We start from the raw sequence: 57,190 nt of genomic DNA, 5'->3' as shown, positions 1-57,190 counted from the left end.
ACAGTTTGCCCCGTGGAACGCCATTCGCGTCGATAAGGAACAACTCGATGCTCAGCACTTCAGGGTGGGCGGCCAGATAATCCAAGGCCTCTTTTTTATCCGCAAATTGCATGTCAAACCTCTTAGCGCTCATTCAAGCGACTGGCAGTATGTAAGAACAATGGCGTTTTCAGACGTGCCGTTATCAAGCGATAACCCGCGCGCCAGGCAGGGCAAGCAGCGTGGTCAGCGCGTTATCCAACTCAGCGATCAGCCGGTCAATATCCGCATCACCTGTTTGCGGACAGCACAGGGTCATGTTGTGAAAAGGCGTGATCAGGATTCCGCGATTGATCAAATAGAGATGCAACGCCATTTGAAGGCTGTCGTGAAAAGCCGCCTCGGCTTGCGCGCCTGTTCTTGGCGGTGTGGCACAGAATTGAAATTCACAACGCGCGCCCAACTCTGTTACCGACCAGTTCAGTTGGTGCCGCTTGAACAACGCTCGAAATCCCTGGGCCAGCCTTGAGGCCAGCGCCAGCATGTGCTCGTAGGCAGACTCGGTCATGACCTCTTCTAGACTGACGCGCATGCAACGCATCGCCAGTGCGTTGGCGGACAGCGTCGTTCCCATGCCACTGTGGCCATGCCCGCCGCTCTCTTCGCTGATGGTCTTCTGGACGTCGCGCATGGCCGAGGCGACTGGCTCGCTAACGCCAAACACCGCGCAAGGCACGCCACCTGCAATGGGTTTACCCACCACGAAAAAGTCGGGTTTCAAATCCCACTGGCGCGTGCATCCACCGAGGCCGGTGGAAATAGTGTGCGTCTCATCAATGACCAACAGGCTGCCATATTTAAGAGTCAGCTCTCGACACGTTTGCATGAACCCCGGATCCGGCAGGACCATGCCAATGTTCGTCATCGCCGGCTCGCACATCAGCGCGCACACATCGCCCTGGGCTAACGCCGCCTCCAGTGCGGCGACATCGTTGAAGGGGATGGATCGACTGTATTGGCTCAAGTCGTACGCTTGGCCCACAAGACCTGAACGGTGCACTGTTTTGCCGTCACGGTAGCGCACCATCACGTCATCCACGGTGCCGTGGTAGCAGCCATCGAACACCAGCAAGACCTTGCGCCGGGTGATAGCGCGCGCCCAGCGCAGCACATAACGGTTGGCGTCAGTCGCATTGGCGGTCACTTGCCAGTAAGGCAGCTCGAATCGCTCAGCCAGCAACTCACCGCAGACCACCGCGTCTTCGCCCGGCAGCATCGTGGTCAAGCCATTGTTCGCCTGTTCGGCTATGGCGCGGGCAACAGGATCAGGTGAATGGCCAAACATCGTGCCGGTGTCGCCGAGGCAAAAGTCGATGTATTCATGACCGTCGACATCGGTGAAGCGCGCCCCTTTGGCACGCTGAACGAAGAGCGGCGAAGGCATCGACCAGTCGCTCATCCAGTGCATGGGCACACCGTTGAACAGATTCGCCTTGGCGCGCTCGGCAAGCGCCAGTGAGGTGGGGTTGTTTTGTATAAACCGGGCACGCTCGGAGGCGGTAAAAGCAGCAATCGCTGATTCACTGATTCCACTTTTCGACATGATCAATACCCCATGTTAATTATCAAATTAATTAAAAGTCCGTTGCTGACTGACAGCCGGATACGGCTCAAAGAACTCATAGGTTCTTTGATACATCACGCTTTTATAAATATCGGTTATCGCCCCCGCCCACCCTCGTGGATTGAGCGCGCTGGCGCGTATTCAAACTTAATAATCGCCGTGAGGGGCTTTGTTCTCGACCAGACAGTTCCCGCCATCCACCACAAGGACGTCCCCTGTGATGTAACTGGCGTCAGGCGATGCCAGAAATGCAACCGCCGCCGCCACTTCGCGGGGGCTGCCTGCGCGCCCAATCGGGGTGAAACGCCCCGCCTCGGCTTCAACGGGGGTGGTTGAACCCGTGGTGATCCAGCCGGGGGCCACGCTGTTGACGGTAATCCCCTGGCTGGCGACTTCAAGCGCAAGCCCCATGTTCATGCCCACCATCGCTGCCTTGGCGGCGCTATAAGCGGCTTCCCCCGGATTGCTCCCGCGGGTGCCCGTGGTGGAACTGATATTGACAATGCGCCCGTAGCTTCTCGCCTTCATACCGGGCAACACGGCTCGGGTCAGCAGAAAGGCAGTGGTCAGGTTTCGGGCCAGTGAAAGGTTCCAGTCATGCAGTTTCATCGACGCCAATTCCGAGAAAATCTCAGGGCTGCCGTGCATGGACATCCCGGCATTGTTCACCAGAATATCGACCCGTCCCCAGACTGACTCTGCCCACAGGCTGAATTCACGCACCAACTTTTCATCAGTAAGGTCTACAGGTCGGCCTTCAACTTCAAACCCTTCACGGCGCAGCTCTTTAACCCGATCCACAATGCGGTTGCTGCTGGCAGTGATGATCAACTTCGCTCCGGATGCACCTAGCCTGCGAGCAATAGCCATGCCGATCCCGGATTCACTCCCGGCACCACTGACGAGTGCAACATACCCTCTCAATTGCGTATCCAACATGGTGTGCCCCACGTACTTCATTTGAAAGAGAGTAGAAACTAGGCGAATAAATCTGATACATAAAGACAATCATCATCAGAAAATCTGACAACCCCCATGGCGTTTACCAGTGAGTCACTTAAGATTTTCCTTTCGGTCATCGACAGCGGATCCTTTTCGGCGGCGGCGCGAAAATTAGGCCGGGTCCCCTCGGCCGTCAACATGGCGGTGTCGCAGCTTGAAGCAGAGCTGGATTTGTTGCTGTTTGACCGATCAACTCGCAAAGCCATTCCTACCGCCGCCGCCAAGGCACTTGAGCCCCAGGCACGACAGGTCGCGAGCCAGATCAACCTGCTGGATGCGCATGCCCTCCAGCTGCATCAGGGGTTGGAGGAACGCTTGGTCTTTGCGATGGCGCCGGAGTTGCAAACAGGCGTATGGAATCGTCCGCTGTCGATTATCGCCAGGGAGTTTCCCACGCTTGAAATCGAGATTCGCTCCGCGTCCCATCCGGAGGCAATGCGCATGCTCCATGAAGGGCGTGTGCAATTGGCACTTGGATTTGAACGACCAGGGCTTGACGAGCGGGAAACATTTCTTGAGGCGGGGAGCCAGTTGTTAGTCGCGGTTGCTGCTCCGGATCACCCTGCGGCCGCCGGCAAAAAAAGCCCCTTGAGTGAGGAGCAACTGGTCAACGTCAGGCAGATCATCGTCGCGACCGGAGGACCTGCAGACTCTGATCCACGTGTTGTGCTGTCGCGGCGGATTTGGCACAGCGACAATTATCTGGCCACGCTGGACCTGGTGCAGCAAGGATTAGGCTGGGCATATCTTCCAAAATCGCTGGTACACCCTCTCATCACGTCAGGCGCATTGACGGAGGTGGTGTTTGACTACATGCCGAGTCAGATGCGGCTATGGGTCGATATCATCTGGGTAAAAAACCGGCCCCTGGGACTGGGCGCGCTTCGTTACCTGAGCCTGATACGCGAAATTACGCAGGGCGAGCCTCGTCGTATTTGATGAGTCAAAGTGCACATTGAGGCTTGCGGCGGCGCCAACCCGCCGTCGCGAAGATCAAACAACTCATCACCCCGTCATTATTGGCATTGGCCGTCTGGCCCAGCGCTTGTGTAGCCGCTCACCAAACCGCGATATGTGAGTCCGCCCGTGGCTCAGTGCCCCCGCACAACACGCCGGTGACCGGGTCACGCAGGATGATCTGCCCACGCCCATAGTCGGTCAGGTCGCTGTCGGTCTGCACCTTGTGCCCACGCCGCGCCAGCGCATTGACCAGGTCGCGGGACGCGCCGTGTTCGATGCCGACCTTCATGTCGCCCAGCCATTGCCAGCGCGGTGCGTCGAGGGCCGCCTGGGGGTTGAGGCCGAAGTCCACCAGGTTCATCACCATCTGCACATGGCCCTGGGGCTGCATGTAGCCGCCCATCACGCCGAACGGTCCAAGGGCCTGGCCGTCCTTGCTGAGAAAACCCGGGATGATGGTGTGGAAGGTTTTCTTGCCCGGTGCCAGGCAATTGGCATGGGACTCATCGAGGCTGAATTCCTGCCCTCGGTTCTGCAAGGCGATGCCGCTGTCGGGCAGCACCACGCCGGAGCCGAAGCCGTGGTAGTTGCTCTGGATGAACGAAACCATATTGCCTTCGGCGTCGGCGGTCGCCAGGTACACCGTGCCGCTGGCATGGGGGGTGCCGGGTTTGGGCGGCTGCGCCTGCTCGCCGATCTCGCCACGGCGACGGGTGCTGTAGTCGTCACTCAGCAAGTCGGCCACCGCCACGCGCATGTGCGCAGGGTCGGTGATGTAATGCAGGCCGTCGCTGTAGGCCAGCTTCATGGCTTCCAGCTGGCGATGCCAGGTTTGCTGGCTGTCGCGGTGATCGAAGTTGAAGCCTTCGAGGATCTTCAGCGCCATCAGTGCAACCAGGCCCTGGCCGCTCGGCGGGATTTCCCAAACATCCACGCCCCGGTAATTGATGTGGATCGGCTCCACCCACTGCGCGCGGTAATCCTGGAGGTCGCTGGCGCGCAGGTAGCCGCCGCTGGCGCGCGAATGCGCATCCAGGCGCTCGGCCAGAGCGCCGCGATACAGGCTTTCGCAGCCGGTGGCGCCGAGTTCTTCCAGGGTACGGGCCTGGGCCGGGTTGCGGAAAATCTCGCCGGCCCGGGGCGCGCGACCGTCGATGAGGAAGGTGTCGAACCAGGCTTGCAGCACGTCATCGCGGTGCGGGCTGAATTCGTTCAAGGATATCTGCCATTGATGGGCGACCACCGGCGACAACGGGAAACCGTCGCGCGCCAGGCTGATGGCCGGCTGCAGCAAATCAGCAAACGGCAATTTACCGAAGCGTTTGGACAACTCGGCCCACGCCGACGGGCAACCGGGCACCGTCACCGAGGTCCAGCCGTACAGCGGCATCTGTTGATGCCCTGCCGCCTTGACCGCCTCGATACTCAAGGCGGCCGGCGCATGGCCGTTGCCGTTGAGGCCATGCAACTGCCCCTTGCACCACACCAGCGCAAAGGCATCGCCACCCAGGCCACACCCGGTAGGTTCTACAACGGTCAGCGCAGCGGCGGTGGCGATGGCGGCATCAATGGCATTGCCGCCCTTTTGCATGATTTCGATGCCGGCCTGGGCCGCCAGCGGCTGGGACGCCGCAACCATGCCGCGACGGGCAAATACGCTCTGGCGTTGCGACGGGTAGGGGTATTCATGAGCGGAGAATTTCAACATGGCAAAGGCTCTTCAAAAAAAGGTCATAACACGCGGCTGAGAAACGCCCGGGTACGCGGATGGCTGGGACGGCTGAAAATCTGTTCCGGCGGCCCTTGTTCGATCAACTCGCCCTGGTCGAGCACCACCACGCGGTCGGCCACTTCACGGGCAAAGCCCATTTCGTGGGTGACCACCACCATGGTCATTCCCTCCTCGGCCAGTTCCTTCATCACCTGCAGCACTTCGCCGACGGTTTCCGGGTCGAGGGCGCTGGTGGGTTCGTCGAACAGCATCGCCTGGGGTTTCATCGCCAGCGCACGGGCAATCGCCACCCGTTGCTGCTGACCACCGGAGAGCATCGACGGATAGTGGCTGGCCTTGTCCGCCAGGCCGACCCGCGCCAGCAAGCCCCGAGCCTGTTCCAGCGCCTGGGCACGCGGCACGCCGAGCACCTGGATCGGCGCTTCGATAATGTTTTCCAATGCGGTCATGTGCGGGAACAGGTTGAAGCGCTGGAACACCATGCCGATGTCGCGGCGCTGGCGGGCGATGTTGCGCTCCGAATCGCGTACCAGGCTGCCATCGGCGCGTTCGCGATAGCCCATGGCACGGCCGTTGACGCGAATGCGCCCGCCCTGGATGTCTTCCAGCAGGTTGATGCAGCGGATAAAGGTGGTCTTGCCGGAGCCGGAGGCGCCGATCAGCACCACTACTTCGCCGCGCCGCACTTGCAGGGAGATGCCCTTGAGGATCTGCAACTCGCCGAACGACTTCTGGATATCCTGTGCGTCAATGATCAGCTCTTCACTTTGGTGCGCCATGGTTAACGTCCCCTCAGCAGTTTCAGGGTGCTGCGACCGAACATGCGGCTGGCGGCCGGAGGTGGCGCCGAAGGTCGATCGGACTGGCCGAAACGGTGTTCGAGCCAGCGTTGAAAAAAGCCCCACAGCGTGGTCAGGGTCAGGAAGTAAATCGCGACGACCAGGTACAACTCGAATACGCGAAACGTCGCCGAGGTCACCATCTGCGTGCTGAGCAACAACTCCTGCACGCCGATCACACTCACCAGCGTGGTGTTCTTGAGCATCACATTGAACTCATTGCCCAGCGGCGGCACGATCACCCGAAACGCCTGGGGCAGCACGATGCGCCGCATCAGCTTGCCGAACCCCATGCCCAGGGAACGCCCGGCTTCGTACTGGCCCTTGTCCACCGCGCCGATGCCGGCGCGGATGATTTCGGCCATGTACGCGCCTTCATTCAGGCCCAGAGCGATGATCGCCGCCTGGATATTGCCGGGGATGATCAGCCCGAACAGCTCGATGTCCTCGAAGCGGAAGATCCCGCCCGCTGCCAGTGCGGTGTACAAAAACACGATCTGCACCAGCAGCGGCGTGCCGCGCATCAGCCACACATAAAGGCGTACCGGCAGGTGCAAAAGCGGGTTCTTCGACAGGCGCAACAGCGCCGCCGCCAGACCCAGCGCACAGCCGAGCAGCATCGCCAGCACGCTGATCAGGCAAGTCAGCCACAGCCCGGTGAGGTAGACCCCACTGGGTTGCAGCAGGTATTGCCAGAACACATCCCAATTGAAATTCATCGTGGTAGAACCTCAGTCAAGTGTGTCGCTGCTGACATGCCATTTGTTGAGCAATTGCACATAGCTGCCGTCGCTGCGCATGTCGCTGATGATCTGCTGCACGGCGGCGGTCAGTTGCGGGTCGTCCTTGCGCATGCCCAGGCCGGTGAGGATGCGGCTGAACGCAGGCACCCCTTCCTGAAACAGCTCCGGGGCCATCGCCGCGTAGTAACCGGCGGTTTCCACGGTGGTGCCATAGGCGTCAACCTGGCTGATGCGCAGCGCCTGGAACGCATCGGTGTCAGTGTTGTAGACCACCAGTTTCATCGGTGGCTTGCCGGCCTTGGCGAGGCTCTCGTTCTGGGTGTCGAGCAGGGTCTTGATGGTAGAGCCGTTGAGCACCGCCACCTTGCGCGTCGACAGGTCATCCAGGGTCTTGATGCCTTTGGGGTTGCCCTTGGGCACCACCACCGACTGGCTGGAGTACATGTAGTTGACGATGTCGATCACCTGGCGCCGCTCGGGTTTGTCGAACAGTTGGTCGACGATCATGTCGCACTGCTGGGCAAGCAGCGCCGGCACCAGGCCGGAAAACGGAATGACCCGCCATTGCACGGTTTTATTGCCCAGGCGCTTGGCGATTTCCAGGCCCAGGTCGACGGTGAGCCCACGCGGTTTCTGGGATTCGTCGAAGGACACCAGGGGCGGTGAATCCATCCCCGAGCAATAGGTGAGTTTGTCGAGGCTCTTCAGGCGTTCAGGCACCTGGACTGCGGCGCAGGCCCATTGTGTACAGAGACCCAGGGTGACAGCCACCAGCAAGGCGCGGTGTTGTTTATGCATGACCAGACACTCCACTTCGTTAAATAACGGGGCAGGAATCAACGTCTAAACATGGGCGGGTTGGGGCCCGCCTCTTTTATTTTTCCAATTGCAGAAATTGAATCAGCAGCGGCACGGTGCTTTCGATGTGTTCGCGTACCACAGCTTCGGCACCGGCGGCGTCACCGGCGCGAATCGCGTCGAGGATTACGGCGTGTTCCTGGCGCGCACCGAGGGGTTTTTCGCTGTGCTGCAGCCACAAGCGCATGGGCGCTTCCACCAGCGAATACAACGCCGAAATCTGCTTGAGCAAGCGTGGCCGGCCGCTGAGCCCGCACAGGTATTCGTGAAAGGCACGGTGGCAACGGACCCACGCGGCGCTCTCGTCGCGGTAGTCATCCATCTCGTCCAGCAGCCGCTCCAGAGCCGCCAACTGGCGCTCACCGATGCGGCTGACCGCGACGCGCACCGCCAGGCCTTCCAGTGCGCTGCGCATCTCGAACACTTCGTACAGCTCAGCGATATCCAGGCCGCTGACGATGGCACCGCGATTGGGCCGCAGCGTCACCAGGCCCTGGGCATCCAGGCGGCGGAATGCCTCACGCACCGGCATGCGGCTCATGCCGATCTCGCCGGCGATATCCTCGGCGATCAGACGATCGCCCTTGCGGAAACGACCGCCGCAGATGGCGTCGAGCAGGAAGTTGTAGGCCTCCTCCTCGGCAGTGAGGGGCTGGCGGTCAACGTAAGCGGGAGCAAATTGCATTGGCGACCTCTTTGTATTTTTGTATCCAATTATCCATGAATACAAAAAAGCATAACGCGTGCCAACACCTACCGCAGAACATTAGTCATTGATTTAAATGAAGTCTTCCGTTCGGGTGGGGGAAATTACGCAAAGCGGGTAAAGCGATTTGCTACCAAATGACGCAGCAACTTCCCATTTCTGCGCAAAAAAGTAGCGGATGTCCGGTGAAGGGCTTGGTTACGCCCGATGATCTAGACAGGGTATTTTTGGCAGGCCTTTCTTTGCCATCAGCGCACCAAACGCCGCCCACTCAATGGATCCAATAAGAATCCATTGGTCGATAATCGCCCATAACAACTTCAAAATCACTGCCATATATATTGACTCATAGCAGCTCTGGAAATCTAATGGATCCATTAAACAAAAATAATTAACCAGCCAGAGAGTCGCCATGTACCCCAAAAACACTTGGTACGTCGCCTGCACACCCGATGAAATCGCCCAAAAACCCCTGGGTCGGCAGATCTGCGGTGAAAAAATGGTGTTTTATCGTGGCTCGCAAGGCAGCGTCGTAGCCGTCGAAGACTTCTGCCCCCATCGCGGCGCACCGCTTTCACTGGGTTATGTCGAAAATGGCAACCTGGTATGCGGCTATCACGGCCTGGTCATGGGGGCTGACGGTAAGACCGTCGAAATGCCCGGGCAGCGGGTGCGTGGTTTTCCGTGCAACAAGACCTTTGCCGCGGTTGAACGCTATGGCTTTATCTGGGTATGGCCCGGCGATCAGGCCCTTGCCGACCCGGCGCTGATTCATCACCTGGAGTGGGCAGTGAGTGACCAGTGGGCGTACGGCGGCGGGCTGTTTGATATCCAGTGCGATTACCGCCTGATGATCGACAACCTGATGGACCTGACCCACGAAACCTACGTCCACGCTTCCAGCATCGGCCAAAAGGAAATCGATGAAGCGCCTCCCGTCACCACGGTTGAAGGCGACGAAGTCGTCACCGCCCGGCACATGGAAAACATCATGGCTCCGCCGTTCTGGCGCATGGCCCTGCGCGGCAACAACCTCGCCGACGATGTGCCGGTGGACCGCTGGCAGATCTGTCGCTTCACCCCGCCCAGCCATGTGCTGATCGAAGTCGGCGTGGCCCACGCCGGCAAGGGCGGCTACCACGCAGCGCCCGAACACAAGGCGGCAAGCATCGTGGTCGACTTCATCACCCCGCAAACCGAGACGTCGATCTGGTATTTCTGGGGCATGGCGCGCAACTTCAACCCTCACGATGAGGCGCTGACCGCCAGCATTCGCGAAGGCCAAGGGAAGATTTTCAGCGAAGACCTGGAGATGCTCGAACGTCAGCAGCAGAACCTGCTGGCCCACCCGCAACGCAACCTGCTCAAGTTGAATATCGATGCCGGCGGCGTGCAGTCGCGCAAAATCCTGGAGCGACTGATCGCCAAGGAACACACCCTCGAACCACAACTGATCACGACCACCACCGCCTGAACGGCGCGACAACTCTGCGAGGACCGAACATGATCGATGTGGTGGTGGTATCCCGTATTAACGAAGCCCAGGACATTTGCAGCTATGAACTGGCCAGGGTCGATGGCCAGCCGCTGCCCGCCTTCAGTGCCGGCGCGCACATTGACGTGCATCTGCCGGACGGGCTGGTGCGCCAGTATTCGCTGTGCAATCACCCCGAGGAGCGTCATCGCTATCTGATCGGCGTACTCAACGACCCGGCTTCTCGCGGCGGCTCGCGCAGCTTGCACGAGCAGGTACACGAGGGCGCCCACCTGACGATCAGCGAACCACGCAATCTATTCCCCCTGGCCCATGAAGCGCGACGCAGCCTGCTGTTCGCCGGCGGCATCGGCATCACCCCGATCCTGTGCATGGCCGAGCGCCTGGCCCATGCAGGTGCGGACTTCGACCTGCATTATTGTGCCCGCGCCAGTGAGCGTGCTGCGTTTGTACAGCGGCTCAAGGCGTCACCGTTTGCCGAGCGCGTGTTCCTGCATTTCGATGAGCAGCCCCACACGGCCCTCAAGACTGCCGAGGTGTTGGCTGCGCCCGCAGACGATGTGCACTTGTATGTCTGCGGCCCCGGCGGTTTCATGCAACACGTGCTCGACAGCGCACGGGCGCAGGGCTGGCAGGAGGACTGCCTGCATCGCGAGTACTTCTCGGCGGCGCCAGTGGACAACAGCCTCGACGGGAGCTTTTCGGTGAAGCTCGGTAGCAGCGGCCAGGTCTTCACGATCCCCGCCGACAAAACCGTGGTCCAGGTCCTGGAAAGCCAAGGCATCGAGATTGCCGTGTCCTGCGAACAAGGGATCTGTGGCACCTGCCTGACCCGTGTGCTGGACGGCATCCCGGAGCACCGCGACCTGTTCCTCACCGAGCAGGAACAGGCGCTGAATGACCAGTTCACGCCCTGCTGCTCACGCTCGAAAACGCCACTGCTGGTGCTGGACATCTGAACCGTGTCACGACGCGGGCAAAATCACCTTCATGCGCGCGTCGGCGGTGGTTGAACTGAAGATCTCGGCATAACGCAATGTCGCATTGGCGTGTTCGCGCATGATGGCTTCGGCGCGCGCGCCCTGGCGATTGACCAGGGCATCGAACACCGAGTGATGCTGCATGTGGGCATAGTTGAAGCGTCGGTATTCACGAGCCATGTCCTCACGATCCACCGCCAGCGCGGTCACCGATGCGAAGGGCAGGTGATCATTGCGTGCCAGCGCATCCGTGATCGCGGGGTTGTGGCTGCCCTCCACAATGACCTGGTGAAAGCGCATGTTCAGGTCGTGGTAAACCTCGAGGTCATCTTCGGTCACGTAGCCTTTCTCGAACAGTTGGTCGCCTTCCACCAGGCAGCGCTCCAGCGCCGCACGCGCCGCGTCGGAAAGACCCTGCTCGGCGGCTTGCCGTGCAGCCAGGCCTTCCAGCACACCGCGCACTTCGACGGCGCCGGCAATGTCGCTGGCGCTGACCAACCGCACCTGATAGCCGCGCCCGCCAAACGGCACCAGCAGCCCTTCCTGCTCCAGGGTACGAAATGCCATGCGCACCGGCATGCGCGACACACCAAAGCGTTGCGCCGTAGGGGTTTCCATCAGGCGCTCCCCCGCCACCAACTCCCCGCTGGCAATCATCTTGCGCAGTGCAACCAGCACCAATTGACCGGGCTTACTCATCCAGGCAACTTCCAGAAAACGTGGCCTGCCATAGTACCGCAAGCATCCGATCCCGTCAGACGAACGCCAGCGCGGCGCGCGCCCCCTCTATGGCACCCAGGTGTTGCGCCAGCCGCGACGGCAGGTAATCGAAAAAGAACCCGGCGCTTTGCAGCTTGGCGGCACGCAATGGATCGTCTTCGGGCAATGCCCTGGAGACCCGCGCAGCCCGCGCCCAGGCAAAGGCCAGCAACGCCTCGCCACAGAGCTGGAGGAAATCCGGCGCGGCCCGATAGGGGTACTCACTGTCTTCCTGCGCGCGTTCATGCACGGCGCTCACCACACTGGCCAGCGCGTCGCACAGGCTGCCCAATGCGCGGGAGAACCCTGCGCACTCGACATATTGCACGCCCTGCCCGGCCTCGGCACGCAACTCGGCCAGCAGCAGGCCAAAGGCTCGACCTTCATCCCCCAGCACTTTGCGCAGCAACAGGTCATTGGCCTGGATCTCGTTACTGCCCTCGTAGATCATCGCGATGCGGCTGTCCCGCAGGGTTTGCTCGATGGCGAACTCGGTGACATAGCCGTAACCGCCGAATACCTGCAGCGCATTGCTCGCCTGACGAAAGCCCTGCTCGGTGAAAAACGCCTTGATGATGGGCGTCAGCAAAGGCGCCAACCGGGCGGCCGACGAATCCTGGCCATGCTCGGCTTGATCCAGCAGGTGCGCCGCCCAATAGCCGATGGCGCGCATGCCCTCGCTGGTGGTGCGCAGCTCCAGCAACACGCGGCGCATGGCCGGGTGATAACGGATCGGGTCAGCGGCCTGGGCCGCCACGTCTTCGGGCCTTGACGGTGCACGCATCTGCACACGCTCGGCAGCGTACTGCCGGGCATTTTGCCAAGCCGCCTCGACATGCCCCAGACCTTGCAGGCCGACATGCAGGCGCGCCGAATTCATCATCACGAACATCGCCGCCAGGCCCTGATTGGCATCACCGATCAGCCAGCCTTGGGCGGCGTTGAATACCAGGGAGCAGGTGGCGCTGCCCTTGATGCCCATCTTGTGTTCGATACCGTCGCAATGCACACCATTGGCCCGGCCATCGTCCAGCTGCTTGGGTACCAGGAACAGTGAAATGCCGCGACTGCCCGGCGGCGCATCGGGCAGGCGCGCCAGCACCAGGTGCAGAATATTGGCCGTGAGGTCATGCTCACCGCCGGAGATAAACAGCTTGCTGCCGCTCAAGCGATAGCTGCCATCCGCCTGGGGTTCAGCGCGACAGCGCAGCAAACCGACATCGCTGCCAGCCTGGGACTCAGTCAGGCACATGGTGGGCAACGCCTGGCCACTGACAATCTCCGGCAAGTAGCGTGCCTGCAGCCAAGGGTCGGCGTGAGTCTTGAGGCACAGGTAGGCGCCGTGGGCGATCCCGGTGTACATGGCCCAGGCATGGTTGCTGGCGTAGAGCATCTCTTGCAGCGCCGCATCGAGCAGTTGCGGCAGGCCCTGCCCGCCCTGCTCTTCGGCGCACGCCAGCGCCGGCCAACCACCCTCGACGTAAGCACGATAGGCCTCGACGAAGCCGTCCGGGGTGCTGACCTGGCCCGCCTGCCAGCGGCAGCCCTGGCGATCACCGCGGCTGTTCAACGGCGCCAGCACGCCCTGGCTGAAGCGTGCCGCCTCCTCCCACACTTGTAATGCCAGCGGCAGGTCGAGGGCCTCGAACGCTGGGTTGCGCCGCCAGCTGTCGGGCGCCTGCAACCAGTGTTCGAGGACAAATTGCATATCGCGCAGGGGCGCCTCATAGCTCCACATCGGGACACCTCATCGACTAAAAAGAATCACGCACTCAAGCGCGAAAAGCAGGGTTCTCGATCAGCAGCGCCATGCCCTGCCCGCCGCCCACACACGCCGCGGCAATCCCGTAGCGCAGGTTGTGCTGACGCAGTTGTCGGGCCAGGGACATGACCAGGCGCAGGCCAGTGGCAGCCAGTGGATGCCCGAGTGCCAGCGAACCGCCCTGGACGTTGAGGCGGGCGCTGTCCAGCTTAAGTTCATGGGCCACCGCCAGCACTTGGGCGGCCTGGGCTTCGTTGATCTCGAAGCGGCCGATGTCATCCAGATTCAACCCGCTGCGTTGCAGCAGAAGACGAATCGCCGGTGCCGGGCCGATGCCCATGAACTCGGGGGCCACGCCGACCACCGCGCTGGCCAGCAACCGCGCCAGGGCCGGCCGCGTGCAGGCCGAGGCGCGGCCCACCAACGCCGCCGCCGCGCCATCCACCACGGCACAACTGTTGCCGGCGGTTTGCACGCCGCCGGGATGCACGGCGCGCAAGCGTTTCAAGCTCGCAAGGTCGGTGGGCCGAGGGTGGCTGTCTTCGCTGACGGCAGCGGTCCGACGCGCCAGGCTGATGCCTCTGGGCTGGTATCCCTCAAGCTCGAATAGCTGGTTATCGACCGCCACCACCTCGTCAACCCAAGCGCCGTCACGCTGCGCCTGCAACGCTCGCTGGTGGCTGGCGCAGGCGTAGCGGTCCACCGCCTCGCGGCCCAGACCATAACGGCGCGCCAGGTTGTCGGCCGTGGCGATCATGTCCAGGCCCGGGGCCGGGTCGTACAAGGCCTCCCACAGAAAATCCTTGAACTGGACCTCGCCGCCAAGACGAAACCCGCCCCTGTGGGTGTAAGCCGCGATGGGGTTGCGCGACATGGATTCACTGGCCACACACAAGGCCAGTTGCACGCCGTCCTGCAGTTGCCCGGCAGCCTGGCGCAACAGTTCGAAACCGGTGGCGCAGATGCGCTGCACCCCCAGTGCCGGGACCGCTTGCGCCACCCCGCTGTACAAGCCGATATGCCGTGGCAGCAAGTAGGCATCGAAACTGGCCTGGGCCATGGAGCCGGCCAGAACGCTGTCCACTGCCTGCGGTTCAATACCCGCCCGGGCCAGTACCTCACGGCCTACCTTGATCCCCAGGTCGATGGGTGAGACCTGAGACAGTGCTCCACCCAGGTCAATCCAGGGGGTGCGCACGGCCTCGAGAATTGCCACATCGGCAAATGCCGAATACTGCCCGCTCAAGGTTTCGGCTCGGCGCGCAGGATCGTGGCCTCTTCGCCGCGATACAACGCCTCGACCTTGGCCGCGCGCCATTGCAGCACGGCGCGCTGGTTGATCGAACCTTTGTCGGTGATTTCCCCACGGTCAATGGACGCCGGCTCGTCGAGCAAGGCAATCCATTCCAGGCGACTGGCATTGCCAGTGGCCTCGCGATTGAGGCGCTGCAACCAGTCGCCGAACCACTGGCGCACCGGCGCGCTGGCCAGCACGTCGGCGTCGCTGGCGGCGGCGTCCAGGCCCGCCAACCGACGGCATTCGTAGAGCCTGGGGAACACCAGTGCTCCGAGGCACTCGCGATCGGGCGCGGCAATCACCAGGTCCTGCACATAGGGCGAGCCGTCGAGCACCGCGCGATTGCGCAACGGACCCACGCTGACAAACACCCCGGAAGAGAGCTTGAAATCCTCGGCAATTCGCCCATCGAACATCAGGCCCAGTTGCGGCTGCCGAGGGTCGGCGAGCTTGATCGCGTCTCCTGAACAGTAGAACCCCTGCTCATCGAACACCTCGGCGGTTTGCTGGGGCGCTCGCCAGTAACCCGGCATGATATGCGGCCCGCGAAAGCGCCCTTCGAACTTGCCGTCCACCGGCACCAGGCGCACCTCGCAGCCCGGCGCGGGCAAACCGATATAGCCGGCCATGGACAACGGTCCGGTGGTGAAGGTGCAGGACGGCGCGGCTTCGGTCATGCCCAGCCCGGCCATCATGCGGATGCGCTCACCGCAGTGCTGTTCGGCTACGCGGTCGAGGCGATCCCAGATACTTTGGGACAGGCCGGCGGCGGCGAAGAAGAACAGTTTCATCCGCGCAAAAAAACGCTCGCGCAACTCGGCGTCCTGTTCCAGGGCGTTGACCAGCTCTTCCCAGCCCTTGGGGACCGTCAGGTAAGCCGTGGGCGAAATTTCCTTGAGGTTGCGCAAGGTCTGGGCAAAACCCTGGACCGTGGGCTTGCCGTCGTCCAGATAAAAGGTGCCACCGTTGTAGAGCACGATGCCGACGTTGTGGCTGCCGCCAAAGGTGTGATTCCACGGCAGCCAGTCCACCAGCACCGGAGGTTCCTCACCGAACACCGGAAACGTCTGCAGCAGCATCTGCTGGTTGGCGCAGAGCATGCGCTGGGTGGTGATCACGGCCTTGGGCAATTTGGTCGAGCCCGAGGTGAAGAGAAACTTGGCAATGCTGTCGGGACCGGTGGCATTGAAGGCCTGCTCGGCCTCAGCGCCCCCCGGCGTGTGCAACAGGCTGGCGAAGCTTATCTGGCTGCGCCCGGGCACTTGGCCGCGCACGCAGATCAACGGGGTTTCGGCCGGCAATACGGCCTCGATCGCACGCTGGTAGGCCGCCGCATCGCTGACGAACACCAGCCCGGGTTGCAGCAGGTCACAGACATGCCGCAGCTTGGCGAAATCCTGGGACAACAACGCGTACGCCGGCGAGACCGGGCAGTACGGAATACCGGCGTACATGGCGCCGAGGGCAACCTGCAAATGCTCGATGTCGTTGCCGGACAGCAAGGCCAGCGGCTTGTCCGCCGACAGCCCGTAGCTGAGCAGGCTCTGGGCAATCGCGCGCACGCTGTCGAGCATTTCGCGGTAGCTGACACGGCGCCAATCCCCACCGGCCTGGCGTGCCGCGATAAACGTCTGCTCGGGCCGTACCCGAGCCCAATGCACCAGGCGATCGAGCAGGCGCGCCGGCAACTCGGCCAGGGGCTCCAGGGAGCGCATGTGCAACACGCCGTGTTCTTCAGTGACCGCCACCGGTGCGTGGCCGATGGAGACCTCGCGGTATCGCGGTGCGGGCTGGGGTTGCGGTCGGAATTCGGAACTCACAAGGATGTCCTCCAGCAAGGCGGATCACAGCCGCCTTGTTATTGTTATGTCGCAGCAACTGCTCAGATCGGGTAATGCCGTGGCCCGTTCTGCAAGGTCACCCAGCGCAATTGCGTGAAGTGCTCAATGGACGCCTTGCCACCAAAGCTGCCGAACCCACTGGACTTGACCCCACCAAACGGCATCTGCGCTTCGTCATGCACGGTCGGGCCGTTGATATGGCAAATACCCGACTCGACCCGCTGCGCCAGTGCCAGCGCGCGCCCGGTGTCGCGACTGAAAATCGCCGCCGACAGGCCGAACTCGGAATCGTTGGCCAGGCGCAACAAGGCTTCATCACCGTCTCCGCGCAGCAGGACGGCCACCGGGCCAAAGGACTCTTCGCGGTACAAGCGCATGTGTTCGGTGACGCCATCGATCAGGGTCGGCTGCAAGATGCTGCCCTCGAGCTGGCCGCCTATCACCAGCCGCGCGCCCTTGGCCAGGGCATCGTCGATCAGGGCCTTGATGCGTGTGCCAGCGCTGGCGTCCACCAGGGAACCGAGTACCGAATCCGCCGCAGCGGGGTCACCCGCACGCAGGGTCGCGACCTTGGCCGCCAGCTTGGCGGTGAACGCATCGGCGACCCTGGCATCGACAATCAGGCGTTCGGTGGACATGCAAATCTGGCCCTGGTTGAAATAGGCGCCAAAGGCCGCCGCCGCCACAGCCGAGTCAAGATCGGCATCGTCGAGCACCAGCAACGGCGCCTTGCCACCCAACTCCAGCAACGCCGGCTTGAGGTGACGCGCCGAGAGCTCGCCGACAATCCGCCCGACATGGGTCGAGCCGGTGAAGTTGACCCGCCGCACGGCCGGGTTGGCGATCAATCGCTCGACAATCGCGGCGGCATCGGCCGGGGCATTGCTGATGACGTTGACCACGCCATCGCCCAGGCCGGCGTCCTGCAATACCTGGCCGATCAGGCGGTGCACTGCCGGGCTCAGCTCCGAGGCCTTGAGCACCACGGTGTTTCCGCAGGCCAGCGGCATGGCGATGGCGCGCGTGGCGAGGATCACCGGAGCGTTCCACGGCGCGATGCCCAGCACCACACCGCACGGTTGACGCAAGGCCATGGCGAAACTGCCGGGAACATCCGAGGGAATCACCTCCCCCGTAATCTGGGTGGTCATCGACGCCGCTTCGCGCAGCATATTGGCCGCCAGACGCACGTTGAAGCCATACCAGTTGGCCATGGCGCCGGTCTCGCCGGCGGCGGCGATGAATTCGCTGCTGCGCGCCTGCAATTGCTCGGCAGCGTTGAGCAAGCGGGTGCGGCGTTCGTTGGGCGCCAGCGCCGCCCACGCGGGGAACGCGGCGTGGGCGGCGGCGACCGCGGCGTCGGCATCTTCCAGGGTCGCCGCAGCCACCCGCGAGACCACTTCACCGGTCACCGGGTTGCGACGTTCGAAGGTTCGACCGTCACGGGCGGGGCACGACTGGCCGCCGATCAACAGGGGCACGTCCAGCATGGTGATTCCTCTTTATTGTCTTTATCGGGAATACGTTCAAGCAGGGTACAACGGCGCGGCCAGGCGGCCGCGCCCTTCAGCGTTTATAGGCCTGCAGGCCAGGCTTGATGCTCTTGTCGTCAAGGAACTGTTTCATGCCCTGCTCGCGACCGCCTTCGGTGTCGAGCAGGCGCGACTGATCAAGCTTGGCGTAGAGATAATCCTCGTTCTGCTCCCAGGTCAGTTCGCGGCAGCGCTTGAAGCCATGCTTGGCGGCACGCAGCACCACCGGGTTTTTCTCCAGCAGGTTGCGCGCCAGTTCGATGGTCACTTCGCGCAGTTGAGCCAGGGGCACGCTTTCGTTGACCAGGCCCATTTGCGCAGCTTTCTGCCCGCCAAAGGTCTTGCCGGTCATGATGTAGTACAGCGATTGACGATGGCCCACGGTGTCGGCCATGGCCTTGCTCACCAGGTTGCCCGGCGGGATGCCCCAGTTGATTTCCGAGAGGCCGAAGGTCGCTTCGTCGGCGCAGATCGCCAGGTCGCACGCCACCAGCGGGCTGAAGCCACCGCCGAAGCACCAGCCATTGACCATGGCGATGGTCGGCTTGGCGTACATGCGCAGCAGTTTCCATTGCCATTGCGAGGCTTCGCGGCGGATTTTTTCCTGGAGGATTTCCGGGCCGGCATCCACTTCGCGGAAGTATTCCTTGAGGTCCATGCCCGCAGTCCAGGCTTCGCCCGCACCGGTGAGGACCAGCACGCCGGCGGCAGGGTCCTGTTCGAGGGTTTCCAGGACGTCGATCATTTCCCGGTTCAGGGTCGGGCTCATGGCGTTGCGTTTTTCCGGACGATTGAGAATGACCCAGGCGATGCCTTCTTCGATCTCAACCTTGACTGTGGTCCAACGGCCTTCGTAATTGCTCATGGCGGTACGCTCTTGTTCTGGGTGTGAAGATGATTCGAAATTAAACCGCAAATATAGTTATGTCAATTAACTATTAATCTGAATAACCAATATTTTTCCTGCTTAAAACCCGCGCGGTGCAGGCGCTTTCAAAACCCGGCATAGCCATAGCGCGCCAACACCGGCAAACTAGATACTCTTATTAACCTGCACCTTCTGAGGATTGCACTGCCAATGGCCAAGCCTTCCACCATCGCCACCGCCAGCCAGGCCCTGCCCGACAACGACGAGGTAAGGCCGCCGCTGGATTCAGCCCTGGACGATCTGATCGGTTACGCCATGCGCCGCGCCCAGCTCAAGCTGTTCCAGAACCTGATCGGCCGGTTGTCGGACCACGACCTGCGCCCGGCGCAGTTTTCGGCCCTGGCAATCATCGAGCAGCACCCCGGGCTGATGCAGGCCGACCTGGCTCGCGCCCTGGCCATCGAGCCGCCCCAGGTGGTGCCATTGCTGAACAAGCTGGAAAGCCGCGCTCTGGCCGTGCGGGTACGCTGCAAACCGGACAAGCGCTCCTACGGGATCTTCCTCAGCAAGACCGGCGAAACCCTGCTCAAGGAACTCAAGGACATCGCCGCCCAGAGTGACCTCGACGCCACGGCCGCCCTCGACGGCCAGGAACGTGAAGAGCTGCTGCGCTTGCTGAAGAAGGTCTACCAGGACTGATCGGCCTACCAGAGCGCCACGGTGTAGAGCACCAGGAAACGGGTCTGGTTTTCATCGCGAAAGGCCGCGCCGCTCGGGAAGTCATTGCGGTAGATCGACTTGCGCGCCATGAACCCGACGTTCTTCAGCGGGCCGCTCTGAATCACATACCCCAGTTCCATCTGGAACTCGCGCTCCTTGCGATCCTCGGCGTTCAAAGCGGCCAGTTCGATGTGGTCGCCACGCACATAGCGCAGCCGAGTCTTGAGCCCCGGCACACCCGATGCCGCGAAGTCATAGTCGTAGATGGCTTGCCAGGTGCGCTCCTTGGCGTTGAGAAAGTCCGAACTCATGGTCAGTTCGCTCATGCCCATCAACTCCGTTCCCGAGATATAGGGCGTGGCCGTCTCCCCGCTTGAGTGCATGTAGCCAAGGCTGACGCGATGGCCGCCCAGGCGGTAGCCAAACAACGCCGAGAGGTTGCGGTTATCCACCTTGCCCGCCTTGGCACTGCCATCCTCACGGCTGAAAAAACTGCGCAGGTCGCTGGTGAGCACACCATCGCCCACCGGCAAGTTGTGCAGCAGCGCCAAGGTGTCCTGCTGATAGAGGTCCGCGATCTGCGAGTGATAAACCCGCAGGCTGAGGTCTTTATTGACCTGGTAATCACCGCCCACATAAGCCAGGTGCGAGGTGGTGGCGGTGGCGTTGAAGCGCCGGTTGGGCGAGGCGATGGTCATGGCCTGGTAGTCGGTGGAGTCGCGTTTGTTGATGCGGTCGATATAGCCCGTGTTGAGGGTCAGGCCATCGATGTCCTTGGAGCTCAACGTGGTGCCGCGAAACGTTTGCGGCAGCAGCCGCGACGGACTGGCAAAGGCAAACGGCAGGAAGATCGACACATCGCCGGCCTTGACCGTGGTTTGGGCGAACCGCAGTTTGGCGGTTGGGGCCAGGCGCGAGTAGTCGTCGGCGGCGCGCTTGTCGCTGGCCGACACCGGCAACAACTCGGTACCGCTGCGGTCCGGCGAAGAGTCGAGCTTGACCCCCATCAACCCGCGTACATCCAGGCCAAAGCCGACCGGGCCAGGGGTGTAACCCGATTCCAGGTTGAGGATGAACGCCTGGGCCCATTCCCGTGCGGCGGTCTTCGCACCGTCATCCTTGTAGTCGCGGTCCAGGTAGTAATTGCGCAAGGTCAGGGTGCCGTGGCTGTCGTCGATAAAGCCTGCAGCCCACAGCGAACCGGGCAGCACGCTCAAGGCCAACAATGCCATCAGCCGGCGTGGAGTGTTGTTCGACACACAGGAGACGGACGCCGCTGCAACGGCGTCCTCCATAGGGAGTTCTGGCATGTTCGATGTCCATTTTTGTTGTTGTTATTGGGTTGGCGCACGCGCGGCCCTGTGAGCCTCGCAAACCAAGAATGGAAACAGCCGACGGTACTCGTCAACCGTAACTGACCGATAATCGAACATTAATAAAGCTATCTATTTTTTATCCATGAACAAACAAATATCTCAATCAATTGAATTTAATGACTTTATTCCGTTTTTTTACTGATTTTATTCCACGATTCATTTTTTAGTTATATTTGTTATCTTAATCCTTAGCAGCCACTCAAGCTCGCCACCACAACAAAAACAACAATGAGGTTTGCCATGGACAGTCCATCGCGTCGTTCGACGCTGACTATTGCGTTGTGCTTTATCGTTGCGCTGATCGAAGGGTTCGACCTGCAAGCCGCCGGCACCGCCGCCGCTGGGTTACGTCAAACCTTCGCCCTGGATCCGAAGATGCTCGGCTGGGTGTTCAGCGTCGGCATCATCGGCCTGCTGCCGGGGGCGTTCTTCGGGGGCTGGGTTGCCGACCGGATCGGGCGCAAGAAAATCCTGGTCAGCGCCGTGCTGCTGTTCGGGTTGTTTTCACTGAGCACCGCATTTGTCGAGAGCTACTCAAGCTTGTTGCTGGTGCGCTTTCTCACCGGCCTGGGGCTGGGCGCCGCGTTGCCCAACCTGATCGCGCTGTGCGCCGAAGCGGTGAGCGAACGCAACCGTGGCACGGCCATCAGCGTGATGTACTGCGGGGTGCCGCTGGGGGGAGCATTGGCCGCGGTGGTGGCGATGTTTTCCAGTGAGCACTGGCAGACCACGTTTATTATCGGCGGCCTGGCGCCCTTGCTGGCCGTGCCGCTGATGATCCTGCTGCTGCCTGAATCCAGTGCCTTTCGCCAACAGCTCGACAACACCCACGGCGCCCGCCCCTCCACCGGCCAGGCGCTGTTCGGCGACGGTCGCGCGCGCACCACGCTGGCCTTGTGGCTCAGCTACTTCTTCACCCTGACCGTGATGTACATGCTGCTTAACTGGCTGCCGTCGCTGTTGCTGGAACAGGGTTTCAGCAAACCCCAGGCGGGCATGGTGCAGATGCTCTTCAATATCGGCGGCGCCCTGGGGTCGCTGCTCGGCGGCGTGCTGCTGGACCGCTGTAATGCCCTCAAAGTGGTGCTGTCGGTGTACGCCGGGCTGCTGGCGGCCCTGGCCGGGGTCGGGCTGTCAGTGGGCATCGTACCCATGGCCATTGCCGGCTTTGCCGCCGGTTTGTTCGTGATGGCTGCGCAGTTGGTGCTGTACGCCTCGGCACCGCCCTCGTATCCCACCTCGGTGCGTGCCACCGGCGTCGGGGCCGCCGTGGCAGTGGGCCGCCTGGGTTCGGTGGCCGGGCCGCTGGCGGCCGGGCAACTCCTCGCTGCCGGCGCCGGCACCGCGGGGGTACTGCTGGCGACGTCCCCCGGGGTGGTGATTGCCGCACTGACCATCATCAGCGTGATGGTGCGTACCGCGCCTACTAGAACTTATGCAGCCAGTTGAGCACCAGTTTGTTGCCCCCGGTGCGGTTCTGCGCCTGTTGTTCAAAGTAGGCGTTTACCGATAGCACCTCCTCCTTGCTGAACGCATAGACCAGGCCTGGGCCAATGGCCCAGACCTTTTCCCGGCGCCCGCTCACGGCGTGCCCATCGACCTGGGTGTCGGTGATCTGCTTCAACCAATAGCCGTTCACCCCCACGCTCAGTTGCTGGCTCAAGGCATATTGCAGCGTCAGGTTGGCATGCAATGCCTGGCCGGCCTGGGTATCGGAAACATCCCCGAAGCCTGCCTGCGGATCATCATTCTTGCCATTCCACAGGTACATGAAACGCCCGCTCGCCGACCATGTCGGGCTGAACCAGTACGTCGCCGCGTAATACGGGTTGAATGACCAGAAGTTGCTGCCGGGGTTGATCGAGCGATGGCGGTCATAGGCCCCCACCGGGATCGAAACATCAGCCTCGACACGCTGGGTCAACAGCGGGCTGCCATCGGCGCGATTCAGAGTTGGCAGTTGCAGGAAGGCACCGACCGTCAGGTCACCGAAGCCAGCACGGGAACTCAGCGCCGCATTGTTCAACCCATCGTCGACATTCACCCGGGCCAGGGAAGTGTTGATCAGGGTGAAGCCGGGCATCGCGCCATTGGCCAGGGGTTGGCCGACGTAGATGATCTGCGTGGTGGGCGCCACCACTTCCAGGTCCTGCTTGGGCAGCGCCAGCTTGTTGCCGTGGGCATCATTGAAACGGTTGGACCGCGAGTAGGTCAGGTACTCCTCCAGGTACCAGCCAGGGCCGGCCGGCGCTGGCGAGCCGTCGTAGAAACTGGTGGTGCCGAGGTTGAGTCCGGGAAGGTCGTAAGCATGTGCAGTCGATGTCAGCGCGACAAATGTCGTGGCCGCAACCGTCCGCAAGATAGGCTTGAGCATCTTGTATGTCCTGTATTTTTGTTGTTGTTCAAGACTCCCGGCACGTAGGGCCCGCACCGGGATTTATCGCTGTGGCAGGCCCTACACGTAGGTGGCGGCCAAACCGCCATCCACCGGTAGATTGACCCCGTTGACCCAGCGCGCAGCATCCGAGCAGAGGAAGGCAATCACCGCCGCCACCTCATCGGCCAGGGCTGGACGGGTCATGCGCTGGCTGTCCTCGGCCACCCGCTGCGGCCCGAGCATGCTGACGAAATCGCCGAGAATCGGGGTAAACACCGGCCCCGGCGCCACGCAGTTGATACGCAGCGAGTGATCGCGAAACCAGCCCTGGGATTGTTGGAAGCTCCACACGATCAGCGCCTCCTTGAAGTATTGATAACAGCTGCCCTGCTCCACCGGATTGGCCGCCAGCCACTGCTGCCCGGCCTCGAAGCTGGGTATCGCGGCCAGCGTCTTGTGCAGCTCCAGCCGTTGCGGCCATTGCGCGCCAAGCACCGAGGCGACATTGACGATGCTGCCGCCCGCCGGCATGCGTGGCAGCAGCGATTGAGTCAGGTGCCGCAGCCCCAGGTAATTGACCGTGGCCACCGCGTGCACGGGCGCCGTACCGGGCACACCAGCGATGTTGCACAGCCCGTGGACCCGCGCGGGCAGGCGCGCCACCAGCGCATCAATGCTGACAGGGTCACCCAGGTCAGCCTGGAAGAAACCATCCAGGGTCAGTTGCGGTTCATGGCGATCCACGCCGATCACCGTGGCCCCCTGGAAACGCGCGAGCCGCGCCAGTTCGGCGCCAATGCCTGAAGCGACGCCGGTGACAATCAGGGTTTTGTTGTACAGGTTCATGTTCAAGCCCTCTTATTTTTGTATAGGCACAGGTGTAACAAAGCGATGAGCCAGCGCCCAGAACGGCTATGGCTCAGAATGGATAGACAGGCGGCGTATTTTTCAGCGTGACCCACTGCCACTGGCTGTACTCGTCCCAGTCGGCCGACCCGCCGACGCTGCCGCCGTTGCCGGAAGCACCGCGCCCGCCGAACGGGTTGATGCATTCGTCGGCCACGGTCTGGTCGTTGATGTGCAGCAGGCCGCAGTCCAGCCGCTCACCGATGGCCATGGCGCGCCCAACCGACGGCGAGATGATGGCGGCCGAGAGGCCGTACTCCGTGCGGTTGGCCAGTTCGATCGCTTCCTCGTCGGTGGTAAAGCTGACCACCGTGGCCACCGGGCCGAACAGCTCTTCCTCAAAGGCGCGCATGCCCGGACGTACGCCACTGAGTACGGTGGGCTGGTAGAACAACCGGTCATAGTCGCCGCCCGCCTCGAGCCGTGCGCCGGCCTGCAGGCTGTCACTGACGATCTCGTGCACGCGCAGCAATTGCCGTTGGTTGATCAACGGGCCGAGCGCCGCTTCACCCCGGGCGGCATTGCCCACCGTGAGTGTCCGGGCCTTGTCCACCAGCTTGCGGGTGAGGCTTTCAGCGATGGATTGATGCACGAGAATCAGCCCGGTCGCCATGCAGATTTGCCCCTGATGCAGCCAGGCGCCCCAGGCTGCATTGCTCGCGGCCAGGTCGAGGTCGGCGTCTTCAAGAATGATCAGCGGGTTTTTCCCGCCCAGCTCCAGCGCAACCTTTTTCAGGTGTCGCCCGGCCACTTCAGCGACTTTGCGCCCCGCCGCCGTGGACCCGGTGAACGCAATCATCCGCACATTCGGATCGCGGCACAGCGCTTCCCCCGCCGGCGCCGCGCCGGGCATCACCTGCAGCAGGCCCTTGGGCAAGCCCGCCTCTTCAAACAGCCGGGCAATGAGAAAACCCCCGCTGACCGGGGTCTGCGGGTCAGGTTTGAGCACCACTGCATTGCCTGCCGCCAGCGCCGGGGCCACTGAGCGCAGTGACAGCACCAGCGGAAAGTTGAACGGTGAAATCACCCCGACCACGCCGTGGGGCTGGCGCCGTGCATAGGACAGTCGGCCGGCTGCACTGGGCAGCACCACCCCGTGAGGTTGGGACAACAGCCCCGCCGCCTGATGCAGCAGCACAATCGCTTCACGCACTTCGTGCTCGCCCTTGAACAACGCGCCCCCGGTTTCCCGGGCGACGTACAGCGCCAGCTCGGCGAAGGACCGCTGGGCCAGGTCCGCCGCCTTGCGAAACACCTCGGCGCGCTCCCGTGGGCCCAACGCAGCCCAGGCCGGCTGCGCCAGGGCCGCACTGCGGCAGGCGATGGCGATGTCGGCCGCGTTGGCCATGGCGCAGCGCATCAGGGGTTCGCCGGTGGCGGGTTCAATCACGTCAATCACAGATCCCGACACGGGAATCCAGTCGCCGTTGAACAGGCATTCGGACGCGATGGCCCGCTGTAGAAAGGGGGTGGTTTCAGACACTGGCATTGGCAACTCCGGTTCTTGTAATTGTCATCGTCTGCACAGGGTGCAAACGCCGCATCAAGCCTTGAGCAAAGGCTGTGCCGCTTGCACGCAACGGCGCGCATATAAACCGGCGAGGGCTCTGGGTCGAGGCCTGCCGCGCAACGCTCACACGCCTGGGGCGTTGACCCGCAAAAAACCCGGGCTTCGCCACTTGTTCAATTGATAAGGTTATGTTTTATAACTATCTGAGCAGTTGCTCATATCGATCACTCGCTTTGCAGGGGCATAACAATGACTAATCCCCACAGCGCGCTGCCCGACGACCGGGTGGCCAGCGCGCCCTACCCTCCGCGAGGCGACAGTCGCCAACTCAGTGACAGCAGCTCGCCCACCACTGCGGAACTGGCCGACTGCCTGTTCTTTTCCCCTGAAGACGGGCGCATCTGGCTCAACGATCAACGCATGTTGTTGCTGCACAGTTCGTCGTTCGGCGCCCTGCGCGCCGAGGTCATCGAGCGCCTGGGACTGGACCAGGCCCGGGGCCTGTTCACCCGCACCGGTTATGCCTCCGGCGCACGGGATGCGCGCTTGATCCGCGAGCGCTGGCCACAGGCCGATGCCGCCGCGGTGTTTCGCGCCGGGACACACCTGCACACCCTGGAAGGCATGACCAAGGTCGAACCGCTGCACTTCAAGTTCGATGCCGACTCGGGGTTCTATGAAGGGGAATTTCTCTGGCACCACTCGTGCGAAGCCGATGAACATATAGGGGCCTACGGCATCGGCCAGGACCCGGTGTGCTGGACCGAAACCGGCTACGCCATCGGCTTCGTCAGTGGCCTCTTCGGGCAAATGGTGATTTTCCGCGAAGTGGAATGCCGTGGCATGGGCCATCGCCGTTGCCGCGTGATTGGCAAGACGGCCGAGCAATGGGGTGATGTCGAACAGGACCTGCGCTACCTGAATGTGTACCAGGCCGTCACTGGCCCTGCCACCCCCACGCTCGCAGGCCCCGTGGGCAGCAGTGGCGGAACCCGCCAGCCGCAACCGTTGGTAGGCGCCAGTGCCGCGTTCAACGCGGCGATGCAAGCGCTGCAAAGGGTTGCACTGACGCCCGCGACGGTGCTGATCAGCGGTGAGTCCGGTGTGGGCAAAGAGATGTTTGCGCGCCAGCTGCACCAGCTCAGTCGTCGCCATGACAGCCCGTTTGTGGCACTCAATTGCGCCGCCATCCCGGATAACCTGGTGGAGGCCGAACTCTTTGGTGTCGAACGCGGCGCCTATACCGGCGCTACGCACTCGCGCCCCGGGCGATTCGAACGGGCCCAGGGTGGCACCCTGTTCCTGGATGAAATCACCAGCCTCAGCCTGCCCGGGCAAAGCAAGTTGCTGCGAGCCTTGCAGGAACGGGAAATCGAACGGGTCGGCGGGGTGCGCGGGATCAAGGTGGATGTGCGCGTGGTGGCCGCCACCAATATCGACCTGCGTAAAGCCGTGGCAGACGGAAGCTTTCGCGAAGACCTGTTCTACCGGCTGAACGTTTACCCCATCGCCCTGCCCCCGCTGCGTGAACGCCGGGACGACATCCCGCTACTGATCAATGCGTTCCTGACGCGCTTCTGCCAGGACTACGCCCGGACCCCGGCAGGCCTGACCATGCGCGCCCTGAAGACGTTGCTGCGCTACGACTTCGCGGGCAATGTGCGCGAGCTGCAAAACCTCATCGAACGCGGCCTGATCGCCAGCGACGAAGGCCAGGCCATTGACCTGGTGCATCTGTTTCGCAACGAACCGCTGCCCGCCGAGCCCTATGGCCTCGACGACCAAGGCAGCCTGTCAAATACCGCGCAGGCGCCTCGCTCGACGCTGCTGGATACCCTCGACCCGTTGGACCAGGGGGTTTCCATTGAAGGCCTTGAATCGCGCCTGATCACTGAAGCATTGCAACAAAGCGCCGGCAACCTGGCCGCGGCCGCCAGGCTCGTGGGGCTCAGCCGTGCTCAATTTGCTTACCGTATGAAGAAGCACCGGCGGCAAACTCCTTGAATGGCAATTAGTGCTTTAAAAGCTTTACCCAATTAAGTATTTTGCAGGGGTATGGGGCCGACACGCGCCCCTCTTTATTATTCGTGACAAGGATCTCCTGTGAGTGGACTGCGTGAACGTCAGAAAGCCGAGCGCCGGCAAGCTATCAGTGAAGCTGCGGTCGAACTGTTTGAGCGCCAGGGTTTCCAGAACACCACCATCGAACAGATCGCCAGCCAGGCCGGAGTGTCGCCGCCGACGGTGTTCAAGTACTTCGGCAACAAGCAGGAAATCATCCTGGAGATCCTGCACCACGCCGATCAACGCGCGATCACCGACACCCGCAGCCTGATCCACCAAATAGACGATCCGGTCGAAGCGCTCTGCCACCTGGAACGCCTGCTCACGGGCTATGCCCTGGAGGTCATGCACCCCAGCCTGTGGCGTGAACTGCTGCCGCTGATCCTGTTCGGCGGCAGCAATGGACTGCCCGAAGGCTACCGGGCCATGAACGATGCGCTCAGGGCCGAAATCAGCGAACTGCTGCGGGAACTGCAACGGGCCGGCAAGCTGCGCGCGCAACTCGATGTGGAATTGGCCGCGTTCCTGTTGAACGACTATTCGCACCTGCAATTGTTCAGGCTGGTAAACCAGGAACACCCGGATATCGACGCGCACTCCCTGCAGGTCAGGCGTATCACCGAGCTGGTGTTTTACGGCATGCAGGCCTGATTGCCTCCTGAGTCGAGCCCGGCGCGCACGCACCGGGCCACACAGATCATCGGTTGCTCTTGATGGCGGTCCAGGTGCGGGTACGGATGCGCTCCACGGCGGCCGGAATCGGCTCCAGGGCAAACAGGGTCTTGCGCGCTTCGTCCGGCACATACATGTTGGGGTCGTTGCGGATGCTGGCGTCCACCAGCGCGGTAGCGTCCCTGTTCGGGTTGGGGTAGCCGATCTTGTTGCTGATACGGGCAATCACGTCCGGGCGCAGGATGTAATTGATGAACGCATGGGCCTCCGCCAGATCAGGGGCCTTGGCCGGGATCATCATCACGTCCGACCACATCGGCGCGCCTTCCTTGGGCAGTGCCATTTCGACCTTGACGCCCTTGCCAGCGGCATCTGCCAGTCGTGTGGCCAGTGCGACACCGCCGGACCAGCCCACGCCCACACAGATATCACCGTTGGCCAGGTCCATGCCGTAGCGCGACGAGTTGAAGTAACTGACGTAAGGGCGAATCTTCATCATCAGGGCCTGGGCTTGTACATAGTCCTCGCGCTTCTGGCTATTGGGGTCGAGGCCCTTGTAGTGCAAGGCAATCGGCAGGATCTCGTTGGCGGCGTCGAGAAAACCCACGCCACAACTGGCGAGTTTGGCGAGGTTTTCTTCCTTGAAGATGATGTCCCAGCTGTTCATCTGCACGTCGGGGCCGAGGGCTTTGCGCACCTTGTCGACGTTGTAGCCGATCAATGTGGTGCCCCACAGGTAAGGCGCGGCGTAGCGGTTGCCGGTGTCACCCACGGCTTCCAGGGACTGCATGAACTGCGGGTCCAGGTGCTGCCAGTTGGGCAACTGCTTGCGGTCCAGCGGTTGCACGGCACCGGCCGTGATCAAGTGCCCCAGGTTGGCGGTGCCGGGAAACACCACGTCGTACCCGGAGTTGCCCGTCAACAGTTTGGACTCCATGGTTTCGGCACTGTCGAACACATCATAAATAGGCCGAATGCCGGTTTCTTCCTCGAAGCTCTTCAGCACTTCGGGTGGCAGGTATTCGATCCAGTTGTAGATCCGTACGGTGCGTTCTTCAGCCAGGCAAAAACCACTGATGAGCAACGAGGCGACAGCGCCCAGCACGGTGTTACGCAAAAATCTGTTCATGATCAAAACACTCCAGCGCGGCCGCGATGGCTCGCAGCACTTAATAGCGGTAGGTGAAATACAGTTCCAGCGCACTGAACATCTGGTCGTTACCGAACACCTGTTTGGCGGCGGCCAGTGGCTTGACCCAGTTGTAGGACAGCGACGTATAGAACGACGGCGTGGGTGTCCAGTCGAGGAAAACCACACTTTCGTCGGCAAAGCGCCGATCGCTGACCGGTGCGCCCAGGTAGTTTTTTTCATCCAGCCAGAACTGGTAGTGAATCGCGCCGAGGGTCAGGGTTTCGTTGAGGTGGGTCTTGAGGGAGAACTGCTGGACATTTTCGTTGCTGTTGAACAGCAGGTAATTGCCGACCACGTCCCCGACCAGCCACGTGCTCCAGTCGACGAAGCCTTTGCTCAGTGGGTCCCAGGCTTTTTGCCGGTTGTCGGTGAGGTTGTCGTCGCCGGAAAAGCTCGCGTAGCGGTAGCCAAGGACCGGCGTCAGCGGCAAGGTGTTGAAGGCATAGTCGGCCTGGGCATACCAGGCGCTGGCAGCGTAATCGACACCCTCGCCGCTGCCCCGCTCCAGCGCGTACTCGGCATTCAGCGTCAGCGCCTGTACGCCGGGCACTTTGGCGTTGAGCGCCCGCAGGTTATACACCTGCATCCCGTCCCGGCGGCGCGGGAGCGTGCTACCTCTGGGGCCAAGGGCATTGACCTTCATGGCCATGGCGCCGAGCGTCACCTGGTCATCGAGGTTGTAATCCAGGTTGACGCCGGTCATGCGAAAATCGCCCAAGTCATCATCGGTGCGCAAGGTGAAAGCCTGAGACTTCAGCGCACCATGATCCCAGGCGAAGATCGCCGAATCCCTGAACGCGGTTCGCGGGCCGAGCCAGTAGGCGCCATCCTTGAACTGGTCGAGGTTGCCATCCATGACGATGAACCCCGTACCGATCATGTAGTTCTGGCGGCCGGCGGTGAGCTTCCACTCGCCGGCGCGAAAACCGCCATAGAGTTCTTCGGCGGCGGCCTTGCCATCGGAACTGCGGCTGAAGCCACCCGCATCACCATCGCCAAAGGTGCTCGCCGCCACCAGGGAACCGCCCGCGAGCAGGCTGAAATCCGGTTGCAGCGCGTACTCGAGTTTGACCCCCGGTTTTACGTAAACCTCTTGCCAGTTGATCCGGGCGCCGCCGTTTTTACCGTTGCGCGCATCGACCCGGCCGCTGCCGAAGTTGACCCCACGGGTAAACAACGTTGCCCCGCCTGCGGTGAGATTGACTTCGCCCTTGAGATCGCCGTCCTCAAAGGTGTAGCCCGCGAATGCGACGTGGGTGGTCAAGGGTAAGCCGACCGCCAACAGCGCTCGAGAGAAACGCTTGCTGAATACCATAAGAAGCTCCTGTGGAATTATTGTTGTTACAGGGCAGTCAATGGCGACGCAGGGCGCCGCCAACACCTGGGCAAGCCAGGTGAATAGAACGCAAAACTCTTATTGTTTGGCGTGGGTCAGTGGCTCAGGTGGGCGGCGATCGCGCGCAGCATGCGCACGCTGTCAGTATCAAATGGGCTGACCGCATCGGTAAGCGAAGACTGCTTGACGATCACCACGCCGGACGGCTTATCGATAAACAGGTATTGGCCGTGGATCCCCCCAGCCATCAGGGCCTGGCTGTGGTCGTTGAACACGTACCACTGGCTTCGATAGGACGCACCGGGCGTCCAGCGGGAGAACTCAGCATTTTGCGCGTAGATCGCTGGATCCGCGCCGGCGGTGATACGGGCCACAGTCTCGGGCGACAGCAGCTCAACGCCGTCGTGGCAACCGTTGTTGGCCAGCAGGCGACCGAAACGCGCCATGTCTCTCAAGGTGGCGCTGAAGCCCGCCCCGGCCACGTTACGGCCCCAGGGATCGGCCAGGAAATAGCCGTCGCGGTCGCACCCCAGGTGCCCCCAGACCTCCTCCAGCATCTGACTGCAGGCCTTGCCTGAGGCACGCTCCATGACCCAGGCCAAGGCTTCGGTGGTGGCCGTCACATAATGGAAAAAGCCCCCATGGCTGCCGCGTTTCTTGAGGGATGGCAAGTACTGGTACAACGACTCGAACTGCGCGTACTGCGCCGGTGCGGGTTGAAAGCCGCATGCATAGCCGTACTGCGAGCTTTCTGAATTGGGGTCGTCATACACTTCGCTGTAGTCGATGCCCACCGCCATATCGAACAATTGGCGCACCGTCGCATCGCCAAATGCGCTGCCCGCCAGTTCAGGCACGTAGTAAGCGGCCGGCCGCTCGGGCTTGAGCACGCCGCTCGTCACCAACTGTTCACCCAAGGTACCGATCAGCGACTTGGTGACCGAGAACATGATGTGCCGGTCACAGGCGCGCTGACCGTTGAAGTAGCGCTCGTACAACACCGTGTCACCCTGCATCACCAAAAAGGCGTCCGTCTGGCTGGCGACGAGGTGCTCGATCACACGGATGCCCAGCCCACTCTCACTGTCGAAACACAGCTGATCCAGCGCGCGCGGCGCCTCCTGGAGCTGACCGGCAGGCCCTGGCCCCGCCGACACATCAATGCTGGGGCGCAGTCGCGCCAGATGACGGAACCCCCACTGATTGAAGGGCGTGCGCATCCAGTTGTTCCACGTTACCCGGTGTTCCGGCGCGGCGGGAAACCCCTGCATCAGCAGCGGCGCCACGCGAGTGGCCAATGAAGACTCATTGGCCTCGACATAAGAAGTCGCGAGGGAGAATTGGGCTTTATGACTCATCGGGGTAACCCTGAAGATGACTCTGCATGAAGCAGATGCAGAGAAATAATTACCCCATATAATATTTTAGTCAATAAAACTTTTTACCATGAAAATATATCCCCTTGCACGCAGTGCCCGGGGCAACTGCAGCCTGTGTGGTCACACATTACCTTTGCGTGGATTGTTACCGTCGATCAAAGGTAAGCGTCCGGCAAAGCCACGGTAAGCACCTAGCCAGGACACCTCCCTGGTGCGTCAGGGGCGGTGCCCCTTACGGTTTGTTAAATTATTCGAGGTGGTAATTCAACCAAATATGGTGCGTTCCATCGGTGTCAATTGTGATCCCTCCTGACCCTGATATCCCTTTCAAACCGTCCGTACCACTGCCTCCAACTATGCAGAAAAACTCATCTGCACGATCAATTCCGGTAGTGGAGGCGGAATGAATGAAGTTAAAGGAACCCTCTACCCCATTCACCGTACCCTTGAAGCTCTCCATCGCGATGTAGCTGCCCCTTCTTGACGCTTGGTCGAACGCCGCAGTGAAGGCTGTTGAAGAAATACCATCGATAGCTCCTGTATAGGACTTTTCCATGGAGCTGATCGACACTGGTAAGCCTGTTGTAATTTCGGGCGTGAGAGTCAGGTCAGTTGGTTTGAAATTCTTGGAGGAAAAAGTGGCTCGCGCTTCCATTCGGATCAATCCTGTTCCATATGAGTTGAGCGGTCATTCTAATGCAAGAGCACCCTCACGTTGAGAACGTCAGGCCGAGATCCAATGCTCTGGCAGCAGTTGGTCGATCTCACTTGCTCGCTGCGTCGGCAGGCGCGTCAGCACATCTTTCAGATACGCATAAGGATCATGCCCATTCATGCGGGCGGACTGAATCCAGCTCATGATCGCAGCTGCCCGTTTACCACTGCGTAGCGACCCGGCGAACAACCAGTTCGAGCGTCCAAGTGCCCACGGCCTTATCTGATTTTCGACCGCGTTATTATCTATGGGCACAGCCCCGTCCTCGATATATCGAGTCAGTGCCGTCCAGCGTTTGAGGCTGTAATCCAGAGCTTTCGCGATAGCCGACCCTTCGGGCACAAGATCACGCTGGGCCAACATCCAGGTATGCAGTGCGTCGATAATGGGGGCCGCTTTTTCCTGGCGTATTCGCCAGCGATTTTCGTCGGTCATTTCCCGCGCTTGCCGTTCAATTTCGCACAACCCGCCAATTGAGTGCAGCGCCTGCTCAGCCAGTTGGCTTTTATTCGTCGCGTGCAAATCGAAAAACTTGCGGCGGGCGTGGGCCTGGCAGCCGATTTCCGTGATGCCTTGTTGGAAGCTGGCTTTGTAGCCGGCAAAATCATCGCAAACCAGCTTGCCATTCCACTGGCCAAGAAAGTTGCGTGCATGTTCGCCCGCACGGCTTGGGCTGAAGTCGTACACCACTGCCTGGAGCGCCGAAAAAGGCGTAGTGCAGTCGGCCCAGACATAAGCGCGATGGATTTTCTTCTCGCCCGGCGTGAGCATCTGCACCAGCGTTTCGTCAGCGTGGATCACGCCTTGAGCAAGCACTGTTTCGCGCAGTGCGTCGACCAAGGGTTGGAACTGCACGCCAGTTTGGCCGACCCACTGCGCCAGTGTCGAGCGGGCGATCGCCAGGCCGGCGCAGCCGGCGGATTCAACGCCTTCAGCTCGGCTTCGATGGCCGCGATGTCGGTGTCGAGCAGGTCGTCGAGCAGGCAGCCTTGGGCAGGGCTCAATTGCTCACTGCGCTTGGCAAACTTATTACGTTTGAACCAGGCGATTTCGTGGGTGAGCTGCTCGATGATGGTTTGGTAGCGGTCGTTCTTCTTGCCCATCCGGTCGACCTGCTGCCCGAGAGAATCAACCTGGGACAGCAACTGCGCCGCGAGCCTTGGGCGCTCATTGGGACAGCCTGGACTGCATTGTGCACTCTGTCGGCTTCGCCCCCAGTGACCAACTTGAGGGCGACTTCACCGAATCGACCACCCGTGAAGGTTTTCGGATTGCCCACGATATCAGCGCTTATAGCTTCGTCGCGCTGGCCAAGGCAGGGCGTAAAATGATGGCAGGCCGTAATGGCAGCCTTTTGACACTTTCCTACCTGGGCACGGAACGCACCATGCCTAACTATAACGTCATGGGCATGGCAAAAGCCTCTCTCGAAGCCAGTGTACGTTATCTTGCCGGCTCACTAGGCCCGCAAGATGCTCGCGGCTAACGAGGCGCAGACTCCACTGCGCCGCAACGTTACTATCGAAGAAGTTGGCAACGCTGGCGCATTCTTGTGTTCGGAGCTGGCGTCCGGAATTAGCGGCGAAATACTGTATGTCGATGGCGGCTTCAATACCACAGCGATGGGCAACATTGAAGATTGAGGCTTCATAGGTTGCGGAAGCTTGTTATTAAGACTCAATACTTCTGCACTTTTGGATCAGGGGCGGCCAATAGGCCGCCACCTGGAGACTCATGAAGCATTCATTTGCTGAAATAACTTAACCGTATAGGCAAGAAATCCAACTTACCCCGGTTACCGGGGGACGTAAATGCGTTATGTTACGGCCCCCCCATCTTAATGATTAATCCCATGCAACTCACACGGCTCGATATTAATCCAATGTAAGGCAAAGAGGTGTCTACGAAACCCGGGGCGATTCAGTCAGGGCTTCGCCAAATACCACTGCGCGAGGCAATATCATCGTCATTTCCTCATTTTCTTGTCGTAGGGACAACTGCTGGCTGATCAGCTTCGACCGGTAATCACTTACTCAATGCGCTTTGGTGAAAGGCAGGGATTGATGAGCACCGTTTCGATTGAATAACGTCATTGCCTGTTCCGCGACGATATTCGCTCGGTGTCTGTTCCATTTCGATGCGAAAGTGTCTGTTGAAGTTAGAGAGGTCTTCATAGCCAACTTCAAAGCAGATGTCTGCAGCCGACATCTCTGTTTGCGACAACAGCCGACAGGTGCGCTGAAGGCGGTTGGCCGGACGCGTTTAAATATTAAAACCAGGTTTCCATCTGTATGCCGTATTGCCATACGCCTCCAGCGTGGAAGTCCGTCATGCCAAAGGAGTCTGTGGTACTGAATCTGTCCAGATCCGAAGACCAGTTCATGAAGCTTGCGAACACTCGCAATTCGGGGCGTGTGAGAAGATCTCCAACGTCAAGTTTGAATGTCGGGGCGACAGTGAATTTCCAGAAGTTACCGTCGACCGCATTACGTTGTAGATAGCCCTTGGGGTCGAGCTTCATGGTTTGCCAACTCATTTCGTAGGCCATCTCGAAGTTGCTGTTGATTTGGTTAGCCAATCGCACGTTGAGGGTTAGCCAGCGGTAGTCGTCACCCTTGACGTATCTGTCCTTGCTCTGCTCGGCCAGCAAACTGGGCCCGATGCGCCAGTCAGGCGCAATAGGCGTCTCACCGTAAAGTGCAAGACGCAGAGCGCGGGCGTCGTCAATCAGTTCACCGTCCGAGCCAACGTTCTTGACCTCGGCCCCCAGGCCTTGCCCATAGAGCAGCGCGGTTTTGAAGAAGCCTTCTCTGCCGAAAAAGTTTTTCTGGTGATTGGCCAACATGGTGTGCAAGCCGGAATTCGCAGGCGTCAAACCTGCCTTATTGGTGCGGGTACCGAAATCGTTTTTCTTTGCGCCGATGGCGTTGTACATCCACTGCCATTGACCCTCCTCGAAGAACTGGTTGGAGGTCAGGATGTAGCTTTCCACATTGGCATTAATACCGCCCTGACTGAAATCCCCGTAGCTACGCCCAATCAAGGAGTAATTGGAGCGCCAATTCTTGTTCATCTGCACATCGTAAATGCCACCGCCGGTGCCGGCCAGGTAGACAACGTCAGAGTCCAACCAGTGGATATCGAAATTATCTCTATCAAATCGCTTGCCTGCCCACAGCGTGGCGTTCTCGAACACTGAATTCCCTTTGAACGCCGCCACATGGTCGAGCGCGGTGAACACCTGGCGTACGTTCAGTTTGCTCTCGTCGGCCGTCCAGTCATTGGAGCTTTCCACCCCGTCGGCGATGGAGACCGTGAATTTGGAACGGGTACCGTTTTGCGCATAGATTTCTTTCGACAGGTCTATACGCATGTAGGTGTCGTCCTCGTTACCGAGTCGCCCGACTGCGCCACCGACCGAGCCGGCCGGCGTTGTATAAGGGCCACCACGGCCACCACCAAGCCCTTCGTCGACCAGCAATCCAGAGCGGGCATAGCCGTGGAAGCTGAACCCATCCGTGAGGTGTCCGGTATTGCCCTCTTTCTCCAGGCTTTGCTGACGGGCTTCGAGTTTCGCCACCCGGGTGTCCAAAGCAGGCTCCGCAATGACTTTCGCTGTAGACGCGGCGGGCTGCAAGGGAGGTGTGGCGAGTTTGATCTGCTGCAGTTCCCTGGCAAGTGCTTGGGTCTGCTGTTCAGCCGCGGCTGCACGCTGTTCTGCTGCGCTGGCACGGGCTTCAAACGCGGCCATGCGCTCTTCCAGAGTCATGGCCTGAGAGGTTGCCGCCGATGTGCCGAGCACACCTGCAAGTAGCCAGTTTGATCCTTTCCGCATGGTGGATTTCCTATTTTTTTATTGTTTGCTCCCGCGACCGGGCTTTTTTGCGTGAGTTGCGAGTTGTTCCAATTGGCGAAAAAAGGATGCCTTATCGCAAATACGCTGATACATTTGGCTGTGTTAACGTTAACTTCTCTAAAAACAAAAATAAAGGGTGATCAATGAAACATCTGAAATCTCTTCTTCCTGCCGCACTGTTCACCCTCTGTGTCGGACTTCCATCCGTCTCGAACGCAGCCGATTTGACGATCTCGTGCGGCGCGGTGGGTGCGGAGCTGCAACTCTGCAAAGAGGCAGTCGAGGCATGGTCCAAACAGACCGGCCACAACGTCCAAGTGGTTTCCACGCCTAACTCGGCGACCGAGAGGTTGTCGTTCTACCAACAAATTCTCAGCGCGCAGTCCACTGACATCGACATCATTCAAATCGATATGGTGTGGCCCGGGATGCTGGCCAAACATCTGTTGGATTTGCGCGACGTGCTGCCCGCCGATGCGACGCAAGGCTACTTCCAGGCACAGGTGGATAACGCGACTGTGAATGGACGGCTAGTAACGATGCCGTGGTTCACCGACTCGGGCCTGCTGTATTACCGCAAGGACTTGCTCGAGAAGTACAACAAGCAGGTTCCCCAGACCTGGGAGGAAATGACCACTACCGCCAGGGAGGTTCAACAGGCTGAACGCAACGCCGGGAACGCCAATGCGTGGGGTTATATCTTCCAGGGACGCGCTTACGAGGGGCTGACGTGTAATGCGCTGGAGTGGATCAGCAGCCAACCGGAAGGCGGGCTGGTCAATCCACGCGGAGAGATCGTGGTCAACAGTCAGGCCTCAAGAACTGCTTTGGCCCTGGCGAAAAGCTGGGTAGGCGACATCTCCCCACGCGGCGTACTCAACTACACCGAGGAAGAAGGACGTGGCGTATTCCAGTCGGGAAATGCGTTGTTCATGCGTAACTGGCCTTATGTCTGGGCCCTGGTGCAAAGCCAGGACAGTGTCGTCAAGGACAAGGTTGGGGTTGCTCCCCTGCCCCGAGGTGGCATGACCGGTAGCCATGCGTCCACGCTCGGCGGCTGGGGCCTGGCGGTATCCCGTTACAGCGCTCATCCCAAACTCGCGGCAGAGTTGGTGAGCTACCTCACCGGTGCTCAAGAGCAAAAACACCGTGCCCTGATCGGCGCCTATAACCCGGTTATCGAGTCGCTGTATCAGGACCCCGAATTGCTCGCGTCAATGCCTTATTACAGTCAGCTCCACAGCATTCTCAGCGACGGGGTCATGCGCCCCGCCTCAATCACCGCCGAGCGTTACCCACGGGTCTCCAATGCGTTCTTCGATCGAGTGCATGGCGTGCTGGCAGGCGAGTTGCCTGTCGATCAGGCACTGGCCGAACTGGAAAGCGAACTCACGCGCATCAAACGCAAGAACTGGTAAGCCACAAGGAAGAAAATCACCATGCCTGCCTCTATTACCCATGCCTGCCCTGATGAGCGCCTGCTCATCAGGGAAACCCCCATAGAGCGTCGCCGAATACGCGCTGCCTGGCTGTTTCTGACACCGATGTTGCTGTGTCTGGCCCTGGTGGCCGCCTGGCCGCTGCTACGGACATTCTGGTTCAGCCTGACCGACGCCGACCTGGCGGACACCGGTGGCGGATCCTTCGTGGGCTTGAGCAATTATCTGTCCCGCGACGGCGCCAACTGGTCGGGCATCCTGGTTGATCCACAATGGTGGAACGCCGTGCGCAACACGTTGCATTTCACCGTGGTGTCGGTGGGACTGGAAGTCGTCCTGGGGCTGCTGGTGGCGTTGCTGCTGAACACCAAGTTCACCGGCCGCTCCCTGGTGCGCGCGCTGATTCTGATTCCGTGGGCAATTCCTACCATTGTCTCGGCGAAGATCTGGTCATGGATGCTCAACGACCAGTTCGGCATCATCAATCACATGATGCTGAGCGTCGGCCTGATTGATGCTCCCCTGGCCTGGACAGCAGATGCGGATCTGTCGATGTGGGCGGTCATCATCGTCGACGTCTGGAAGACGGTGCCTTTTGTCACGCTACTGATGCTGGCTGCCTTGCAGATGTTGCCGAGCGATTGTTACGAAGCCGCCAAGGTCGATGGTATTCATCCGCTGAAAGTGTTCTGGCGCGTTACGCTTCCACTGTTGATGCCAGCCTTGTTGGTGGCCGCGATCTTCCGCATCCTCGATTCCCTGCGGGTATTCGACGTCATCTATGTGCTGACCTCAAACTCTTCCAGCACCATGAGCATGTCGGTCTATGCCCGCCAACACTTGGTGGAGTTCCAGGATGTTGGCTATGGCAGCGCGGCCTCGACTCTGCTGTTTCTGGTCGTTGCGGTAATCGCCATGCTTTACCTCTACCTCGGACGCCGTCAAATGGAGGTTCGAGCATGAGCCTGCGCTTACTCAAAAAAGCGCTGTTGCGCTTCGGGTTCTGGTGCCTGATCGGGATTTTGTTGCTGTATGCGGTCTTCCCTTTCTATTACGCCATCGTGACGTCACTAAAGCCGTCCAGCGCTTTGTTCGAGGTCAGTTACTGGGTCGACAGTCCCGACTTTTCCAACTATGCGACGGTACTCCACCAAGCCTCATTCCTGCGGGCTATCGGTAACTCGCTGACGGTCGCGCTTTGCGTGGTGACGCTGGCGCTGTTCCTCAGTGTGACTGCCGCCTATGCCTTGGGAAGAGTGAAATTCCGTGGGCGTGGCACGGTATTGATGATGGTGCTGGGCGTGTCGATGTTTCCCCAGGTCGCGGTACTGTCGGGGCTGTTCGAAGTGATCCGCGCTCTGGGCCTGTACAACACGTCTTGGGCGTTGATCCTGAGCTACACCATTTTCACCCTGCCCTTCACCGTCTGGGTGCTGACCACGTTCATGGGTCAACTCCCTCATGAACTGGAAGAAGCGGCAATCATGGATGGCGCTTCGCCCTGGGTCACGCTTACCCGGGTGCTGTTGCCACTGCTATGGCCCGCACTGGTCACCACCGGTTTGTTGGCCTTTATCGCCGCGTGGAACGAGTTCCTGTTCGCCTTGACCTTCACCCTTACAGACTCACAACGCACGGTGCCTGTTGCCATCGCCTTGATTTCCGGCGGGAGCCCCCATGAGCTGCCTTGGGGGCTGTTGATGGCCGCATCGGTACTGGTCACCGTCCCACTGGTGGTCCTGGTGCTGATCTTCCAGCGTCGAATCGTTTCGGGCCTCACTGCCGGCGCGCTAAAGGGTTGATGCCCAACAACTACAAGGAACAGCATCGTGATCAAATTGAAGCTAGATAATGTGAACAAACAATTGGGCGGCGCACGGATTCTTCGCGACGTCAGCCTGGAGATTGCTGCGGGTGAATTCGTGGTCTTCGTTGGCCCTTCGGGTTGCGGAAAGTCGACCCTGCTGCGACTGATCGCCGGGCTGGATTCCATCTGCGGCGGCGACTTGTTGATCGACGGGCGAAGGGTCAACGACCTGGAACCGCGCGAGCGTGGCGTCGGCATGGTGTTTCAGTCTTATGCGTTGTACCCGCATATGAGCGTCTACGACAACATCAGCTTTGGTCTCAAACTGGCCAAGACTGAAAAGACCAGTCTGCGCGAGCGCGTGCTGAAAACTGCGCAAATCCTGCAGTTGGACAAACTGCTGCAACGCAAGCCAAAGGAACTGTCTGGCGGGCAGCGTCAGCGTGTGGCGATGGGTAGGGCCATGGCGCGCGAACCGGACATTTTGTTGTTCGATGAGCCGCTCTCCAATCTGGATGCATCCTTGCGGGTGCAGATGCGCAACGAAATCGCCCGGCTGCATGATCGACTTGGCTCGACAATGGTCTACGTCACCCACGATCAGGTGGAGGCGATGACCCTGGCGGATAAAATTGTTGTGCTCAACGGCGGTCGCGTAGAGCAGGTCGGCTCACCGCGTGAACTCTATGAGCGTCCAGCAAGCCGCTTTGTCGCCGGTTTCCTCGGCTCGCCCAAAATGAATTTTCTGGCGGCACGCCTGCAGGCCCCGGGAGCCACCAGCCTGGTCGACGCCCCCGTGTTGGGCATGACCACCCTGCCCTTCGAGAGCGCCGACCTGGCGGCGGGTACGTTGCTGACCCTAGGGGTTCGCCCCGAGCACATTTCGCTCAAAGCGGCAGAGGCAGACGCCGGAATCGTCGTGACCGGGGTCGAATACCTTGGCAGCGAAACGTATGTGCACCTCGAAACAGGTCAGGACGAGCCACTGATCTGTCGTTGTGAGGTCAGCGCCGGCTGGCAGGCTGGCGATCGGGTCGAGCTGCAGCTGGACATCGGCAACCTGCACCTGTTCGGCGAGGACGGCACTGCCTTGAAGCGCCCCCCCCACACTGTTGAAAACCCGCGCAGTGATGTCCCCCTGCACGCAGTCCGAGTACAGGCCCTATGACCATGCCGTCAAATAACATCAGCGATCCAATGTCTTCCTGCCTCGACCTTGCGCAGCGTGCACTGACTGATGGCCTGTCTCGCGTCATCCAGGATTATCGACCCGATTATCATATCGCCCCCCCGGCAGGCTGGATGAACGACCCTAACGGGGTCGTGTACTTTCGTGGCGAATACCACGTGTTCTATCAACATTACCCCTTCGAAGCCAAATGGGGCCCTATGTATTGGGGGCACGCCAAGAGTGCCGACCTGGTTCATTGGCAGCACCTGCCCATCGCGCTGGCACCTGGCGAAGACTTCGACCGTGACGGTTGTTTTTCCGGTAGTGCCGTGGTGTGTGGAGAGACCTTGGCCCTGATCTACACCGGCCACACCTGGCTGGGAGAAGTGGGGGATGAACGCTTGATCCGTCAAGTTCAGTGCCTGGCCACCAGCACTGACGGCATCCAGTTCGTCAAGCATGGCGCCGTCATCGAGACCCCACCGCAAGACACCATCATGCACTTTCGTGACCCCAAGGTATGGAAGGAAAATGGCTGCTGGTACCTCATTGTCGGCGCACGCCTGGGCGATACGCCGCTGCTGCCGTTGTACCGTTCCACCGATCTGCACGCCTGGGAGTTTCTCGACTATGTGGCAAGCGGCAGCGAGGGTGATGGCTATATGTGGGAATGCCCGGACATGTTTCGGCTAAACGGACACGATGTACTGCTGTACTCCCCTCAAGGAATGCAGTCCGAAGGTTACGAACGGCTCAACAAGTACCAGACGGGTTACCGCGTGGGCCGACTCGACAACGAGTGGCACTTCACTGGCGGGCCGTTTATCGAGCTGGATAATGGCCACGACTTCTATGCCGCACAAACGCTATTGGCCCCCGATGGTCGGCGCCTCGTGTGGGCGTGGCTCGACATGTGGGAAAGTCCGATGCCAAGCCAGGCCCATCATTGGTGCGGCATGCTCGGTTTGCCACGCGAGCTTGAACTCAGCGCAGATCGCCTTTGCATGTTTCCGGCACGAGAGCTCACCGCTCTGCGCCAGGCAGCGTTGCCGAGTACGCCCTGGTGGGATGAGCCGGGAACCCGGGACGTGCCGCACGTGAATGGCGATAGGCTGGAAATCCATGTGCACCTGGATGTGCTCGACTGCACCGATGGGCACTTGGGGATCGCCTTGCGCTGTAGCGACGATGGCCATGAACAGACCCTGCTCTACTACGATGCGGTGTTGCAGCGCCTGGTCCTTGACCGCAGCCGCTCAGGTGCGCAAGTCACCGGTCAGCGCAGCGTGGCGATAGACCCGACACAAGGCTTGCTGGCACTGCGTGTGTTCCTCGATCGCTCGTCCATTGAGGTGTTCGACGAAAACGGGCGCTTCAGCCTCAGCAGTCGCCTATACCCACAGCCCGGTAGTTTGGGTGTGAAGCTTGTTGCAAGCGGGAGTGGCGGACGTGTCTCGATTTCCAGGGCATGGTCTCTCGCCTCGGGATGGTTATGAGCAGCATCATTGGAGTCGCGAGAAGCGCAAACCATGTGTCATGTGTCATGATTCGTCGTCAATCTGACCGGTTTCTCCTCGCATGACTTCAGTGAAAGACGTTGCACAGCTGGCCGGTGTGTCCCTGATGACTGTTTCTCGAGCGCTCAGCAATCCTGAAAAATTGAGCCCCGAAACCTATCAGCGGGTGCGTCGTGCCATTGACGAACTGCAATTCGTACCGAGCATGTCGGCGCGAAAGATTCGCGGCGACAACCTCCAGAGTCGAACCATCGGTGTGTTCGCACTGGACACTGCTACAACACCGTTTGCTGTCGAGTTACTGCTGTCCATCGAACAGACCGCGCAGCAAGCTGGCTGGAATGTCTTTATCCTCAATCTGCTAAGCAACCCGCCCAGCGACCAGAATATCGACCTGATGCTATCGCACCGTCCCGACGGGCTGATCTTCAGTGCCATGGGGTTACGCCAGGTGTGCATTCCTGAGCGTTTGAAGAGCAAACCCCTGGTACTCGCCAATTGCCTGGCCGATGACAGTCACCTGGTCAGTTATGTGCCAGACGACGAAATGGGACAGTATCGGGCGGTACACCACGCCCTGAGCCAGGGCTATAGGCGCCCTCTGTGTATCAATTTGCCCAAAAAGAGCCTGGCCTGGCACCTGCGACAAAAAGGCATGCAGCGCGCCTGTCAGGCATTCGGCCTGGCGCCTGACGCGCTCCTGCAATACGACCTTTCTGATCATGACGCCTATGGTGAAACCGCAGCCATCCTCGACAGGCACATCATGGACGGTCGTCCCCAATTCGACATTCTGATCTGTGGCAACGACCGCATTGCCTTTTGTGCCTATCAGTTGTTGTTGGGCCGTGGCCTGAAAATTCCAGACGATGTCGCAGTACTCGGCTACGACAACATGATCGGTATCGCTGAACTGTTCATCCCACCGCTGACAACGGTACAACTGCCGTACTACGAGATCGGGCGCAGGGCCGCCCGGCACCTGATCGAAGCCCTCGACGTATCCGGAGCCCAGCCAGTTGATTGCCCATTGGTTGCCAGGACATCGCTATAAAGGATTTAGTTAATTCGGCGAAAGCCGCCCTCAGTTATCCAGCTACCGGTAGCACGACAGGGGCAGGCATTGCTGGCTCGGCGTGGTTGTGGCCGATCAGTCAACCCAGCCATGACAACACTGCCCTGCGTCATCAGTGCCTCCGAAAGTGATTTTCGGCGCAGATAGAACGTAACAAGGTCAATTCAAGGAGAATGACAGTGAAGTGGATGGATGATTTGCTAGACACGATCGACAATGCCCGAACCGAAGTTGAATTGTTGACCCGGATCGTAAGCACTGCAAAACATCTAGGGTTTGACTATTGCGCCTATGGGATCCGAATACCTATACCCGTCACCCGCCCCAAGGTCGTGATGAGCAACAACTTTCTGCCTTCGTGGCGACAACGCTATACCCAATGCGAATACATCGCCGTGGACCCGACGGTACAACACTGCACGAAATCGACGGTACCGATTGTCTGGGACGAGCAAATGACCCAGCAAAACCCGCAGATGTGGGAGGAAGCCCGCGCCGTCGGACTAGCCCACGGTTGGGCGCAATCCTGTCTGGACGGCCGCGGCAGCGGCGGCATGCTGACACTGGCGCGCCCCAATGACCCTATTACTCCCCAAGAGCTTGCCGCCAATCAAAAATACATGCGTTTTTTGGTGCAGGTCGCCCATCAGGGTTTCTTGCGCGTGCTGACACCGCACTGGCAATTACCACAGGAAAAATCGCTGTCGCGGCGCGAATGTGAAGTCCTTAAGTGGGCAGCCGACGGCAAGACCGCCCACGAGATCGGTTTGATCCTCTCGCTATCGCGGGAAACCATCAAGTTTCACCTGCGCAATGCAGGCTCGAAACTGGGCGTCCATAACTGTACCGCTACCGTAGTGCGCGCCACTTCACTGGGCTTGCTCGTCTAACACACAACTCAGTTCCGCACCTCTGATGCGTTAAGGTCGCTGAGTGATAACAACAATAATGATACTCGCACCTTGGCGGCACACCTGCCCAAAAGAGCAGTACCTAAGCATTCGATTATTCTGCCGAATAGCCCCTCGATTATTTGCCGAGGGTTCCTCATGTATATGACCACGGGTACGCGCCTTACATTACCGATAGAACTGTGGCAGGCCCTGTTGCTCTATCGCTATCGCGTATTTGTCGAGAAGCTTGGATGGCATCTGGATTGTGCGATCGGTGAGGAACTGGATCAATTCGACCGCGACGACACGGTATACGTGATCGCCCATCAAGGCCCGCGCATCGTCGGCGTAGCGCGGCTGCTGCCCACGCACAAGCCCTATCTGCTGGGAGAGGTGTTCCCCCAGGTGATTGGCGGCCAGGCACTCCCTCATTCCGCAGACATCTGGGAAATCTCCCGTTTTGCCGCCGTCGACCTGCAACAACAGACCTTCACTGGCCATTCACTGTCATCGCCGAACGCCGTGGCGCTACTGCACGAAGTGCTCAAGGTCGCGGCTCGCCACGAGGTTCGCCAATTGATCACGGTCTCTCCGCCGGGGATTGCCCGATTGTTGCGCAAAGCGGGCTTCGACGCGCATTGCGAGGGCAAGCTGACCGTAATCGACGGGCATAAGATCATGGCCAACTGGATCAGGGTACCGCCCAGCCTTGTTGATCGAGCAGTGGCCTGAAGCACCACGAAAGGCCTGCCGCTGCCGGCAAGTTGGCCAAGCCGACTCCCCAAAAGGTTAGGTTACAACCTCAGGCACCTACTCTTAAATAGTGCTGCATCGGCATTCCAACCGACTCTATAAAGGACACGCGCCCTACATGAAAAACGTCATTGTCATTTCTGGCCATCCTGATCTCTCGGTTTCCCGCGTCAATACCGCGATCATGAGCAAGATCAGCCATCGTGGCGTCAAGGTCCATAGCCTGGCCAGCGCGGTCACGCCCACCGGGTTCGATATTCATGCAGAGCAAGCGTTGCTCGATGCCCATGACCGCATCGTGTTGTTGTTTCCGTTGTATTGGTATTCCTGCCCGGCAATCATGAAACAGTGGATCGATGAAGTGTTCACCCCCGGCTATGCCTACGCACGCGGCGGCGACAAGCTCAAGAACAAGGAGTTCATGATCATCACCACGGTGGGTGCACCATCCACAGGCTACCGCGCTGGCGGGTTCAACCGTTACACACTGGATGAATTGCTCAGGCCTTTGCAGCAGACGGTGGCGTATGTCAAAGGTATCTACCTGCCTGTTGTCGGGATTTACGAATCGGTATTCATCGATGACGAATCAATCGACGTCACCGCTCGGAATGTCGCCGAACAGGTCATTGAGGACCAGGCATCCGCCGACCAGCTCTACGAAAACATGCTGTTGCAGGCCGAGCAGGCGCAAATCGCCCTGCTGCAATAAGGCGTCATCAAGGATGAAGACGCCAAATGACCAGATCCCACCGTGCGCCAGCCTGGTGGCCGCGCACCATGAGCTGAATTTTCTGCATTCGGACAGCGCGATCATCGACACCGAATCCACGGTATTCGAACTGTACTGCCAAATGACGGCCGCGACGCCCGCCTGGCTCAAAGGCGCGTTCAGGCTGCGCGACAGCATCTCCCAGCACTTTCACGTCGAGAGGATCGGCGGGTTCTCGGGCGTCACACCACAGTGCGTCCCGACGGTCGGCGAAAAGCTCGATTTCTTCACCATCGAGGCCATCAGCGCACAGAAGCTGGTACTGACCTCACGCGATACCCATCTGGCGGTCATGGTCTCGATCGATGCAACACTCGCGCAACCGCGTTGCCTGCATATCACCACCTCCGTCAAGACCTTCAACACGTTCGGCCGCCTGTACATGCTGCCGGTGGCGCCGGTGCATGGGCTCATCATCAAGCTTTTACTGTCCCACCTCCCCCTACATTCCCCAACTCGCTCACTTGGAGATCGCAACTCATGAACAGCGCAGACTCGATTGACCCTCATCTGTTGCACAAAGACACATCCAAGGATGTCCTGATCGCTCGACCAAGGCTGCTTCTGCCCAGTTTTCTCAGCACTCCGATCGGTGCCGAAATACTGGCTGGCAACACGCAGGATCAGGCCCTGTTCAAGGCCCTGTACCGTGCGCAAGATGGCCAGTATGTGCTGAGCTATCTGCCCTTGACCATCAGCGCGCAGCAGGCGAGCACACTCTCCACCTTCGAGATCCGCCTGACTGACTTCTATACCGAGTGCGGCGACCACTTCATCCTCACGGCTGAATTCATCCCCCAGCAGGCCCAACGCTACCTGGCCCAGCATTTTCAGGGCGGTGATACCGAAATACCGGCCGACCAGGTATTACGCATGATCGAATGCCTTGAAGCGCTCGCGCAGTGGGATAAGGCCAGGCAGGGGTCTTATCTGTTGATCAACGACACCAAGAATTACTACTTCTACAACAAGCAGCACGAACATGTACCAGGCCTGATGTTGATCGAAGTGGCCAGGCAAGCCATGTACCACTACGTCTACAACTACTTGGGACACCAACGCGGCGCAGTTTCCATTTCTATCGAAGACTTGCGCATTTCCTTCAATGCCTACACCGAATCGGCCTATGAAGTCGAAGTCGTGGTGCAGCAGGCCCAGGGCCTCAAGCGATCACAACCCAAGTCCATCGACAAGTGCGCGAACTTCTATCAGAACGGTCGGCTGGTGTCGCGTCTTTGGCTACAAGGCGCAGTGATCAAGTTACCGCTGTTCAAACGCATGCGCTCGTTGAACTACCCTCAGGATCATTGGTTTACCCCTTCTGATCGCTTGCCCAAGAACATCCTCGTGCATCACGCCGATAGCGTGTTGCAAGCCAGGCTGAGCCTGCTCTCGGTACTGGGAGTGCTGGTGACTCATCAAGCCGGGGCCATCGATTGGAGCACGGTCAGTACCGTATCGCTCTACATCGAAGGGGGTGGTTTCCTCAGTCTGCCAGTTGCTTCGAGCTGCTCCACCAGCGAGTCCGACCAGCGAGTGCTGGTGTTCGGCAAGCTGTCCAAGAACCAGGCCAGCGAACTGCGTGAAACGATCAAGTGCCACTGCTTCTTTGCCGGGCAGATGCAATGGGCCGCTGCCGCTGCCCCTTCACCTGCCTCTCTCGCCCACGAGCAAATCGTGGCATGAGGATCGTGCACCCATGAACTATGAGATATCACAACGCCCACTGGTGATCGGCCAGAGCGTTTCGCTGAAAAACCGCTTGTATTTCGCCCCGATGGGCATCGACCTGGCCACCTCGGACGGTTCGCTGTCCGAGGAAATGCTCACCTTCTATAAACATGTGATCGACGGTGGCTGCGCCATGGTGGTGCTGGGTAACTCCTCCATAGCGCCCTCCACGCGTCTGCATGCGCGTGGCCTGTGCCTGCACAGCGATGCCAACCTGGAAAAGCTCGTGCCGCTGGTGGAGTACGGTCGCCAGCGGGACTGCCCAGTGGTGGTGCAACTTCAGCATTACGGAGCCCAAGGCGGCACGCAGATCAGCGGCCAACCGCTGCTTTGCCCGAGCCGCAGTGCGTTATCCGCCAGCAGCGGCGCCGATCTATTGGTAGAGATGAGTGTCGAGGACATCGACGCTGTCTGCGATCAGTTTGCCCAAGCGGCTCTGCGTGCCAGGCAGGCCGGTGCCAGGATGGTCCAGCTTCAGGCATCCAACGGCTATCTGCTGAGCAGTTTTCTGTCGCCCTGGACCAACCATCGCCGTGACGCCTATGGCGCAAGCCCCATCAAGCGAGCGCGGTTCCTGCTGGAAGTCATCGACCGCATTCATAGGGTTACCGCTGGAGACCTGGAGGTTTCCGTGCGCCTGGGCATCGATGATTGTCTGGGCGCCAGAGGGCAGCAACCGGAACTGCTCGAGGACGTGGTGGCAGCCCTGGCGGACGCGGGGACGTCGGCAATCATGTGCTCGATCACCATCAAGGAAACCTTCCGCTACATGCTTACTGCCCATCCGACAATTCAGCGACAGTTCGTCGAAGGGGTACGCCTGATCAAGTCGTTCACCTCGCTCCCGGTCGGCTATGCCGGTTTCATTGGCTCCCTGCAGGAGGCAGAAGATCAACTGCGGCTTGGTCACTGCGACCTGATCGGCATGAGCCGGGCCCTTTTTGCCGATAACGACCTGATCAGCAAGTCGCTCGCCGGCCACGAGGATCAGGTCCAGCAATGCCGGTTTGACGGTAACTGCTTTCGGGACAAGAGCAATCCGCAACTCGATCGGGTGTATTGCTGTGTAAATGAGCATTACAAGCGTCCTGCTCACATCCATTACGGGAATCAATAACATGGAATTTAAAGACAAGAACATCGTCATTACCGGCGGTGCAAGCGGCATCGGCCTGGCGGTGGCAAAGCAACTGGCCGAAGCAGGCGCACGGCTGTTCCTGATGAGCAGGAACCAGCAAAAGGCTGACGCCGCTCTGGAGATACTGGGTGCTTCGGCGCAGTTCATCTTTTGCGATGTGGCGTCGCAAACGTCAGTAGCCGAGGCATTCGCGACGGTGGCTGGCGAGGTTGATCGGTTGCACTACGCAATCAACAACGCAGGCATTACCGCCCCCTACGCGCCGATCGCAACAATCCAACCGCAGGACTGGAACAGGGTCATCCACACCAACCTGAACGGCCCCCTTTACTGCCTGCAAAAAGAACTGGCATTGATCAGCCAGTACCCCAATGGAGCGATCGTCAACGTGTCCTCGTGCGCTGGCGTGATGCCCATGGCCAATCAGGCGGCCTATGTCGCCAGCAAGACAGCGCTCAATGCCTTGACGCAGGTCGCCGCCATGGAAAATGCCTGCGACAGCGAATCCCGCTTTGCCGTGCGCGTCAACGCCGTAGCGCCCGGGCCGACACTGGGAGGTATGAACTCTCCGGAACGGCTGGCTGCCCACCCGGAAAACACCCAGCGCAAGCTTGACGTGACGGCCATGAAGCGCTTTGCCCAGCCAGAGGAAATCGCCGATGCGATCGTGTTTTTGCTGAGCAAGAGATCCAGCTACATCACCGGCACGGTGCTCAGCGCCGATGGCGGCTATCACATCGGCAAATTCTAGGGGCAATCATGGCTAGCATATTGATCACCGGTGTAAGCACCGGTATCGGCAACGCTTTGGCGCGCTATCACCTGGCCAGGGGCGACGAAGTGCTCGCGGTGTCACGAAGCCCTGCGGCCAATATCCCGCCACAGGAGCGCTTCCACTTCCTGCGGTGCGATTTGACCGATATCGAGCGCGCGCCGGCAATCTTGCAGGCGTTGCTATCGCGCACCCCTACCCCGGTAGAGACCGTCTACCTGAATGCGGGAAGGTTCGGCAGCGCGCCCCAACTGGCCACGCAGACCTCGATGCAGGAGTTCAATAGCGTCTTGGCGCTCAACCTGGGCGCCGTGAAAATGGTCCTGGACATTATGCTGAGTGCGACGCAGCCCCCCAGTACCGTGGTCTTCTCATCATCGATTTCGGCACTGCGCCAACGTGCAGGGATGCTCTCATATTCGGTATCCAAGGCGGCGTTGAACGCCCTGGCAAAAATCTATCAATTGGAAAACCCACACAGCTTCTTTGCCGTTCTGGGGCTCTGCAACGTCCAAACAACGGTGGCACGAACCATCATGGCGGCGGATGAGCGTTTCAGCGACCTTGTCGCGCTGCGACAACGAGCGGCAACTCCCGGCTACATCGTCGACGCCGAGTCCCGCGCTGGGCATATCGCCTACGTCTTGGCCGAGCGCCATCGTAATGGACTGAAATCGGGAGAGTTCCAAGAAATTCGTGACTTGTTGAACCAGCCACTCCAGGAGGAGACTCGCAATGACCCAATCCACACATGAGAAAATCGTACGCGTCGGCGCTGCATACGACGTTCTTGCAATGGCTCCATTCGCCTTGCCGGTGGTGTCCATCTGGGCCTATTCACTGATCCAATGGCTCGATCATCAACTGGGCTTCGACAGCCCCTTCTCGACGCTCGACCCCACGGCCATGTTCCTGCTCAACATCGGTGCGTGGGCATATCTCGTGTGGGGCTTTGTGCGTTGGCGAGCCCCCACACGCGAACACGCCCGTCTCAGCGCCTTGCTACGCGTGATCGTAGTGGTATTGCAGGTAGTGGCCGTCAGCGGTGGCGCTTCGCCGTTCTTGCTGGTACTGGGTGCCGTTCAACTGGTGCTGGCGGTACTGGAGTTTTCCCACGGATTATTCGAGCGCAACGTCGCCAAACCCACCCAACAAGGGGCCCGCTCTTCCTGATCCTGCCGGGCCCCCATTGTGGGCCCTGTTTCACTTAACCACCGGCGCATGCTCGGCCATCAATTCTATTACCCAGTCGATAAATACCCGCACCTTGGCGCTGACGTGGCGATTCGGCGGGAATGCCAGATACATCGGCATTGGCGCCATGTGCCAGTCCTCAAACAGCGGCAGCAGCTCGCCGCTGATCAGGTGCGGTTTGGCCATGTACTGCGGTAGCCAAAGCATGCCCAGGCCAGCCAGGCCGGCGGCGAGGTACGCATTACCGTCGTCGACCGTCAGTTGCGGGCGACCCTGGGCCTCAATGCGTTCCTCACCCCGCTGCATCGCGTAGGGCAAGGATTTGCCGGTACGAAACCAGAGGAAGCCAACGGTACTGTGCCTGCCCTCCTCCATCTCACGAGGGTGCGCCGGCATACCGAAGCGCTGCAGATAGCCGGGCGCGGCATACATGCCGATGTTCAGATCGCCCACATGCCTTGCCACCAGGAACTGATCGGTGATCTCGCCGCCGCGCAACACGCAGTCGACGTTTTCGCCAATGATATCGACGATGCGATCGCTCGCGCCCACGGTCAGCTGGATTTCCGGGTAGCGTGCAAAGAACCCCGGCAAGGCGGGTATCAGCAGCATTCGCGCCAGCGGGCTGGGCACATCCACCCGCAGCCGCCCGCGCGGTGTCATCGACGCGCTGGACAGGCTGGTCTCGGCGTCGTCCATATCGACCAGTAGCCGGATGACGCGCTCGTAGTAGGCCGCGCCGTCGGCGGTGACGTTGACCTTGCGTGTGGTGCGGTTGAGCAAACGCACACGCAGCCTCGCTTCCAGTTGCTGAACGAGCTGCGTCACGGTGGTCTTGCTCATGTGCAGGGTGGCTGCCGCCTTGGTGAAGCTGCCGGTTTCCACCACTCGGGCAAAGGCCTGCATTGCATCGAAACGGTCCATTTCACGCCTCACTCGGATCTGGATAGTTTGGATTCTACAAACAGTCATGACCAGCGTTGCGCGTTTATTCAGGTCGCTCGTCTTTTTACACTGGCTCCATCGTAAACAGCGGGCCGCGATGGCCCCCGAAGGAGGTATGCAATGACCCGCAAACGTGATGTCGTTTTCCCGCCTGACCGCCATGCACTGTACGAGCTCCACCGCTACTCACCGGCGATTCGCTCCAACGGTTTTCTGTTCGTATCCGGTCAGGTCGGCAGCCGCAAGGATGGCTCGGCCGAGCCAGACCTCGCGGCACAGGTTCGCCTGGCCTTCGCCAACCTCAACGCGATCCTGGCCGAGGCCGGCAGTAGTTTCGAGGATGTGGTGGACACGACCATCTTCATGGTCGACCCCGACTCAACATTCGAAACAATCTGGGAAGTAGCGGCCGAGTACTGGGGCGAAGCTCCCTACCCGACGGCGACCGCTATCGGCGTGACCTGGTTGTCCGGCTTCGACTTCGAGATCAAGGTGATTGCCAAACTATCCCCATAAACTCAGCTCAGGCCTTCTCCGACCGACAAAGGGAACCCTCTTGTTTTTTCTGAAGTGACCCTCCACTCCCGGTCGGTTTATGCCTGATGTCATCGCCTGCTTCTGGCCAGGCTGTGTGAAAACACATGTTTATAACGATTCGGCCATGGGGGTATTTGTCTAGGTTTTGAGGCACCATATCGTCTCTAGGAAGCCAACAGCTCGACGCAGCTCGCAAACCAAATCAGGAAGAATGCTCCATCAGTAGATAGGGGTGTTCGTCACCGGGGATTGAGTTCCATACCTTCGACCTTTACCAGGGCATAGTGAAACAGCTGGTTGAACCAGGTTCGGCATTTTTCAGCCATGATGAAGGCTTTGCGTTGTTCGATGGTATTGAGAATGGCCAGCAGGTCATGGCGGGTGATGCTTTTGATAGGACGTTCAGCGAGGGTCGGCAAAATGTCTTTTTTGAAGACCCTGAGGATTTGCGAGAGGGAGGTTTGGCGACCTGAGGGGATCCAGCAACAATACGAATTCGAGTCTGTCGGTTAGACAGTACTTAAAACGATACTTAAACGTACCGGATTGCCCTGGATTCCAGTAGTTTTCCGCAGAAACGAAAAAAGACGCCTAAGCGTCTATTTCGTGGATCCCAGCGTCCAGTGGACATCTGTGGATCAAATTTTGGAGCGGGAAACGAGACTCGAACTCGCGACCCCGACCTTGGCAAGGTCGTGCTCTACCAACTGAGCTATTCCCGCGTCTTGGTGGTGTGCATTCTATAGAATCCAGAACCCCCGTCAACCCCTTGATTCAAAAAAGTTTTATTTCTTTTCAACGGTGGTACGCAGATGCGGCCAGGCGGCGCGCAAATACTGAAGCATGGACCACAGGGTCAGGCCGGCGGCGATGAGCAGCAAGGCGTAACCGATAAGAACCCAAATCGAGAAGTCCGATGGGTTGGCCAGCAAAATCACCAGCGCAAGCATTTGCGCGGCGGTTTTCCATTTGCCCATGTTGGAGACGGCCACGTGGGCGCGGGCGCCGATTTCGGCCATCCACTCGCGCAGGGCCGAGACAACGATCTCGCGGCCGATGATCACGGCGGCCGGCAGGGTCAGCCACAGGTTGCCATGTTCCTGCACCAGCAGGACCAGGGCGACGGCGACCATGAGTTTGTCGGCCACAGGGTCAAGGAACGCGCCGAATGGCGTGCTCTGCTCCAGGCGGCGCGCCAGGTAGCCGTCGAGCCAGTCGGTTGCGGCAGCGAAGGCAAACACCGAACTGGAGGCGGCGTAGCTCCATTCGTAGGGCAAATAGAACAACAAAATGAAAATCGGGATAAGCAGGACGCGTAGAACGGTGATCAGATTAGGGATATTCATCGGCACAACTGGCTACGAGGTGAGAAGGCATTCTATTCGCTGTGCAGACTTGCATAAATCAATTCTGCGAGCTTTTTACTGATACCGGGGGCTTTGGCTATTTCGTCAATGCTGGCACGGGATAGCTCCTGCAAGCCACCAAAATGTTTAAGCAAGTCGCGACGGCGCGTCGGGCCAACGCCCGCCACCCCTTCCAGGGTTGAGGTTCGCCGGGTTTTGCCACGGCGGGCGCGGTGGCCGGTAATGGCAAAACGGTGGGCTTCGTCACGAATCTGTTGGATCAGGTGCAATGCGGGTGAGTCGCCCTTCAAAGTGAACTCATGGGCGGCATCATTCAAGTACAACGTCTCGAAACCGGCCTTGCGCGTGGCGCCCTTGGCCACGCCGAGCAGGATCAGGTCGGGCACGGCCAGTTCGTTGAGCACGTCACGGGCCATGGACAACTGGCCCTTGCCGCCGTCTACCAGCAGGATATCGGGGAGCTTGCCCTCGCCGTCCTTGAGCTTACTGAAGCGCCGCGTGAGCGCCTGGTGCATGGCGGCGTAGTCATCGCCGGCGGTGACGCCTTCGATATTGTAGCGCCGGTAATCGGACTTGATCGGCCCTTCCGGCCCGAATACCACGCAGGAGGCCACGGTGGCTTCGCCGCTGGAGTGGCTAATGTCGTAGCACTCCAGGCGCTGGGGCGGCTCGTCGAGGTTGAGGACCTCGGCCAGGGCATCGAAACGTGCGGCAACGTGCTGACGATTGGCCAGACGCGCGCCCAGGGCCTGTTCGGCGTTGGTCACCGCCAGTTGCTGCCAGCGCGCGCGGGTACCGCGTACACGGTGGCTGATGTCCAGCTCGCGCCCGCGCAGCTCGTGGATCGCCTCGATCAGCGTGGGGAAGTCCTCATGCACCACGTTGACGATCAGTTCGGACGGCAAGTCGCGCTCGGGGCTACTGACGTAGTACTGGCCAAGGAAGGCGGCCATGACTTCGGCCACTTCCTCGTCGATACCGGTCTGCGGGAAGAAGTTCTTGCTGCCCAACACTCGCCCGCCACGCACGCTGATCAGGTGCACACAGGCGCCGCCCGGGTTGACGAATGCAGCGATCACATCGACGTCGCCGTTGCCACCCTCCATGCTTTGCTGGTCCTGCACGCGGCGCAACAGCGAAATCTGGTCGCGCAACTCAGCGGCCCGTTCGAAATCCAGGGTGCTGGCGGCCTGCTCCATGGCGCCGGAGAGTTCATCGGTGAGGGCATTGCTGCGTCCTTCGAGGAACATCACCGAATGGCGCACGTCTTCGGCGTACTCAGCAGGTTCAACCAAGCCGACACAGGGTGCCTTGCAACGTTTGATCTGGTATTGCAGGCACGGCCGCGTGCGGTTTTTGTAGAAGCTGTCTTCGCACTGGCGCACAAAAAAGGTCTTTTGCAGCAGGCTCAGGCTTTCGCGGATCGCACCGGCGCTCGGGTACGGGCCGAAATACTTGCCTTTGGCCTTCTTTGCGCCTCGGTGAATGCTCAGGCGCGGGAAGTTGCCGTCGGACAAATACACATAGGGGTAGGATTTGTCGTCACGCAGCAGGATGTTGTAGGGCGGCCGCCACTCCTTGATCAGCGTCTGCTCCAGCAGCAGCGCCTCGGTTTCATTGGCGGTGATGGTGGTTTCAACCTGGGCGATACGCGCCACCAGCGCGGCGGTTTTCGGCGCCAGCCCGGCCTTGCGAAAGTAGCTCGCCAGGCGGTTCTTCAGGTTCTTGGCTTTGCCCACATAAAGCAGGCGTGCCTCGCTGTCGAACATGCGGTACACGCCAGGGCGGCCACTGCAGGTTGAGAGAAAGGCACTTGGATCAAACGGTGTGGTCATGTCAGGCGCTGGCGTCCACCATGCCGTGGCGTACCGCGAGCAGGGTCAACTCAACATCACTGCTGATGGCGAGCTTCTCGAAAATACGATAGCGGTAGGTGTTGACGGTTTTGGGCGACAGGCACAGCTTGTCGGAGATCGTCTGTACTTTCTGGCAGCCGACGATCATCAAGGCGATCTGGATTTCCCGCTCCGACAGCGCATCAAACGGCGAGTCGCTGGTAGGCTGGAACGATTTGATCGCCAACTGCTGGGCAATCTGTGGGCTGATATAGCGCTGGCCGGCAAATACCAGGCGTATGGCTTGCACCATCTCGGCCAGGCCTGCGCCCTTGGTCAGGTAACCGGCTGCCCCAGCTTGCAGAAGCCGTGTAGGAAACGGATCTTCCTCGCACACAGTGACCACCACGACCTTGATGTCCGGATGGCTGCGCAACAATTTGGTGGTGGCACCAAGACCGCCAATCCCAGGCATCTTGACGTCCATCAAAACCACATCGGGTTTCAACTCCCGAGCCTTGATCAGGGATTCCTCCCCCGATTCAGCCTGGCCGACTACTTGCAGGCCATCGATGTCAGCCAGCATTCGTGTAATGCCCGTACGAACGAGATCATGGTCATCGACTACTAGCACCCTAATCAAGCAGACACCTCGCGATATGGTCTTATAGGTTGCTGAACACCTTAGCAAAAAACCAAGGCGCAGACCTAGCTGCTAGCGTCATATATATAGAGTTTCAACGCGATGCGGCGGCCCGTCGGATGACAAGCAGCGCTATTTCCTGGGTAAAAGGTCAGGAATCCTGGGGTTGCGGTTTGCTTTTCCCATTCGACGCAGCCGAATGTTCGGCCAGGGTAGACGTCAGGCGGCGGATTGCATCCTGGTCTTCCTTGAACATGGCGCGGTAATCACCGAGGACCTTTTCTTCTATCTGGCTGAGGTTTTCCAATTGAATCGGGGTGGCGTTGCCGGTCAACACATACAGGATGTCCACACCTTTTTCGGCTACCCGTGACAGGTAGTCGGCTTTAGGCGCCCGGCCCCCATTTTCATATTTACCCTGGGCATTGGCCTCAACCCCTCCAATTTCACCAAATGCTTTTTGCGACAAGCCAAGTCGCTCTCTTTCTTGCCGCAAACGCGAACCGATTCCACTCATTTGG

51 protein-coding genes, 1 tRNA gene and 4 pseudogenes (1 of these 56 running past the window's edge) are annotated in these 57,190 nt (G+C 60.1%); 24 read left to right on the top strand and 32 right to left on the bottom strand.

Annotation, left to right across the window (positions count from 1 at the left end; genetic code table 11):
* From GIW48_RS12220 to GIW48_RS12210, 3 genes are all read right to left on the bottom strand, one after another.
* Window positions 1-112, bottom strand: partial view of a glutamine synthetase family protein gene (locus tag GIW48_RS12220; RefSeq protein ID WP_236460864.1) — the 5' portion only. Its footprint begins 1,256 nt before the window's first position; the window shows 112 of its 1,368 coding nt (coding positions 1-112); it begins with the start codon at window positions 110-112; its stop codon lies off the left edge, out of view.
* Between the two features lie 72 nt (window positions 113-184).
* On the bottom strand, window positions 185-1,582 hold the full coding sequence (locus GIW48_RS12215) for an aspartate aminotransferase family protein (RefSeq protein ID WP_236460865.1): 1,398 nt from the start codon (window positions 1,580-1,582) through the stop codon (window positions 185-187).
* A gap of 168 nt (window positions 1,583-1,750) precedes the next feature.
* Window positions 1,751-2,542, bottom strand: coding sequence for an SDR family NAD(P)-dependent oxidoreductase (locus GIW48_RS12210; RefSeq protein ID WP_236460866.1), 792 nt, complete (start codon window positions 2,540-2,542; stop codon window positions 1,751-1,753).
* A 96-nt stretch (window positions 2,543-2,638) separates the two neighbouring features.
* On the opposite strand from GIW48_RS12210, the gene GIW48_RS12205 reads away from it, so the two are divergent.
* The gene (locus GIW48_RS12205; RefSeq protein WP_017136660.1) at window positions 2,639-3,544 is read left to right on the top strand and encodes a LysR family transcriptional regulator; all 906 of its coding nucleotides are present in this window, start codon (window positions 2,639-2,641) and stop codon (window positions 3,542-3,544) included.
* 118 nt (window positions 3,545-3,662) lie between these two features.
* Here the strand turns inward: GIW48_RS12205 and GIW48_RS12200 are convergent, their stop codons facing one another.
* The 5 genes from GIW48_RS12200 to GIW48_RS12180 form a co-directional block, all read right to left on the bottom strand.
* The gene (locus GIW48_RS12200) at window positions 3,663-5,273 is read right to left on the bottom strand and encodes a gamma-glutamyltransferase family protein (RefSeq protein ID WP_236460867.1); all 1,611 of its coding nucleotides are present in this window, start codon (window positions 5,271-5,273) and stop codon (window positions 3,663-3,665) included.
* Between the two features lie 23 nt (window positions 5,274-5,296).
* Entirely contained in the window at window positions 5,297-6,076 is a 780-nt protein-coding gene (locus GIW48_RS12195; RefSeq protein WP_065888097.1) for an amino acid ABC transporter ATP-binding protein, read from the bottom strand.
* Between the two features lie 2 nt (window positions 6,077-6,078).
* A complete protein-coding gene (locus tag GIW48_RS12190; protein ID WP_056857994.1) occupies window positions 6,079-6,855 on the bottom strand; it encodes an amino acid ABC transporter permease in 777 nt (258 codons plus the stop codon).
* Between the two features lie 12 nt (window positions 6,856-6,867).
* The gene (locus tag GIW48_RS12185; protein WP_017136334.1) at window positions 6,868-7,677 is read right to left on the bottom strand and encodes an ABC transporter substrate-binding protein; all 810 of its coding nucleotides are present in this window, start codon (window positions 7,675-7,677) and stop codon (window positions 6,868-6,870) included.
* 76 nt (window positions 7,678-7,753) lie between these two features.
* Window positions 7,754-8,422, bottom strand: coding sequence for a GntR family transcriptional regulator (locus tag GIW48_RS12180; protein WP_099488697.1), 669 nt, complete (start codon window positions 8,420-8,422; stop codon window positions 7,754-7,756).
* 433 nt (window positions 8,423-8,855) lie between these two features.
* Between GIW48_RS12180 and GIW48_RS12175 the strand changes: the two genes are divergently transcribed.
* Both GIW48_RS12175 and GIW48_RS12170 read left to right on the top strand, forming a co-directional pair.
* Entirely contained in the window at window positions 8,856-9,917 is a 1,062-nt protein-coding gene (locus GIW48_RS12175; RefSeq protein WP_170038651.1) for an aromatic ring-hydroxylating oxygenase subunit alpha, read from the top strand.
* A gap of 29 nt (window positions 9,918-9,946) precedes the next feature.
* Entirely contained in the window at window positions 9,947-10,897 is a 951-nt protein-coding gene (locus tag GIW48_RS12170; protein ID WP_170038653.1) for a PDR/VanB family oxidoreductase, read from the top strand.
* A 6-nt stretch (window positions 10,898-10,903) separates the two neighbouring features.
* Here GIW48_RS12170 and GIW48_RS12165 read toward each other — a convergent pair whose 3' ends face one another.
* The 6 genes from GIW48_RS12165 to GIW48_RS12140 all read right to left on the bottom strand — a co-directional run bounded on the left by GIW48_RS12165 (window position 10,904) and on the right by GIW48_RS12140 (window position 18,974).
* Entirely contained in the window at window positions 10,904-11,617 is a 714-nt protein-coding gene (locus GIW48_RS12165; RefSeq protein WP_236460868.1) for a GntR family transcriptional regulator, read from the bottom strand.
* Window positions 11,618-11,672: 55 nt separating this feature from the next.
* The gene (locus GIW48_RS12160) at window positions 11,673-13,415 is read right to left on the bottom strand and encodes an acyl-CoA dehydrogenase (RefSeq protein WP_236460870.1); all 1,743 of its coding nucleotides are present in this window, start codon (window positions 13,413-13,415) and stop codon (window positions 11,673-11,675) included.
* Window positions 13,416-13,449: 34 nt separating this feature from the next.
* The gene (locus GIW48_RS12155; RefSeq protein WP_236460871.1) at window positions 13,450-14,685 is read right to left on the bottom strand and encodes a thiolase family protein; all 1,236 of its coding nucleotides are present in this window, start codon (window positions 14,683-14,685) and stop codon (window positions 13,450-13,452) included.
* Window positions 14,682-16,556: a feruloyl-CoA synthase gene (locus tag GIW48_RS12150; protein WP_236460872.1), complete on the bottom strand. Its 1,875-nt coding sequence runs from the start codon at window positions 16,554-16,556 to the stop codon at window positions 14,682-14,684. The genes GIW48_RS12155 and GIW48_RS12150 overlap by 4 nt, the downstream gene beginning before the upstream one ends.
* 62 nt (window positions 16,557-16,618) lie before the next feature.
* Window positions 16,619-18,067 (bottom strand): aldehyde dehydrogenase, encoded by a 1,449-nt coding sequence (locus tag GIW48_RS12145; protein WP_236460873.1) that lies wholly within the window; start codon window positions 18,065-18,067, stop codon window positions 16,619-16,621.
* A 76-nt stretch (window positions 18,068-18,143) separates the two neighbouring features.
* The gene (locus GIW48_RS12140; RefSeq protein WP_017139056.1) at window positions 18,144-18,974 is read right to left on the bottom strand and encodes a p-hydroxycinnamoyl CoA hydratase/lyase; all 831 of its coding nucleotides are present in this window, start codon (window positions 18,972-18,974) and stop codon (window positions 18,144-18,146) included.
* Window positions 18,975-19,187: 213 nt separating this feature from the next.
* Between GIW48_RS12140 and GIW48_RS12135 the strand changes: the two genes are divergently transcribed.
* Complete coding sequence (locus GIW48_RS12135; RefSeq protein WP_069552231.1) at window positions 19,188-19,676, top strand: MarR family winged helix-turn-helix transcriptional regulator; 489 nt, start codon at window positions 19,188-19,190, stop codon at window positions 19,674-19,676.
* Between the two features lie 5 nt (window positions 19,677-19,681).
* Here the strand turns inward: GIW48_RS12135 and GIW48_RS12130 are convergent, their stop codons facing one another.
* A complete protein-coding gene (locus tag GIW48_RS12130; RefSeq protein ID WP_176991976.1) occupies window positions 19,682-21,007 on the bottom strand; it encodes an OprD family porin in 1,326 nt (441 codons plus the stop codon).
* A 306-nt stretch (window positions 21,008-21,313) separates the two neighbouring features.
* Here GIW48_RS12130 and mhpT point away from each other — a divergent pair, with 306 nt between their 5' ends.
* Window positions 21,314-22,522, top strand: a complete 1,209-nt coding sequence (mhpT, locus tag GIW48_RS12125) for a 3-(3-hydroxy-phenyl)propionate transporter MhpT (protein ID WP_017139053.1) — start codon at window positions 21,314-21,316, stop codon at window positions 22,520-22,522.
* Here the strand turns inward: mhpT and GIW48_RS12120 are convergent.
* The 3 genes from GIW48_RS12120 to GIW48_RS12110 form a co-directional block, all read right to left on the bottom strand.
* A complete protein-coding gene (locus GIW48_RS12120; RefSeq protein WP_236460874.1) occupies window positions 22,500-23,447 on the bottom strand; it encodes a SphA family protein in 948 nt (315 codons plus the stop codon). The two genes, mhpT and GIW48_RS12120, sit on opposite strands and share 23 nt — an antisense overlap.
* An 81-nt stretch (window positions 23,448-23,528) precedes the next feature.
* Window positions 23,529-24,296, bottom strand: a complete 768-nt coding sequence (locus GIW48_RS12115) for a coniferyl-alcohol dehydrogenase (protein ID WP_236460875.1) — start codon at window positions 24,294-24,296, stop codon at window positions 23,529-23,531.
* A 73-nt stretch (window positions 24,297-24,369) separates the two neighbouring features.
* Window positions 24,370-25,845 carry a benzaldehyde dehydrogenase gene (locus tag GIW48_RS12110; protein ID WP_236460876.1) on the bottom strand — a complete coding sequence of 492 codons (1,476 nt, stop codon included), beginning with the start codon at window positions 25,843-25,845 and terminating at the stop codon, window positions 24,370-24,372.
* 270 nt (window positions 25,846-26,115) lie between these two features.
* Between GIW48_RS12110 and GIW48_RS12105 the strand changes: the two genes are divergently transcribed.
* Both GIW48_RS12105 and GIW48_RS12100 read left to right on the top strand, forming a co-directional pair.
* Entirely contained in the window at window positions 26,116-27,870 is a 1,755-nt protein-coding gene (locus GIW48_RS12105; protein ID WP_236460877.1) for a sigma-54-dependent Fis family transcriptional regulator, read from the top strand.
* A 99-nt stretch (window positions 27,871-27,969) separates the two neighbouring features.
* Window positions 27,970-28,581, top strand: coding sequence for a TetR/AcrR family transcriptional regulator (locus GIW48_RS12100; RefSeq protein WP_170038675.1), 612 nt, complete (start codon window positions 27,970-27,972; stop codon window positions 28,579-28,581).
* Between the two features lie 46 nt (window positions 28,582-28,627).
* Here GIW48_RS12100 and GIW48_RS12095 read toward each other — a convergent pair whose 3' ends face one another.
* From GIW48_RS12095 to tnpC, 5 genes and pseudogenes are all read right to left on the bottom strand, one after another.
* Window positions 28,628-29,731: a polyamine ABC transporter substrate-binding protein gene (locus GIW48_RS12095; protein ID WP_236460878.1), complete on the bottom strand. Its 1,104-nt coding sequence runs from the start codon at window positions 29,729-29,731 to the stop codon at window positions 28,628-28,630.
* Window positions 29,732-29,771: 40 nt separating this feature from the next.
* Window positions 29,772-31,109: an alginate export family protein gene (locus GIW48_RS12090; RefSeq protein ID WP_236460880.1), complete on the bottom strand. Its 1,338-nt coding sequence runs from the start codon at window positions 31,107-31,109 to the stop codon at window positions 29,772-29,774.
* 116 nt (window positions 31,110-31,225) lie between these two features.
* Complete coding sequence (locus tag GIW48_RS12085; protein ID WP_236460881.1) at window positions 31,226-32,488, bottom strand: serine hydrolase domain-containing protein; 1,263 nt, start codon at window positions 32,486-32,488, stop codon at window positions 31,226-31,228.
* 268 nt (window positions 32,489-32,756) lie between these two features.
* A complete protein-coding gene (locus tag GIW48_RS12080) occupies window positions 32,757-33,164 on the bottom strand; it encodes a DUF3224 domain-containing protein (protein WP_017139043.1) in 408 nt (135 codons plus the stop codon).
* A gap of 69 nt (window positions 33,165-33,233) precedes the next feature.
* Window positions 33,234-34,369: pseudogene (gene tnpC / locus GIW48_RS12075) on the bottom strand (IS66 family transposase).
* 11 nt (window positions 34,370-34,380) lie between these two features.
* Between tnpC and GIW48_RS12070 the strand changes: the two are divergent.
* Window positions 34,381-34,867 (top strand): annotated as a pseudogene (locus tag GIW48_RS12070) (enoyl-ACP reductase FabI); the annotation flags it as partial.
* A gap of 390 nt (window positions 34,868-35,257) precedes the next feature.
* Here the strand turns inward: GIW48_RS12070 and GIW48_RS12065 are convergent.
* Together GIW48_RS12065 and GIW48_RS12060 are read right to left on the bottom strand one after the other, a co-directional pair.
* Window positions 35,258-35,471, bottom strand: a pseudogene (locus GIW48_RS12065) (helix-turn-helix domain-containing protein); the annotation flags it as partial.
* Window positions 35,472-35,493: 22 nt separating this feature from the next.
* Complete coding sequence (locus tag GIW48_RS12060) at window positions 35,494-37,059, bottom strand: carbohydrate porin (RefSeq protein ID WP_017139041.1); 1,566 nt, start codon at window positions 37,057-37,059, stop codon at window positions 35,494-35,496.
* A 164-nt stretch (window positions 37,060-37,223) separates the two neighbouring features.
* Between GIW48_RS12060 and GIW48_RS12055 the strand changes: the two genes are divergently transcribed.
* From GIW48_RS12055 to GIW48_RS11985, 15 genes are all read left to right on the top strand, one after another.
* Window positions 37,224-38,498, top strand: a complete 1,275-nt coding sequence (locus tag GIW48_RS12055; RefSeq protein ID WP_236460882.1) for an ABC transporter substrate-binding protein — start codon at window positions 37,224-37,226, stop codon at window positions 38,496-38,498.
* 21 nt (window positions 38,499-38,519) lie between these two features.
* Window positions 38,520-39,482, top strand: coding sequence for a carbohydrate ABC transporter permease (locus tag GIW48_RS12050; protein WP_099547696.1), 963 nt, complete (start codon window positions 38,520-38,522; stop codon window positions 39,480-39,482).
* Window positions 39,479-40,321 carry a carbohydrate ABC transporter permease gene (locus tag GIW48_RS12045; protein ID WP_236460883.1) on the top strand — a complete coding sequence of 281 codons (843 nt, stop codon included), beginning with the start codon at window positions 39,479-39,481 and terminating at the stop codon, window positions 40,319-40,321. Before GIW48_RS12050 ends, GIW48_RS12045 begins: the two co-directional genes overlap by 4 nt.
* A gap of 27 nt (window positions 40,322-40,348) precedes the next feature.
* The gene (locus GIW48_RS12040; protein WP_236460884.1) at window positions 40,349-41,494 is read left to right on the top strand and encodes an ABC transporter ATP-binding protein; all 1,146 of its coding nucleotides are present in this window, start codon (window positions 40,349-40,351) and stop codon (window positions 41,492-41,494) included.
* Between the two features lie 29 nt (window positions 41,495-41,523).
* Entirely contained in the window at window positions 41,524-42,993 is a 1,470-nt protein-coding gene (locus tag GIW48_RS12035) for a glycoside hydrolase family 32 protein (protein ID WP_419789524.1), read from the top strand.
* 82 nt (window positions 42,994-43,075) lie between these two features.
* Window positions 43,076-44,068, top strand: coding sequence for a LacI family DNA-binding transcriptional regulator (locus GIW48_RS12030; RefSeq protein ID WP_169987118.1), 993 nt, complete (start codon window positions 43,076-43,078; stop codon window positions 44,066-44,068).
* Between the two features lie 194 nt (window positions 44,069-44,262).
* Window positions 44,263-44,979 carry an autoinducer binding domain-containing protein gene (locus tag GIW48_RS12025; RefSeq protein WP_236460886.1) on the top strand — a complete coding sequence of 239 codons (717 nt, stop codon included), beginning with the start codon at window positions 44,263-44,265 and terminating at the stop codon, window positions 44,977-44,979.
* A 159-nt stretch (window positions 44,980-45,138) separates the two neighbouring features.
* Complete coding sequence (locus GIW48_RS12020) at window positions 45,139-45,714, top strand: acyl-homoserine-lactone synthase (protein ID WP_017139033.1); 576 nt, start codon at window positions 45,139-45,141, stop codon at window positions 45,712-45,714.
* Window positions 45,715-45,853: 139 nt separating this feature from the next.
* The gene (locus GIW48_RS12015; protein WP_017139032.1) at window positions 45,854-46,447 is read left to right on the top strand and encodes an NAD(P)H-dependent oxidoreductase; all 594 of its coding nucleotides are present in this window, start codon (window positions 45,854-45,856) and stop codon (window positions 46,445-46,447) included.
* 13 nt (window positions 46,448-46,460) lie between these two features.
* Window positions 46,461-46,991: a DUF2867 domain-containing protein gene (locus GIW48_RS12010; protein WP_236461222.1), complete on the top strand. Its 531-nt coding sequence runs from the start codon at window positions 46,461-46,463 to the stop codon at window positions 46,989-46,991.
* A complete protein-coding gene (locus GIW48_RS12005) occupies window positions 46,988-48,193 on the top strand; it encodes an AfsA-related hotdog domain-containing protein (protein ID WP_236461220.1) in 1,206 nt (401 codons plus the stop codon). The genes GIW48_RS12010 and GIW48_RS12005 overlap by 4 nt, the downstream gene beginning before the upstream one ends.
* A 13-nt stretch (window positions 48,194-48,206) precedes the next feature.
* Entirely contained in the window at window positions 48,207-49,355 is a 1,149-nt protein-coding gene (locus GIW48_RS12000) for an oxidoreductase (protein ID WP_236461218.1), read from the top strand.
* A 1-nt stretch (window position 49,356) separates the two neighbouring features.
* Entirely contained in the window at window positions 49,357-50,127 is a 771-nt protein-coding gene (locus GIW48_RS11995; RefSeq protein ID WP_017139028.1) for an SDR family NAD(P)-dependent oxidoreductase, read from the top strand.
* Between the two features lie 8 nt (window positions 50,128-50,135).
* Entirely contained in the window at window positions 50,136-50,903 is a 768-nt protein-coding gene (locus GIW48_RS11990; protein WP_170038699.1) for an SDR family NAD(P)-dependent oxidoreductase, read from the top strand.
* On the top strand, window positions 50,884-51,321 hold the full coding sequence (locus tag GIW48_RS11985; RefSeq protein WP_017139026.1) for a hypothetical protein: 438 nt from the start codon (window positions 50,884-50,886) through the stop codon (window positions 51,319-51,321). Before GIW48_RS11990 ends, GIW48_RS11985 begins: the two co-directional genes overlap by 20 nt.
* A 30-nt stretch (window positions 51,322-51,351) precedes the next feature.
* Here GIW48_RS11985 and GIW48_RS11980 read toward each other — a convergent pair whose 3' ends face one another.
* Window positions 51,352-52,266, bottom strand: a complete 915-nt coding sequence (locus GIW48_RS11980; protein ID WP_236461216.1) for a LysR family transcriptional regulator — start codon at window positions 52,264-52,266, stop codon at window positions 51,352-51,354.
* 141 nt (window positions 52,267-52,407) lie between these two features.
* On the opposite strand from GIW48_RS11980, the gene GIW48_RS11975 reads away from it, so the two are divergent.
* Window positions 52,408-52,803, top strand: coding sequence for a RidA family protein (locus GIW48_RS11975; protein WP_017139024.1), 396 nt, complete (start codon window positions 52,408-52,410; stop codon window positions 52,801-52,803).
* Window positions 52,804-53,069: 266 nt separating this feature from the next.
* Here GIW48_RS11975 and GIW48_RS11970 read toward each other — a convergent pair.
* The 6 genes and pseudogenes from GIW48_RS11970 to GIW48_RS11945 form a co-directional block, all read right to left on the bottom strand.
* A pseudogene (locus GIW48_RS11970) lies at window positions 53,070-53,303 on the bottom strand (phage integrase central domain-containing protein); the annotation flags it as partial.
* Window positions 53,304-53,470: 167 nt separating this feature from the next.
* Window positions 53,471-53,546 (bottom strand) — tRNA-Gly (locus tag GIW48_RS11965).
* A 63-nt stretch (window positions 53,547-53,609) separates the two neighbouring features.
* Entirely contained in the window at window positions 53,610-54,170 is a 561-nt protein-coding gene (gene pgsA / locus GIW48_RS11960) for a CDP-diacylglycerol--glycerol-3-phosphate 3-phosphatidyltransferase (protein ID WP_099547687.1), read from the bottom strand.
* Between the two features lie 32 nt (window positions 54,171-54,202).
* A complete protein-coding gene (gene uvrC / locus GIW48_RS11955; protein WP_017139022.1) occupies window positions 54,203-56,026 on the bottom strand; it encodes an excinuclease ABC subunit UvrC in 1,824 nt (607 codons plus the stop codon).
* 1 nt (window position 56,027) lies between these two features.
* Complete coding sequence (gene gacA, locus GIW48_RS11950; protein WP_003190387.1) at window positions 56,028-56,669, bottom strand: response regulator transcription factor GacA; 642 nt, start codon at window positions 56,667-56,669, stop codon at window positions 56,028-56,030.
* Window positions 56,670-56,820: 151 nt separating this feature from the next.
* Window positions 56,821-57,186, bottom strand: coding sequence for a helix-turn-helix domain-containing protein (locus GIW48_RS11945; RefSeq protein ID WP_099547685.1), 366 nt, complete (start codon window positions 57,184-57,186; stop codon window positions 56,821-56,823).
* Window positions 57,187-57,190 lie beyond the last annotated feature (4 nt).

This window comes from Pseudomonas sp. PA-6-3C (assembly GCF_021605825.1).
Lineage (GTDB): Bacteria > Pseudomonadota > Gammaproteobacteria > Pseudomonadales > Pseudomonadaceae > Aquipseudomonas > Aquipseudomonas edaphica.
This window is presented reverse-complemented; position numbering and strand designations above follow the sequence as displayed.

Bases quoted from the DNA above. Each gene is read 5' to 3' on its own strand.
- GIW48_RS12030 (WP_169987118.1), top strand. From the start codon at position 43,076: ATGACTTCAGTGAAAGACGTTGCACAGCTGGCCGGTGTGTCCCTGATG.
- GIW48_RS12120 (WP_236460874.1), bottom strand. From the start codon at position 23,447: ATGCTCAAGCCTATCTTGCGGACGGTTGCGGCCACGACATTTGTCGCG.
- GIW48_RS12000 (WP_236461218.1), top strand. From the start codon at position 48,207: ATGAACTATGAGATATCACAACGCCCACTGGTGATCGGCCAGAGCGTT.
- GIW48_RS12090 (WP_236460880.1), bottom strand. From the start codon at position 31,109: ATGGTATTCAGCAAGCGTTTCTCTCGAGCGCTGTTGGCGGTCGGCTTA.
- GIW48_RS12160 (WP_236460870.1), bottom strand. From the start codon at position 13,415: ATGTGGAGCTATGAGGCGCCCCTGCGCGATATGCAATTTGTCCTCGAA.
- GIW48_RS12215 (WP_236460865.1), bottom strand. From the start codon at position 1,582: ATGTCGAAAAGTGGAATCAGTGAATCAGCGATTGCTGCTTTTACCGCC.
- pgsA (WP_099547687.1), bottom strand. From the start codon at position 54,170: ATGAATATCCCTAATCTGATCACCGTTCTACGCGTCCTGCTTATCCCG.
- GIW48_RS12035 (WP_419789524.1), top strand. From the start codon at position 41,524: ATGTCTTCCTGCCTCGACCTTGCGCAGCGTGCACTGACTGATGGCCTG.
- GIW48_RS12185 (WP_017136334.1), bottom strand. From the start codon at position 7,677: ATGCATAAACAACACCGCGCCTTGCTGGTGGCTGTCACCCTGGGTCTC.
- GIW48_RS12130 (WP_176991976.1), bottom strand. From the start codon at position 21,007: ATGCCAGAACTCCCTATGGAGGACGCCGTTGCAGCGGCGTCCGTCTCC.
- GIW48_RS12025 (WP_236460886.1), top strand. From the start codon at position 44,263: ATGACAGTGAAGTGGATGGATGATTTGCTAGACACGATCGACAATGCC.
- GIW48_RS12105 (WP_236460877.1), top strand. From the start codon at position 26,116: ATGACTAATCCCCACAGCGCGCTGCCCGACGACCGGGTGGCCAGCGCG.
- GIW48_RS11980 (WP_236461216.1), bottom strand. From the start codon at position 52,266: ATGGACCGTTTCGATGCAATGCAGGCCTTTGCCCGAGTGGTGGAAACC.
- GIW48_RS12050 (WP_099547696.1), top strand. From the start codon at position 38,520: ATGCCTGCCTCTATTACCCATGCCTGCCCTGATGAGCGCCTGCTCATC.
- GIW48_RS12095 (WP_236460878.1), bottom strand. From the start codon at position 29,731: ATGAACAGATTTTTGCGTAACACCGTGCTGGGCGCTGTCGCCTCGTTG.
- GIW48_RS12055 (WP_236460882.1), top strand. From the start codon at position 37,224: ATGAAACATCTGAAATCTCTTCTTCCTGCCGCACTGTTCACCCTCTGT.
- GIW48_RS12180 (WP_099488697.1), bottom strand. From the start codon at position 8,422: ATGCAATTTGCTCCCGCTTACGTTGACCGCCAGCCCCTCACTGCCGAG.
- GIW48_RS11985 (WP_017139026.1), top strand. From the start codon at position 50,884: ATGACCCAATCCACACATGAGAAAATCGTACGCGTCGGCGCTGCATAC.
- GIW48_RS12205 (WP_017136660.1), top strand. From the start codon at position 2,639: ATGGCGTTTACCAGTGAGTCACTTAAGATTTTCCTTTCGGTCATCGAC.
- GIW48_RS12020 (WP_017139033.1), top strand. From the start codon at position 45,139: ATGTATATGACCACGGGTACGCGCCTTACATTACCGATAGAACTGTGG.
- GIW48_RS12005 (WP_236461220.1), top strand. From the start codon at position 46,988: ATGAACAGCGCAGACTCGATTGACCCTCATCTGTTGCACAAAGACACA.
- GIW48_RS12145 (WP_236460873.1), bottom strand. From the start codon at position 18,067: ATGCTGGACGTGCCCCTGTTGATCGGCGGCCAGTCGTGCCCCGCCCGT.
- GIW48_RS12060 (WP_017139041.1), bottom strand. From the start codon at position 37,059: ATGCGGAAAGGATCAAACTGGCTACTTGCAGGTGTGCTCGGCACATCG.
- GIW48_RS12210 (WP_236460866.1), bottom strand. From the start codon at position 2,542: ATGTTGGATACGCAATTGAGAGGGTATGTTGCACTCGTCAGTGGTGCC.
- GIW48_RS12085 (WP_236460881.1), bottom strand. From the start codon at position 32,488: ATGAGTCATAAAGCCCAATTCTCCCTCGCGACTTCTTATGTCGAGGCC.
- uvrC (WP_017139022.1), bottom strand. From the start codon at position 56,026: ATGACCACACCGTTTGATCCAAGTGCCTTTCTCTCAACCTGCAGTGGC.
- GIW48_RS12140 (WP_017139056.1), bottom strand. From the start codon at position 18,974: ATGAGCAATTACGAAGGCCGTTGGACCACAGTCAAGGTTGAGATCGAA.
- GIW48_RS12190 (WP_056857994.1), bottom strand. From the start codon at position 6,855: ATGAATTTCAATTGGGATGTGTTCTGGCAATACCTGCTGCAACCCAGT.
- mhpT (WP_017139053.1), top strand. From the start codon at position 21,314: ATGGACAGTCCATCGCGTCGTTCGACGCTGACTATTGCGTTGTGCTTT.
- GIW48_RS11990 (WP_170038699.1), top strand. From the start codon at position 50,136: ATGGCTAGCATATTGATCACCGGTGTAAGCACCGGTATCGGCAACGCT.
- GIW48_RS12115 (WP_236460875.1), bottom strand. From the start codon at position 24,296: ATGAACCTGTACAACAAAACCCTGATTGTCACCGGCGTCGCTTCAGGC.
- GIW48_RS12175 (WP_170038651.1), top strand. From the start codon at position 8,856: ATGTACCCCAAAAACACTTGGTACGTCGCCTGCACACCCGATGAAATC.
- GIW48_RS11975 (WP_017139024.1), top strand. From the start codon at position 52,408: ATGACCCGCAAACGTGATGTCGTTTTCCCGCCTGACCGCCATGCACTG.
- GIW48_RS11945 (WP_099547685.1), bottom strand. From the start codon at position 57,186: ATGAGTGGAATCGGTTCGCGTTTGCGGCAAGAAAGAGAGCGACTTGGC.
- GIW48_RS12110 (WP_236460876.1), bottom strand. From the start codon at position 25,845: ATGCCAGTGTCTGAAACCACCCCCTTTCTACAGCGGGCCATCGCGTCC.
- GIW48_RS12170 (WP_170038653.1), top strand. From the start codon at position 9,947: ATGATCGATGTGGTGGTGGTATCCCGTATTAACGAAGCCCAGGACATT.
- GIW48_RS12195 (WP_065888097.1), bottom strand. From the start codon at position 6,076: ATGGCGCACCAAAGTGAAGAGCTGATCATTGACGCACAGGATATCCAG.
- GIW48_RS11995 (WP_017139028.1), top strand. From the start codon at position 49,357: ATGGAATTTAAAGACAAGAACATCGTCATTACCGGCGGTGCAAGCGGC.
- GIW48_RS12135 (WP_069552231.1), top strand. From the start codon at position 19,188: ATGGCCAAGCCTTCCACCATCGCCACCGCCAGCCAGGCCCTGCCCGAC.
- GIW48_RS12080 (WP_017139043.1), bottom strand. From the start codon at position 33,164: ATGGAAGCGCGAGCCACTTTTTCCTCCAAGAATTTCAAACCAACTGAC.
- GIW48_RS12010 (WP_236461222.1), top strand. From the start codon at position 46,461: ATGAAGACGCCAAATGACCAGATCCCACCGTGCGCCAGCCTGGTGGCC.
- GIW48_RS12045 (WP_236460883.1), top strand. From the start codon at position 39,479: ATGAGCCTGCGCTTACTCAAAAAAGCGCTGTTGCGCTTCGGGTTCTGG.
- GIW48_RS12015 (WP_017139032.1), top strand. From the start codon at position 45,854: ATGAAAAACGTCATTGTCATTTCTGGCCATCCTGATCTCTCGGTTTCC.
- GIW48_RS12200 (WP_236460867.1), bottom strand. From the start codon at position 5,273: ATGTTGAAATTCTCCGCTCATGAATACCCCTACCCGTCGCAACGCCAG.
- GIW48_RS12165 (WP_236460868.1), bottom strand. From the start codon at position 11,617: ATGAGTAAGCCCGGTCAATTGGTGCTGGTTGCACTGCGCAAGATGATT.